Annotated in this window: 57 protein-coding genes, 1 tRNA gene and 1 riboswitch; of the genes, 10 read left to right on the forward strand and 48 right to left on the reverse strand. The window is 49.5% G+C overall.

The window, feature by feature from the left end; translation table 11 throughout:
• Positions 1 to 316, forward strand: a 316-nt coding sequence (locus TW89_RS12070) for a type ISP restriction/modification enzyme (RefSeq protein WP_349251555.1), incomplete at its 5' end; no start/stop codon positions are given.
• Positions 313 to 1,044, forward strand: a complete 732-nt coding sequence (locus TW89_RS07575; protein WP_128581048.1) for a type ISP restriction/modification enzyme — start codon at positions 313 to 315, stop codon at positions 1,042 to 1,044. The genes TW89_RS12070 and TW89_RS07575, both read left to right, overlap by 4 nt.
• Before the next feature lie 253 nt (positions 1,045 to 1,297).
• On the opposite strand, the gene TW89_RS07580 is transcribed toward TW89_RS07575, so the two are convergent.
• The 8 genes from TW89_RS07580 to TW89_RS07615 form a co-directional block, all read right to left on the reverse strand.
• The gene (locus TW89_RS07580; protein WP_128581049.1) at positions 1,298 to 1,570 is read right to left on the reverse strand and encodes a YkgJ family cysteine cluster protein; all 273 of its coding nucleotides are present in this window, start codon (positions 1,568 to 1,570) and stop codon (positions 1,298 to 1,300) included.
• A 58-nt stretch (positions 1,571 to 1,628) separates the two neighbouring features.
• A complete protein-coding gene (locus TW89_RS07585) occupies positions 1,629 to 2,642 on the reverse strand; it encodes a hypothetical protein (RefSeq protein WP_128581050.1) in 1,014 nt (337 codons plus the stop codon).
• Between the two features lie 11 nt (positions 2,643 to 2,653).
• Positions 2,654 to 3,610, reverse strand: coding sequence for a hypothetical protein (locus TW89_RS07590; protein ID WP_128581051.1), 957 nt, complete (start codon positions 3,608 to 3,610; stop codon positions 2,654 to 2,656).
• A 9-nt stretch (positions 3,611 to 3,619) separates the two neighbouring features.
• Entirely contained in the window at positions 3,620 to 5,140 is a 1,521-nt protein-coding gene (locus TW89_RS07595; protein WP_128581052.1) for a hypothetical protein, read from the reverse strand.
• Between the two features lie 351 nt (positions 5,141 to 5,491).
• A complete protein-coding gene (locus TW89_RS07600) occupies positions 5,492 to 5,821 on the reverse strand; it encodes a helix-turn-helix domain-containing protein (protein WP_070606384.1) in 330 nt (109 codons plus the stop codon).
• Positions 5,811 to 6,128 (reverse strand): type II toxin-antitoxin system RelE/ParE family toxin, encoded by a 318-nt coding sequence (locus TW89_RS07605; RefSeq protein ID WP_249967814.1) that lies wholly within the window; start codon positions 6,126 to 6,128, stop codon positions 5,811 to 5,813. The genes TW89_RS07600 and TW89_RS07605 overlap by 11 nt, the downstream gene beginning before the upstream one ends.
• Positions 6,129 to 6,245: 117 nt before the next feature.
• Entirely contained in the window at positions 6,246 to 7,421 is a 1,176-nt protein-coding gene (locus TW89_RS07610; RefSeq protein WP_128581053.1) for a tyrosine-type recombinase/integrase, read from the reverse strand.
• 225 nt (positions 7,422 to 7,646) lie between these two features.
• A tRNA-Met gene (locus tag TW89_RS07615) sits at positions 7,647 to 7,723 on the reverse strand.
• 111 nt (positions 7,724 to 7,834) lie between these two features.
• A riboswitch (TPP riboswitch) is annotated at positions 7,835 to 7,934 on the forward strand.
• Positions 7,935 to 8,028: 94 nt separating this feature from the next.
• On the opposite strand from TW89_RS07615, the gene thiC reads away from it, so the two are divergent.
• The 6 genes from thiC to TW89_RS07645 all read left to right on the forward strand — a co-directional run bounded on the left by thiC (position 8,029) and on the right by TW89_RS07645 (position 15,056).
• The gene (thiC, locus tag TW89_RS07620; protein WP_128581054.1) at positions 8,029 to 9,918 is read left to right on the forward strand and encodes a phosphomethylpyrimidine synthase ThiC; all 1,890 of its coding nucleotides are present in this window, start codon (positions 8,029 to 8,031) and stop codon (positions 9,916 to 9,918) included.
• A gap of 349 nt (positions 9,919 to 10,267) precedes the next feature.
• Entirely contained in the window at positions 10,268 to 11,272 is a 1,005-nt protein-coding gene (locus tag TW89_RS07625; protein WP_128581055.1) for a 3-oxoacyl-[acyl-carrier-protein] synthase III C-terminal domain-containing protein, read from the forward strand.
• Positions 11,269 to 12,249 carry an NAD-dependent epimerase/dehydratase family protein gene (locus TW89_RS07630; RefSeq protein ID WP_128581056.1) on the forward strand — a complete coding sequence of 327 codons (981 nt, stop codon included), beginning with the start codon at positions 11,269 to 11,271 and terminating at the stop codon, positions 12,247 to 12,249. Before TW89_RS07625 ends, TW89_RS07630 begins: the two co-directional genes overlap by 4 nt.
• 4 nt (positions 12,250 to 12,253) lie before the next feature.
• Entirely contained in the window at positions 12,254 to 13,078 is an 825-nt protein-coding gene (locus TW89_RS07635; protein ID WP_128581057.1) for an MBL fold metallo-hydrolase, read from the forward strand.
• A 59-nt stretch (positions 13,079 to 13,137) separates the two neighbouring features.
• Complete coding sequence (locus TW89_RS07640) at positions 13,138 to 14,424, forward strand: F390 synthetase-related protein (RefSeq protein ID WP_128581058.1); 1,287 nt, start codon at positions 13,138 to 13,140, stop codon at positions 14,422 to 14,424.
• A 176-nt stretch (positions 14,425 to 14,600) separates the two neighbouring features.
• Positions 14,601 to 15,056 (forward strand): hypothetical protein, encoded by a 456-nt coding sequence (locus TW89_RS07645; RefSeq protein WP_128581059.1) that lies wholly within the window; start codon positions 14,601 to 14,603, stop codon positions 15,054 to 15,056.
• A gap of 102 nt (positions 15,057 to 15,158) precedes the next feature.
• Here TW89_RS07645 and murJ read toward each other — a convergent pair whose 3' ends face one another.
• The 13 genes from murJ to frr all read right to left on the reverse strand — a co-directional run bounded on the left by murJ (position 15,159) and on the right by frr (position 29,302).
• Positions 15,159 to 16,697: a murein biosynthesis integral membrane protein MurJ gene (murJ, locus tag TW89_RS07650; protein WP_070765544.1), complete on the reverse strand. Its 1,539-nt coding sequence runs from the start codon at positions 16,695 to 16,697 to the stop codon at positions 15,159 to 15,161.
• A 9-nt stretch (positions 16,698 to 16,706) separates the two neighbouring features.
• A complete protein-coding gene (lpxB, locus tag TW89_RS07655) occupies positions 16,707 to 17,882 on the reverse strand; it encodes a lipid-A-disaccharide synthase (protein WP_128581060.1) in 1,176 nt (391 codons plus the stop codon).
• Positions 17,883 to 18,042: 160 nt separating this feature from the next.
• Entirely contained in the window at positions 18,043 to 18,819 is a 777-nt protein-coding gene (gene lpxA / locus TW89_RS07660) for an acyl-ACP--UDP-N-acetylglucosamine O-acyltransferase (RefSeq protein ID WP_128581061.1), read from the reverse strand.
• 75 nt (positions 18,820 to 18,894) lie between these two features.
• On the reverse strand, positions 18,895 to 19,344 hold the full coding sequence (gene fabZ / locus TW89_RS07665) for a 3-hydroxyacyl-ACP dehydratase FabZ (RefSeq protein WP_003681704.1): 450 nt from the start codon (positions 19,342 to 19,344) through the stop codon (positions 18,895 to 18,897).
• Positions 19,345 to 19,417: 73 nt separating this feature from the next.
• The gene (lpxD, locus tag TW89_RS07670; protein WP_128581062.1) at positions 19,418 to 20,458 is read right to left on the reverse strand and encodes a UDP-3-O-(3-hydroxymyristoyl)glucosamine N-acyltransferase; all 1,041 of its coding nucleotides are present in this window, start codon (positions 20,456 to 20,458) and stop codon (positions 19,418 to 19,420) included.
• Between the two features lie 101 nt (positions 20,459 to 20,559).
• Positions 20,560 to 21,069 carry an OmpH family outer membrane protein gene (locus tag TW89_RS07675; protein ID WP_128581063.1) on the reverse strand — a complete coding sequence of 170 codons (510 nt, stop codon included), beginning with the start codon at positions 21,067 to 21,069 and terminating at the stop codon, positions 20,560 to 20,562.
• 111 nt (positions 21,070 to 21,180) lie between these two features.
• Positions 21,181 to 23,583, reverse strand: coding sequence for an outer membrane protein assembly factor BamA (bamA, locus tag TW89_RS07680; RefSeq protein ID WP_128581064.1), 2,403 nt, complete (start codon positions 23,581 to 23,583; stop codon positions 21,181 to 21,183).
• Positions 23,584 to 23,586: 3 nt separating this feature from the next.
• Positions 23,587 to 24,927, reverse strand: coding sequence for an RIP metalloprotease RseP (gene rseP / locus TW89_RS07685; RefSeq protein WP_128581065.1), 1,341 nt, complete (start codon positions 24,925 to 24,927; stop codon positions 23,587 to 23,589).
• Between the two features lie 131 nt (positions 24,928 to 25,058).
• Positions 25,059 to 26,240 carry a 1-deoxy-D-xylulose-5-phosphate reductoisomerase gene (gene ispC, locus TW89_RS07690; protein ID WP_128581066.1) on the reverse strand — a complete coding sequence of 394 codons (1,182 nt, stop codon included), beginning with the start codon at positions 26,238 to 26,240 and terminating at the stop codon, positions 25,059 to 25,061.
• 117 nt (positions 26,241 to 26,357) lie between these two features.
• On the reverse strand, positions 26,358 to 27,107 hold the full coding sequence (locus TW89_RS07695; protein WP_003747899.1) for an SIMPL domain-containing protein: 750 nt from the start codon (positions 27,105 to 27,107) through the stop codon (positions 26,358 to 26,360).
• 33 nt (positions 27,108 to 27,140) lie between these two features.
• Entirely contained in the window at positions 27,141 to 27,935 is a 795-nt protein-coding gene (locus TW89_RS07700) for a phosphatidate cytidylyltransferase (RefSeq protein ID WP_128581067.1), read from the reverse strand.
• Between the two features lie 5 nt (positions 27,936 to 27,940).
• Positions 27,941 to 28,687, reverse strand: coding sequence for an isoprenyl transferase (locus tag TW89_RS07705; protein ID WP_128581068.1), 747 nt, complete (start codon positions 28,685 to 28,687; stop codon positions 27,941 to 27,943).
• Positions 28,688 to 28,744: 57 nt separating this feature from the next.
• On the reverse strand, positions 28,745 to 29,302 hold the full coding sequence (frr, locus tag TW89_RS07710; RefSeq protein ID WP_049332978.1) for a ribosome recycling factor: 558 nt from the start codon (positions 29,300 to 29,302) through the stop codon (positions 28,745 to 28,747).
• Between the two features lie 531 nt (positions 29,303 to 29,833).
• On the opposite strand from frr, the gene TW89_RS07715 reads away from it, so the two are divergent.
• On the forward strand, positions 29,834 to 30,439 hold the full coding sequence (locus tag TW89_RS07715; protein WP_224783379.1) for a hypothetical protein: 606 nt from the start codon (positions 29,834 to 29,836) through the stop codon (positions 30,437 to 30,439).
• Positions 30,440 to 30,589: 150 nt separating this feature from the next.
• On the opposite strand, the gene TW89_RS07720 is transcribed toward TW89_RS07715, so the two are convergent.
• The 25 genes from TW89_RS07720 to truC all read right to left on the reverse strand — a co-directional run bounded on the left by TW89_RS07720 (position 30,590) and on the right by truC (position 53,202).
• Positions 30,590 to 30,889 carry a DUF2818 family protein gene (locus TW89_RS07720; RefSeq protein WP_003686671.1) on the reverse strand — a complete coding sequence of 100 codons (300 nt, stop codon included), beginning with the start codon at positions 30,887 to 30,889 and terminating at the stop codon, positions 30,590 to 30,592.
• Between the two features lie 220 nt (positions 30,890 to 31,109).
• Entirely contained in the window at positions 31,110 to 32,552 is a 1,443-nt protein-coding gene (nuoN, locus tag TW89_RS07725) for an NADH-quinone oxidoreductase subunit NuoN (RefSeq protein WP_128581069.1), read from the reverse strand.
• A 9-nt stretch (positions 32,553 to 32,561) separates the two neighbouring features.
• On the reverse strand, positions 32,562 to 34,058 hold the full coding sequence (locus TW89_RS07730; protein WP_128581070.1) for an NADH-quinone oxidoreductase subunit M: 1,497 nt from the start codon (positions 34,056 to 34,058) through the stop codon (positions 32,562 to 32,564).
• A 178-nt stretch (positions 34,059 to 34,236) separates the two neighbouring features.
• A complete protein-coding gene (locus TW89_RS07735) occupies positions 34,237 to 34,557 on the reverse strand; it encodes a cupin (RefSeq protein ID WP_070624921.1) in 321 nt (106 codons plus the stop codon).
• Positions 34,558 to 34,633: 76 nt separating this feature from the next.
• Positions 34,634 to 34,939: a chorismate mutase gene (locus TW89_RS07740; RefSeq protein ID WP_070624919.1), complete on the reverse strand. Its 306-nt coding sequence runs from the start codon at positions 34,937 to 34,939 to the stop codon at positions 34,634 to 34,636.
• Between the two features lie 70 nt (positions 34,940 to 35,009).
• The gene (nuoL, locus tag TW89_RS07745) at positions 35,010 to 37,034 is read right to left on the reverse strand and encodes an NADH-quinone oxidoreductase subunit L (RefSeq protein WP_070624917.1); all 2,025 of its coding nucleotides are present in this window, start codon (positions 37,032 to 37,034) and stop codon (positions 35,010 to 35,012) included.
• A 2-nt stretch (positions 37,035 to 37,036) separates the two neighbouring features.
• Complete coding sequence (gene nuoK / locus TW89_RS07750) at positions 37,037 to 37,342, reverse strand: NADH-quinone oxidoreductase subunit NuoK (RefSeq protein ID WP_003747881.1); 306 nt, start codon at positions 37,340 to 37,342, stop codon at positions 37,037 to 37,039.
• Positions 37,339 to 38,010: an NADH-quinone oxidoreductase subunit J gene (locus tag TW89_RS07755; protein ID WP_128581071.1), complete on the reverse strand. Its 672-nt coding sequence runs from the start codon at positions 38,008 to 38,010 to the stop codon at positions 37,339 to 37,341. The genes nuoK and TW89_RS07755 overlap by 4 nt, the downstream gene beginning before the upstream one ends.
• A 35-nt stretch (positions 38,011 to 38,045) precedes the next feature.
• Positions 38,046 to 38,753: a hypothetical protein gene (locus tag TW89_RS07760; RefSeq protein WP_128581072.1), complete on the reverse strand. Its 708-nt coding sequence runs from the start codon at positions 38,751 to 38,753 to the stop codon at positions 38,046 to 38,048.
• Between the two features lie 30 nt (positions 38,754 to 38,783).
• On the reverse strand, positions 38,784 to 39,263 hold the full coding sequence (nuoI, locus tag TW89_RS07765; RefSeq protein WP_002216341.1) for an NADH-quinone oxidoreductase subunit NuoI: 480 nt from the start codon (positions 39,261 to 39,263) through the stop codon (positions 38,784 to 38,786).
• A gap of 55 nt (positions 39,264 to 39,318) precedes the next feature.
• Positions 39,319 to 39,714: a GFA family protein gene (locus tag TW89_RS07770; RefSeq protein WP_003676990.1), complete on the reverse strand. Its 396-nt coding sequence runs from the start codon at positions 39,712 to 39,714 to the stop codon at positions 39,319 to 39,321.
• A 75-nt stretch (positions 39,715 to 39,789) separates the two neighbouring features.
• Positions 39,790 to 40,866: an NADH-quinone oxidoreductase subunit NuoH gene (gene nuoH / locus TW89_RS07775; RefSeq protein WP_002228932.1), complete on the reverse strand. Its 1,077-nt coding sequence runs from the start codon at positions 40,864 to 40,866 to the stop codon at positions 39,790 to 39,792.
• 2 nt (positions 40,867 to 40,868) lie between these two features.
• Positions 40,869 to 43,130 (reverse strand): NADH-quinone oxidoreductase subunit NuoG, encoded by a 2,262-nt coding sequence (nuoG, locus tag TW89_RS07780; RefSeq protein WP_128581073.1) that lies wholly within the window; start codon positions 43,128 to 43,130, stop codon positions 40,869 to 40,871.
• A gap of 69 nt (positions 43,131 to 43,199) precedes the next feature.
• The gene (locus TW89_RS07785) at positions 43,200 to 43,544 is read right to left on the reverse strand and encodes a complement resistance protein TraT (RefSeq protein ID WP_225522193.1); all 345 of its coding nucleotides are present in this window, start codon (positions 43,542 to 43,544) and stop codon (positions 43,200 to 43,202) included.
• Between the two features lie 50 nt (positions 43,545 to 43,594).
• Positions 43,595 to 44,890 (reverse strand): NADH-quinone oxidoreductase subunit NuoF, encoded by a 1,296-nt coding sequence (gene nuoF, locus TW89_RS07790; protein ID WP_128581075.1) that lies wholly within the window; start codon positions 44,888 to 44,890, stop codon positions 43,595 to 43,597.
• 57 nt (positions 44,891 to 44,947) lie between these two features.
• Complete coding sequence (gene nuoE, locus TW89_RS07795; protein WP_128581076.1) at positions 44,948 to 45,421, reverse strand: NADH-quinone oxidoreductase subunit NuoE; 474 nt, start codon at positions 45,419 to 45,421, stop codon at positions 44,948 to 44,950.
• A 53-nt stretch (positions 45,422 to 45,474) separates the two neighbouring features.
• Complete coding sequence (locus TW89_RS07800) at positions 45,475 to 45,852, reverse strand: pyruvate kinase (protein WP_283114691.1); 378 nt, start codon at positions 45,850 to 45,852, stop codon at positions 45,475 to 45,477.
• Between the two features lie 132 nt (positions 45,853 to 45,984).
• Positions 45,985 to 47,241 (reverse strand): NADH dehydrogenase (quinone) subunit D, encoded by a 1,257-nt coding sequence (gene nuoD / locus TW89_RS07805; protein ID WP_128581077.1) that lies wholly within the window; start codon positions 47,239 to 47,241, stop codon positions 45,985 to 45,987.
• Positions 47,231 to 47,824, reverse strand: coding sequence for an NADH-quinone oxidoreductase subunit C (locus TW89_RS07810; RefSeq protein WP_002216335.1), 594 nt, complete (start codon positions 47,822 to 47,824; stop codon positions 47,231 to 47,233). Before TW89_RS07810 ends, nuoD begins: the two co-directional genes overlap by 11 nt.
• Positions 47,825 to 47,836: 12 nt before the next feature.
• A complete protein-coding gene (locus TW89_RS07815) occupies positions 47,837 to 48,319 on the reverse strand; it encodes a NuoB/complex I 20 kDa subunit family protein (protein WP_002215610.1) in 483 nt (160 codons plus the stop codon).
• Entirely contained in the window at positions 48,310 to 48,666 is a 357-nt protein-coding gene (locus tag TW89_RS07820) for an NADH-quinone oxidoreductase subunit A (RefSeq protein ID WP_070606431.1), read from the reverse strand. Before TW89_RS07820 ends, TW89_RS07815 begins: the two co-directional genes overlap by 10 nt.
• Positions 48,667 to 49,025: 359 nt before the next feature.
• Positions 49,026 to 49,490 (reverse strand): hypothetical protein, encoded by a 465-nt coding sequence (locus TW89_RS07825; protein WP_128581078.1) that lies wholly within the window; start codon positions 49,488 to 49,490, stop codon positions 49,026 to 49,028.
• Between the two features lie 137 nt (positions 49,491 to 49,627).
• On the reverse strand, positions 49,628 to 51,085 hold the full coding sequence (locus TW89_RS07830) for an oligopeptide:H+ symporter (protein ID WP_128581079.1): 1,458 nt from the start codon (positions 51,083 to 51,085) through the stop codon (positions 49,628 to 49,630).
• Positions 51,086 to 51,284: 199 nt separating this feature from the next.
• A complete protein-coding gene (gene prfB / locus TW89_RS07835; RefSeq protein WP_003681666.1) occupies positions 51,285 to 52,388 on the reverse strand; it encodes a peptide chain release factor 2 in 1,104 nt (367 codons plus the stop codon).
• A gap of 97 nt (positions 52,389 to 52,485) precedes the next feature.
• On the reverse strand, positions 52,486 to 53,202 hold the full coding sequence (gene truC / locus TW89_RS07840) for a tRNA pseudouridine(65) synthase TruC (protein WP_049328752.1): 717 nt from the start codon (positions 53,200 to 53,202) through the stop codon (positions 52,486 to 52,488).
• A 140-nt stretch (positions 53,203 to 53,342) separates the two neighbouring features.
• Here truC and TW89_RS07845 point away from each other — a divergent pair, with 140 nt between their 5' ends.
• Positions 53,343 to 54,071, forward strand: coding sequence for a TIGR00730 family Rossman fold protein (locus TW89_RS07845; RefSeq protein WP_128581080.1), 729 nt, complete (start codon positions 53,343 to 53,345; stop codon positions 54,069 to 54,071).
• A 109-nt stretch (positions 54,072 to 54,180) separates the two neighbouring features.
• Here TW89_RS07845 and TW89_RS07850 read toward each other — a convergent pair whose 3' ends face one another.
• Both TW89_RS07850 and sstT read right to left on the reverse strand, forming a co-directional pair.
• Positions 54,181 to 56,037 carry an ABC transporter ATP-binding protein gene (locus tag TW89_RS07850; protein WP_128581081.1) on the reverse strand — a complete coding sequence of 619 codons (1,857 nt, stop codon included), beginning with the start codon at positions 56,035 to 56,037 and terminating at the stop codon, positions 54,181 to 54,183.
• Between the two features lie 227 nt (positions 56,038 to 56,264).
• On the reverse strand, positions 56,265 to 57,488 hold the full coding sequence (gene sstT, locus TW89_RS07855) for a serine/threonine transporter SstT (RefSeq protein WP_128581082.1): 1,224 nt from the start codon (positions 57,486 to 57,488) through the stop codon (positions 56,265 to 56,267).
• Positions 57,489 to 57,671 lie beyond the last annotated feature (183 nt).

Here is a 57,671-nt window from a genome sequence, read left to right on the forward strand (position 1 = left end):
GAACGAACGAACGAACGAACGAACGAACGAACGAACGAACGAACGAACGAACGAACGAACGAACGAACGAACGAACGAACGAACGAACGAACGAACGAACGAACGAACGAACGAACGAACGAACGAAATTATACTGCATCAACAATCCGATATACCGAGCCGCAGCATAGAGAATTTAGTCATTTGTATATCAGGAACAGGATCAAACAAAGGATTTTCTGTGTTGATGACCGACCAAGTACCCGATTTGCAGTTACAGATGAACGGACAATGCTTCCCGATGTTCCTCTACGAAACCGAGGAGGCAGCGAAATGAGCCAGCAAGATATGTTTGCCGCGCAAGCGCAAATGCCGTCTGAAACAACCCAAACGAAAAAACTTGTCCGCCGCGATGCGATTACCAACGGTGCGCTTGCCCATTTTCAAGAGCCGTATGCCGAAAAAATAAGCAAAGAAGATATCTTCTATTACATCTACGGGCTGCTGCACAGCGAAGAATACCGAGAACGTTACGCCGACAATTTAAGCAAACAGCTACCACGCATCCCGCGCATGAAAACCTATGCCGATTTTGCCGCATTCAGCAAGGCGGGGCGTGATTTAGCGGATTTACACTTGAACTACGAAACCGTACCGATGTATCAGGGCGTGAAATTTTCAGGCAGCCTGAAAGGTTTGAAACTTGCCCCGCAGCAAATCATCGGTGGCGCAGACGAAGACTTCCGTGTGGTCAAAATGAAATTTGCCAAAAAAGACGATAAAACCAAAATTGTCTACAACGGCAAAATTACCGTGGAAAACATCCCCGAAGCCGCCTACGACTACATCGTAAACGGCAAATCCGCCATTGAATGGGTGATGGAACGCCAGGCCGTGACCACCGACAAAAAATCCGGCATCACCAATGACGCCAACGACTGGGCAGCCGACACCATGCACAACCCGCGCTACCCGCTGGAACTGCTCCTGCGTGTAATAACCGTCAGCTTGGAGACACAAAAAATCGTTAACAACCTACCAGCTCTAGATATTGTTGGTACTTGATTGCTGATACAGGCATAACAAACCCTGCCATCCCATTGTGGGTGGCAGGGTTTTATGTTGTCCATACAGTCATTTGATTGGGCAAAAATACGCCATCATACGTGAGAATTGTTTCAACTTTAAAGGATATGGTTGTTTTTTAGGGGAGAAATTCATGGGGTAAATTTTGTATTTTTCTCAAGAATTGAAATTTTTGAATAGCCCATGAGTTAGTTATTAATGGATTTTTTATAAATAACCTTATGTTTTGATCTTATTTTTCTTTCTGCCATTTTTCACAAAATTCGAGATTCATTTGAACAAATTTTTCCCAAGAAATATCATGAATTAGATATTTTTTATAATAGTCTTCTACACGACATACTTCAGGTCGATTTTCGTATATCGTACACAAGTTGGTTTCTTCATCTAAATATTGGCAAATGCCATCACCTCGATCAAGGAATATGGTTTGTTCACTTAGATTTACGCGACGACAACATTGACCACAAGCTGAACAGGGAAAAGGTGGAAGTTGATGCGGCATAGTTAAAAACTCATACAAACTAGGCTGCCTCAATTGAAAGCAGCCTAGTTTTTACTATTTATGCTTCTACTTGTTTTGGGAAAGCACTTTGAATCTGATTATGCAGCTCCAGTAAGTTGCTATCTGCATCACCTAACAAATTACCTTGCTCATCTAAGATCGGAGTATCCAAAACTACTTTTATTAACTGAATCAATTTTACATTCTTCATTACAATTAGTTTTGCATTATCTGAATACTTAGAGTAATCAACACCTTGCTCATCAATGATACTTTGCAAACGTTTTAAGTTACGACGAGAATGAGTACGTAATGTGGATAAGATAGAAATAGCGCGTTTTGCTACTTCGTTAATACCATCAGTCAAGGCGATTGCCACATCTGTATCCGCACGGAATTTTCTTGCCTCTTCAAGGTTGCTATAAGCATCATTTAATTTACTTTCTGCTTTTGAACCCATGTACCATCCTGCAATGAGTAGTGCTGGTCCGGTTGTTAATGCCCCCAATGCCATCATACCTCCAGCAACGCCCATACCACCTGAAGCAAGTGTTCCTCCGCCTAACCACGCCAAAGTTGCATTAGTGGCAGCAGCTCCACTCAGGCTACCAATCGCCGTTCCTGTACCTGCCGTAGCCAATGCCATCGTACCACTGTACGCGCCAAATGCGGTTAATGCTCCGCCAGCTAAGCCTGTACCAGCTCCCATTCCAGCACTTGCAACGAAAGAGACCTGTTTTTCCATGTTTTTCAATACAACAGTACTGAAGTCGTTTAAATTTAAATTTCCTAAATTACCATCATGTTGAAAATCGACATTTTTGATTTGGCTAAATATAGAAAGAAAATTTTGAACACTTGTAGTCAGGGTATCAATTTTTTTCTGGCCCAATTCTTGTAAGGATTTTTCACAATTAATGCGTGAATTTTCCAAGGCTTTTTGTGCTTTATTAACAATCTCATTAGCATTGTCATTTACACTATTAGCTTCATTGTTATCTACAATAGCTTTACCACCTTTATATAAACCTGTAGCAGCCAGACCGACACCAATAATTAAAGGAATTGCCATTATTTTTCTCCTTATTCATTAATTAATTCAGCTAATTCTTTATTAACTTTGAAAAGAGTTGACATTACCGTGTCAAATTCTTCTATATATTCACTATCAAAAGAACAAACCTGGCAAATCGTATTAATCAGTTGTTTCTCTTCTGTCTCAAATGCACCGCTGCTATATGCCGCTCCAATTAATTCACATAGGATAATTTTCTTTTCTCGTTCGGATAAGGTCAATCCAATTGCTACTTTAAGCGCAAACACTGTTTGAACTGCTTTTTGTAGGATTTCCTGTTTAATTTGCGGCAATGATGCCATGCTTGCTCTAATCTTTGTCGGTGTTAGAGTCAGAATATCTTCTCCTTTTGAAATAAGATATTGCATGACTTCTTGTTTAATATCAGCATCATCGGCATATTTACCTAAAATATCATCAATTGCATTATCTAGAACCCACCAAAATGTGGGAAACTTTTTTTCAGAATCACGGGATATATTTAAATGATCCAACAATTGGCTAACGCTAGCATCTTTTCTCTCAGAATCATCACCAAATAAGGAAAAAACGGATGCGCGGGAGAAGGAAAAAGTGGGTTTGACTTTGACGGTCATTAAGCCAATAGCTTCATTTCTCTCAGAATCATCACCTGCATACGATTCATCAGGTTCCGGATTATAGAAAGATGATGTATTTAAACTGGAATCAAAAGCTCTATATTGCTGATTTAAAGAAAGTTCTATAAAGTCACTATTAAAATCGATATCATTCTTATCTGATTTAAAGAGCTCATTTTGATACTCTTGCAACATTTCTGCTTCTTTTGAACTGATACTAGCTAGAAATTTTTTTAAAACTTCATCTGATGTAAATTCAGATATTTGTTCTGAGGCATCATTATCGTGTGAAGCCATCATCACAAGCATTGCTAATTCTAAAAACAATGCTTTATGTAACCGGGTCGGAAGTTGATTTAAAAACATATCTATCTCCTAAATGACTAAGACGTTTTGAGAAAGCATGACAGAATCCAGTTCTGCCATCGAGTTGATGCTAATTTTTTTCCCAAGTAAATCAGCAAATTTATTCATACCTTTACATAATTCATCGGCTGAAACATCATCTTTTTCTAATAGTTGAAATAGGTCATTACTCTCTTGATCTAATTGTGCAACCTTTGATGCAAATAATTCTTTTAAACCGATTTCATACTGTCGTGCTATTGCAGAAGCGGCAGCGCATTGAATTTCGATTAACCTTCGTCGTTCTGCTGATTCTTCTGCCTCTTTTAAGGCATTAAAAAATCCATAATACAAGGAATTAGTAATTGCATAACCTACCATGCTACCAATCAAGCCACCTAATACAGGAATAGGAATTGCTATTTGTCCAAGCATAGTGCATGCGCTCGTCGAGAGCATACCTGCGGCAGTTGCCCCCATTTCCTTTGCTAGATCAGTACCAGTTATTTCATTTTTTGCAAAACGAGTCGCGGATTTACCGACTGCTAAACAGACGGAGACAATAGTTCCAGGTAATCCAGTTGCAGAAAGTTGGCGCAATACAGTACGTTCTGATTGCTGCATATAGCTTTTAATCGCAGATCCTGCAAATGCTGAACCATAACCAACTCCTGCTGCAATTAAAGTACTCTTTGCCGTATCAACTACTGCAGCACCTAATTTTTTATCTCCGGACCATACAGCAATTACGTTACTTACAGCTGAAATAGAGCCTCCAATCGCAGCACCCAATTTTGCCCCTTCTAGACCTGCTTGATGGCTTACCTTAGCTATGTCTTTTATTGTCTCAAAGTTTGGATTAAGACGATATCTTACAGCTTCTTCGGTTGTTAGACCTGAGTCTGCAATTTTATGTTCTAACTGTCTGTAATTTTCAGCCTGTTTTTCAAATTTATCTGCTAATGGTAAATTACCTTTCTCCCGTAATGCTTGAGCTTGCTCTTTTAGATTATTCGCTTGTTCGCGGCAGGTGGCTTTCATTATTTCTACTTGCTCAGTAGGAACTTCTAACCAGTCTACAGCCAAATATCGTGAATAATCGTTTTTCCCTCCACCTTCTCCTCGAGCAATTTTTTTCAATAATTCATCAGGATGACTAACAAACTTCATTTGAGCAGTTGATAGTTCTTTGCCATCAAGTAGCTCTACAATATCCACAGTTATATTATTTTTTCCGTATTTTGCTAAATCTTCGCTACGTACGAATCGGTTTGCTTTGCCATCAATGATGGCTTGGGCATTTCTTTTTGAGACACTACTAATTTCTGCTGAAAAACCAGCTTGTTGTTTAATATTCCTTTCAACATCATTTGGATTTATTTTGTAATTGTTAATATCCAATAAACTTCGGTCAAATTTTTGACCAGTTTGCGCATCAATACCGCGTAAACCTTTTAGGAATTCTGCTCCTGCATCTCCATAACGACTTACAGTTTCAAATATGCCACCAGAAATGGCTGTATTGGTAATATCTAACGTACTTTTGGTCATTAATTTTCCCTCGACCATGAATTGAATCAGCCTAAAAAAGCTGGGAATATTTTAAATTTTTCATTCTTTGTTTTTAAATTTGAGAAGCATGTTCTCTACATGACTAGTAAATATAACATACAATTACATGGATTGGGGATAGCTTCTTGTTTATTCTGAAAGGAATAATTAGGCAGGGCTAACTCTTTGTAAAATAAAGACAGAGCATCTCTATTTTATCGTTAGTATAATTTCTGCATTAAGTCATTAATTGCTTTACCGCTTTAGATATGTACTGACGCAAACATAAAAAAACCTGCTACCCATATGAGTAGCAGGGCCTTATATATCATTATTCAAAAAGAATAAAAACTAACCGAGCTCACTAATCAAATTAGGATGCTTATCTAAAAGTTTCAGTAAAGCTCCTGCTGCCCCACTTGGTTTACGCGTACCTTGTTCCCAAGATTTAAGGGTACTAGAAGAAATGCCCAACGCTGCAGCAAATTTTTCTTGAGATAAACCAGTTTTTTGACGTGTCTGCACTGTAGAAAGAGCTTCTACTGATGTACACCGGGCAAACTTACCTTGCCTTAATTCATTTAAAGATTGTTTCAAGCTATCTTGAATTTGAACTGCATCTGGGTCATCATCAATAACAGCCTGTACAATTTCAGGAATATTCCAATTTTCAGGAGTCATGTCTCTGTCCTTTTAAACTTTTCAATTCAGACGGCTTTAAATTCTCTTTGTCATTCTTTGCATAAATATCCAAACAGACAATCAAACCATCTACCAAGATGTTGAAGTAAATGACCCGATAGCCACCACTTTTCCCACCACCTTGTCGAGCTACACGAATTTTCCGTAAACCACCGCCATTAGGAATAACATCTCCTGCATACGGATTTTGAGAAAGCTGGGCAAAGAAAAATAGACGTTCGTCTTCTTTTAAAAGTTTAGCAGCTTTGTTTTTAAATGTTTCAGTTTCAGCGATGGTATACATCATTTTTCTCTATACTAGAAATGTAACACATAGTATTACCTTAAAACAACTGATTAGCTAGTTATTAAATATAAAAATACTTAATCCAACAATAGTTTATCGTATTTCCTGCACTAATCACTAACCCTTTCTATCAAATTGTCTTATCCAGTTACTGTACCATTCCATCATTTCATGGCGTTGATCCAAGTATTCTGTACGATGATATGCCCGACGTATCTTATTGGCTTCAACGTGAGCCAATTGTCGTTCAACTATATCAGCATCAAATCCATTTTCATTTAATACATCTGTTGCAAGAGATCGAAATCCATGGGGAACTGCTTTTCCCTTATAGCCCATCCGAGCCATAATATAGCTGATAGTATTTTCGCTAATTGGCTTCATACTGTCCCATGCTCCGAAAAATAAATAAGGACTTCTTCCGGTAATCTCCTTCAATTCTAAAAGTAATTCGATTGCCCAATTAGACAGAGGCACAATATGAGGTCTACGCATTTTCATCTTTTCGGCAGGAATGTGCCATTCTCGCCTATCAAAATTGATTTCTTCCCATTTGGCAAAACGTAATTCATTAGGGCGCACAAACCAGATAATCTGTAATTTCATTGCAATACGTAGATATGCAGCCATTTGCATTTCTCCTAGCTTCTGAAAGAATCCAGGTAACTCACTTTGAGGTAACGCCAACCTGTGAACTTCTTTTTTTCTACGAATTACGCCTGTAAGAGGTAGAGCAGGATTAATCTTGATCAAACCTGTTTGTATAGCATAGTTGAAAACACATTTAATTCTCTGTAATACACGAATGGCCGTATCATTGACATCTCGTGCTTCAACGGCTTTAATAACTGACAACAATCTAGGCGTTTCAATCAAAGTAATGTCTTCATTGCCAATTTCAGGCAGTACATCAACCTCTAAAGAGTGCCAAACTGTTCTAGCATGTTTAGGTGTCCATCTCGTTGCTTCAGCTTCCCACCACTCCTTCGCCACTTGGAAAAAGGTGGTGCGTTTTTCCATATCCTCCTCAGCTTGATTTTTAAGAGCAGGGTCTTGTCCCTCTCTCAAACTCTTGCGCAGTAATTCACGTTCTGCACGAGCTTCTTTCAGAGAAATATCAGGATATTTCCCAATAGCCAAAGTTTTCTGCTTTTTATTGAAGCGATAGTTAAATCGCCAGTATTTGCTGCCGTTTGGATGCAGCAAAAGTACTAGGCCTTGACCATCTGATAGTTTTTTAATGGTGGTTGGAGTTTCAGCGTGTCGAATTCTTGCTTCTGAAAGTGCGTTCATTTCTATACCTTTCTGATTTCGTGTTGGTACAAAAATGATAGCAAAGGAAATGTACCAACAAATGTACCAACAACAGTTTTGGACTCTAGCAGACACTGCTAGACTAAATTGAATGGTGGAAATAATCGCAAAAATACAACAGATTGAAATTAATGAGATTTTTGAACTTTATTGGACGATATAGACATGAAAAAAGACCGCTATACAAGCGGTCTTTTTAGTATGTGGTTGCGGGAGCAGGATTCGAACCTACGACCTTCGGGTTATGAGCCCGACGAGCTACCATGCTGCTCCATCCCGCGTCAGAAGTTGTAACTATACGGAAAGACGGAATCGCTGTCAAGCGTTTTTGACAGAAAATGCGAAAAACGCCGCTTTACAAAAAACCGTCCGCATGGTTTAATTTTTCGTTAATAAAGAAACAGGGGTGCTGCTTTCAAACCGAGCGGCTGAGAAATACCCTTTACACCCGAACAGGATAATACCTGCGTGGGGAGTTTCGGCAAATGTGTTTTTAGACGGTTGATTGAAGATATCCACAAGGCCGTCTGAAAAAAAGCAATGCTCCTGTTTCCATTTCATAACCGAAAAACAGGAGCAATTTTTTATGACTACTGCTAAAAAAACCGGCGATGAGGCGCGCCGTCTTTCCGACTTGAGTGAAGACATCGGCATCCGCTTCCAATATCCCAATTCCAACCGCGTCTATATTCCAGGCAGCCGCGCCGACATCCGCGTGCCTTTGCGCGAAATCCGTCAGGACGACACCTACTCGGCGCAAGGTACGGAAGCCAATCCGCCGATTCCAGTGTACGACACCAGCGGCGCATACGGCGATCCGGCGGCACACATCGATCTAAAACAGGGTCTGCCGCACGTCCGCACCGCATGGCTGGATGAACGGAACGATACCGAAATCCTGCCTACCCTGTCGAGCGAATACGGCACCGAACGCGCGCACGATCCGAAAACCGCCCATCTGCGTTTCAACCAAATCACCCGCCCGCGCCGCGCCAAAGCCGGCCGCAACGTAACCCAGCTCCACTACGCCCGCCAAGGCATCATCACGCCGGAAATGGAGTTTGTCGCCATACGCGAACGCATGAAGCTGGACGAGCTTTTCAGACGGCCTGAATACGCCAAGCTCTTGAAACAACACGCAGGGCAAAGTTTCGGCGCGAATATCCCAACCCATCCCGACCAAATCACACCCGAATTCGTGCGCCAAGAAATCGCCGCCGGACGCGCAATTATCCCTGCCAACATCAACCACCCCGAACTCGAACCGATGATTATCGGCCGCAACTTCCGCGTCAAAATCAACGGCAACTTGGGCAACTCCGCCGTCACTTCCAGCCTGACCGAAGAAGTCGAAAAAATGGTGTGGTCGCTGCGTTGGGGCGCGGACACGATTATGGATTTGTCTACCGGCGCACATATCCACGAAACACGCGAATGGATTATCCGCAACGCGCCCGTCCCCATCGGTACTGTGCCTATTTACCAAGCTTTGGAAAAAACCGGCGGCATCGCCGAAGACCTGACTTGGGATTTGGTGCGCGACACCTTAATCGAGCAGGCAGAACAAGGCGTGGACTATTTCACCCTGCACGCAGGCGTATTGCTGCGCTATGTGCCGATGACGGCCGACCGCCTCACCGGCATCGTATCGCGCGGCGGCTCCATTATGGCGAAATGGTGCCTCGCCCATCATCAGGAAAACTTCCTCTACACGCATTTCGACGAAATCTGCGAAATCATGAAGGCGTATGATGTGTCGTTCAGCCTCGGCGACGGCCTGCGCCCCGGCTGCATTGCCGATGCCAACGACGAATCCCAATTCGCCGAGCTGCACACCTTGGGTGAATTGACCGCCAAAGCGTGGGAACACGACGTACAAGTCATGATCGAAGGCCCGGGCCATGTACCGTTGCAACGCGTCAAAGAAAATATGACCGAAGAGCTGCAACACTGCTTTGAAGCGCCTTTCTACACCCTCGGCCCGCTCGTTACCGACATCGCCCCCGGCTACGACCACATCACCTCGGGCATAGGCGCGACCAATATCGGCTGGTACGGCACAGCCATGCTCTGCTACGTTACCCCGAAAGAGCATTTGGGCCTGCCCGACAAAGAAGACGTGCGCACCGGCATCATTACCTACAAACTCGCCGCCCACGCCGCCGACCTCGCCAAAGGCTGGCCGGGCGCACAGTTGCGCGACAACGCCCTGAGCAAGGCGCGTTTCGAGTTCCGCTGGCGCGACCAATTCCGCTTAAGCCTCGACCCCGAACGCGCCGAGAGCTTCCACGACGAAACCCTGCCAGCCGAAGGCGCAAAAATCGCCCATTTCTGCTCGATGTGCGGCCCTAAATTCTGCTCGATGAAAATCACGCAGGAAGTGCGCGACTACGCCGACAAGCAAAAAGCCCAACAGCAGGGCATGGAAGAAAAAGCGATTGAGTTCGTCAAAAAAGGGGCTAAGCTTTACAGTTAAAACGTAAAACGAAAAAGGCCGTCTGAAAATGTTTCAGACGGCCTTGACTATTCCTTATTGCTTCTTCAATAAATTTTATACACAACCTTGATTCATCTTGTTTTCAAACAGCGAAAATCAAGCAATTGCCGGCTTCTTTCGAAATTTAAAGGCGTTTTAGAGCAAATCCGATAGTGCATTCATAAAAAAGGTCGTCTGAAAATCTGCTTAGGCTTTTCAGACGACCTTTTGTTAGGTTTGATTTATCTCTCTTACCTGAGACGTTTTTTAGAATTCGGTCAGCATAGAAACATTGACAATGACAAAATATTAATACTATGCTGAAGTATTACTCACTAGCGGATATATTATGCAAACGACTCATCCGAACCCATCCCCCCGTCTCAACATCATCGGTACAGGCAAAGGTCTGCCTTCTCGGTTGGTCCCTTCCTCCGAAATCGACGCCCTGCTCGGCATCAAAGAAGGCCGCACCGAAAAACTCAGCGGCTTGGCGCAACGCTACTTTCTGGCGGACGACGAATCTGCCGATGCGATGCAGCTTCAAGCCGCAAAAAGTGCGCTGGCGGCGGCAGGCATCACGATTGACGATGTGGACTGCATCATCAACGCTTCGGGTATCGATCGTCAATGCATTCCCTTCAACGCCGCGCATACCTTGCGCCTGCTGAATCCCACCCGCCCGATTGCCGCATTCGACATCAACATGACCTGTCTGTCGTTCTTACGCAGCTTGGATTTGGCGGATTCGCTGTTATACAAATATCCCACCATTTTATTGATCAGCTGCGATGTCGCTTCTGTCGGCTTGGACTGGAACGATTTTCACAGTTCGACCATTTTCGGCGACGGTGCGGCGGCGGCAGTCATCAGGTCGTCTGAACACGGCGGCGTACTGACAAGCAAATTCGAGGTACATCCCGAAGGCTACGAATTTTGCACCATTCCTGCAGGCGGCTATGAAAACCACCCATCCAAACATCCCGAAAGCTATGTCTCCCAAGCCTATTTCCACATGAACGGCAAAAAACTCTACAAACTCGCCGCCGAAGCCATACCTGGTTTCTTGGACGAGGTTTTGGCGCAGGCAGATTTGACGTTGGCAGACATAGATTGGTTCGTTCCGCATCAAGCAAGCCGTGGCGCTTTGCAACACATTACCAGTCGTCTGAAACTCGACCCTGCCAAAATAGTCGATATTTTCAACACCCACGGCAACCAAATCTCCGCATCCATTCCTTCCGCATTGCACCACCTGCTGACCGACTTTCCCATTCGCTCAGGTGATAAAGTTTTGCTGTTCGGCACATCCGCAGGCATCGGCTTGGGCGCACTGGTTTGGGAAAAACCATGAAAAAAGCCATCGTTACCGGCGCTACCGGCGGACTGGGGTGCAACCTCGTGCAGACGCTGCTTGCCCAAGGCTGGCAAGTAGCCGCCTGTGGGCGCAATGCCGAAATCGGCAAAATGCTGGGGACGGAATTTCATGCCTTCGATTTGTCCGACCGCAATCAGACTCTGAAAGCGTTTTCTGAAGCCGATATCGTGTTCCATTGCGCTGCACTGTCTTCGCCGTGGGGGCGATACGAAGATTTCTACCGCTCCAACGTGACCGCCACACAAAACGTCTTGGCCGCAGTACGGCACCACCGCATCGGCAAGCTGATACATGTTTCCACGCCCAGCATCTATTTCGATTACCTCGACCAGCATAAAGTCCCCGAAACCTTCGTTAGCCGCTACTTCGTCAACGACTACGCCTACACCAAATTCCTTGCCGAACAAGAAGTCGCCGCCGCTACCGACATCTCTAGTGTCATCATCCGTCCGCGTGGCATTTTCGGTGAATACGACACAGCCGTCCTGCCGCGCCTGCTCAAAATTTCCGAAAAAGGCTTTCTGCCGCTGATTCGACGCAGCGACCGCGAAGCAGGCGACGCATTAGTGGACGTTACCTACGTTGGAAACGTCGTCCATGCCCTTATGTTGGCGGCCGAAGCCGATGCACCCCGCGCCATGCCGTTCAACATCACCAACGGTGAGCCGCAGACCATTGCCGCACTCTACCGGCAAATTATCGATACCCTGCATCTCGGATGTCGTCTGAAACCCGTCTCCTACCGCCTGATTGACAGCGTTGCCCGCATACTGGAAACGCAGGCGAGGCTGACCCGTTCCTTTCGTGAGCCCCTCGTTACCCGTTACAGCATAGGCACGATTTCCTTCGACCAAACCCTAGACATCAGCCGCGCCCGTTCGCTGCTCGGCTACGAACCCCAAATCAGCGTTGCCGACGGGCTGCGGCAATACGCCCGTTCCTTGAAAGGCTGAAGCTATGGACATCCGTTTCTACCACACCGGCTACTGCACCCATCCCGAATGTATGGTCGAACGGGGCGGCGGCCTGCGTAAAGCCGCCTTTCCCGCCATGACCGCCCACATCACCCACCAAGGCGGCAACCTGCTTTTCGACACCGGCTACGCACCCCGCTTTTTCCAAGCCTGCCGCCGATTTCCCGAAAAATTTTACGCACTGACCACGCCCGTCACCCTCAGCCAACCGACCATACGCGAGCGTTTGGGCAATGCCGCTCACGACATCAACCAAATCTTCCTGTCCCACCTTCACGCCGACCATATTGCCGGACTCAAAGACTTCCCCGATGCAGAAATCATCCTTTCCCGCGCCGCCTATGACTTTGTTTACCGCACTGACAAGCCCGAAAGCCTGACCAACCGCATCATCGAAGTCAAACAAGGCTTCCTGCGCGAGCTGTTGCCCCAAGACCTGCCGCAGCGTGTCCGCTTTATCGAAGATCTGCCCGAAGTCCGCCTTGACGAAGCGTTTTACCCGTTTGAACAAGGCTACCGCATCAGTGCCGATTTGATTGCCGTCGCCCTGCCCGGCCATGCCGCCGGGCAATACGGACTGATAGCCGGAGAATTTTTCCTGATTGCCGACGCCGTTTGGCGGTTTGCGACCATCAGCCACAACCGCCGACCTAATCCGCTGACCGGTCTGATCGCGCAAAACCACTCCGCCGTCCAAGTCACCATAGACCGCCTGCAACACCTCCACCGCCGCAACCGCGAAATCATCCTCGTTCCCAGCCATTGCGAACCTACCCTGCGGCGTTTGGGCATGGAAGGCTTGGATTAAAACAGGCCGTCTGAAAACCCAACAAGCCAAAGCCTCTCAACCGCCCCAAAGAACACACCATGAAACCTTCAAAATGGCAAATCCTCAAATCCTTCTTCAACACCCGAGACTACACGGAACGCGCCGTCCTTGAAGTACACCAGCAAAAACAGCTCGACCGCCTTTTAACAAACCACGACAGCCGCTTCTACCCCCACAGCGCCAAGCTGCAAGACTACCCCGTTATCAACAAACGCATCTTCATGCAGTATTTCGCCGACATCAACGCCTACGGCATCAGCGAAAAAGACGCCCTCTCCGTCGCCCTCAAAGCCGAAGAAAGCCGCGACTTCAGCCCCGTTTTTCAGACGACCTCGGGCAAAGAAATCACCGTCGGACTTTCCTCCGGTACCAGCGGCAACAGGGGCATTTTCCTCGTTTCCCCCGAAGAATCCGCCCTGTGGGCAGGCTATATGCTCAAACGCATGCTGCCCCGCCCCTACCTCGCCCGCCACAGCATCGCCTTCTTCCTGCGCGCCAACAGCAATCTCTACACCGCCGTCAAAAGCCCGCTGATACGCTTCGAGTTTTACGACCTGCTCGAAGCCTTGGACGCACACATCACAAGGCTCAACGCGCAAAACCCCACCATCCTCATTGCCCCCGCCCAAGTGTTGCAGCAGCTTGCCCAGCATCCCGACCTCGCCATATGCCCAAAAAAAATCATCTCCGTTGCCGAAGTTTTAGAACCGCAAGTCAAAACCCGCATCGAACAACGCTTCGGCACGCCAGTTCACCAAATCTACCAATGCACCGAAGGCTTCCTCGCCCACACCTGCGCCCACGGCAACCTGCATCTGAACGAAGACATGGTTTATATCGAAAAAGACTGGATAGACCGCGAAAGCGGCCGCTTCGCCCCCATCATTACCGACTTCAACCGCAAAAGCCAACCCGTCATCCGCTACCGCCTCGACGACGTTTTGATTGCCAACAACGCGCCCTGCCCCTGCGGCAGCGCATTCGCCCGCATCAGCGCCATCGAAGGACGCTGCGACGATATCCTCGATGCACGCACGACAGGTGGCGAACCTTACGCCCTCTACGCCGACTTCATCCGCCGCGCCATGATTTCAGACGACCTCATCCAAGAATACCGCGTCGAGCAACACGGCAAAGCCCTACACATTTTCCTCACGCCCGACACAGAGCAAACCCGCGCCGCCGCCACACGCAACCTAGACCGCCTGTGGCAGACGCTGCAACTTCGCCCCTTTGATTACGTTTTCCAGCCGGAACAAACCCGCCCCCTGCACCAAAAACGCCGGCGCGTGACGAAAATTTTCCCGTATAGCGAAAATACATAATTGTTTTAGAGCCTTGCCTTTCAAAGCAAAGACAAAAAGGGTCGTCTGAAAAATTTCAGACGACCCTTCCAGTAAAAAGAAAACGCCATACCCGACCTTACCTTCCTACTTTCCGTAAAACCTGCCATGTTAAGCTTGCAGTAACACCCAACACTCTTTCAGACGACCTAAACCTTATGCGCCACCTTATCCCCCTCTTCTTCCTATCATTTCCGTTAGCAGCCTATGCAGGCGGTAATTTTTCAAAAGCACAAGTCCTCAGTATTGTAGGCAGCCACGGTTACTATCGAATTTCCGTCCGCCAAATAGAACGCCCAATTTATAACGATGGATGTACGACATACAATATCCGTATTACCCCTCCTAGAAAAACCTTTTGGGATCTGTTTGGTCTGGGACGAGCCGACGACCATCCCACCGCCGAAAAAACACAAGCCACTGCCGCAGTATTGAAACAGCACGCCGCCAATCAGCAACCGCTAAAAATCGGCTATTTGGGTGGCGGACTGTATCCCGATCCTCAGCAAAAATGCCTTTATCACGGCACTGGGATGAGGTTTGATGCACCGGACTTTTTAGCCGTACATCAAGACGAACGCATGGATCTATATCCTTATCTGACCAAACCATAAGTCCATCCCCGCCACAAAGTAAAAAGCCCTTGAAATCAAAATCCAAGGGCCTTTTTATTAGTGGATTATCTTCAAAACAGGCAATGACTTAAATTGGTTTCCTTATTTTTCTACCCTGCGGAAATGGTGCGGACGGAAGCCGAGCGCGGCGAGGGAAACGAAGTAGAGACCGCCACCCAAGGCAATCAGGACGCAAAGTTGTCCTGCCCTTTTAAAACCACCGACGTGTACCCATTCAAACGGCAGATAATATTGCGCCGCCCACAAACCGCCGCCCATGACGGCCAAAGAGATGGTTATTTTAACCAAGAACACCGGCCAACCTTTGCGGGGCTGATAGATACCATGTTTGCGCAAGAGGTAAAACAGCAAACCTGCGTTCAAACACGAACCCAAACCGATGGAGAGAGACAGGCCGACGTGTTTGAGCGGCGAAATGAAGGCAAGGTTCATCAACTGCGTACAAATCAGTGTGAAAATGGCGATCTTAACGGGAGTTTTGATGTTTTGGCGCGCGTAAAAACCGGGTGCCAACACTTTAATCATAATCATCCCGATCAAGCCGAGGGAGTAGGCAACGAGCGCCTGTTCAGTCATTTGTGCGGAGTACAGCGTAAACTCACGATACATGAACAAAGTTGCAACCAGAGGGAAAGCCAGCACGGCAAGACCGACTGCGGCAGGCAGCGCCAGCAACATACACAGGCGCAAACCCCAGTCGAGCAGGTCAGAAAACTGTTCGGTATCCTGACTGGTAGCGTGTTTGGACAAGGTAGGCAGCAAGATCGTGCCGAGTGCCACACCCAAAACGCCGGTCGGCAATTCCATCAGTCGGTCGGCAAAATATATCCACGACACACTGCCGGACTGCAAAAACGAGGCGAAGATGGTATTGATGAATAAGGAAATCTGCGCCACGCTCACGCTCAAAATTGCCGGTGCCATCTGTTTCAGCACGCGGTTGACCGCCGCATCTTTAAAGCTGAGTTTGGGCATTTTCAAGAAGCCCAGTTTCGCCAACCAAGGCAGTTGGAACACCAGCTGCAACACACCGCCGACAAATACCGCCCATGCCAAAGCCATTATGGGCGGATTGAAATACGGCACGAAAAACAGGGAAAAAACGATAAAGGAAATATTCAAAAATGTCGGCGTAAAAGCGGGGATACCGAATTTATGATAGGAATTAAGGATCGAGCCGACAAAAGAGGATAGTGAAATCAAAAAAATATAAGGAAATACAACCCGTAGCAGATCAATGGAAAGCTGAACCTTATCAGGTTCATTGATAAAACCAGGGGCGTTAGCAACAATCACCCACGGCGCGGCTAGTATGCCCAGCGCGGTAACGATGACCAACACAAACGACAACATACCGGCCACATGACGCACAAACGCCTGCGTGGCTTCGGGCGAGCGGGTTTCTTTGTATTCCGCCAAAATCGGTACGAAGGCTTGGGCAAATGCGCCTTCTGCAAAAATACGCCGCAAAAGATTGGGCAGTTTAAACGCAACAAAAAACGCATCCGTCGCCGTACCTGCTCCAAACGTACGGGCAATAATCGTATCGCGTACAAAACCCAAAATGCGCGACACCATCGTTAGGCTGCCAACCTTGGCCAATGCTCCCAATAAATTCATGTATTTTCCTTACTTGTCTTTCAGGCCGTCTGAAAATCCGGCTTCTTCCAATACTGCCGCCGCCGCCAATGCCGCCGTATCTTTTTTCAACAGCAGATGCAAGGCGTGGAAATCCTGTTCCAACGCGGCTACGGCTTCAGGGCAGTCATACCAGTCTGCCACGGCCTGCGCCAGTTTTTCAGGGACGGCATCATGTTGCAGCAACTCGGGAACGGCGGCTTTACCCAACAAAATATTGGGCAAACCGACATGCGGCACTTTGATTTTGTTTTTCACATATACATAAGTCAGCGGCGAAATTTTGTAGCTGATGACCATAGGCCGTTTGCACAAAGCCACTTCCAAAGTCGCCGTACCGCTGGTAACCAATACCACGTCGGCAGCGGTGCAAACCGTATCCGACTGCTTGTCGGTCAACGTGATGGGAAGGGCGGCGAACTCAGGTTTCGCCAAAATTTCGCTAATGCGTTTGCGCGTTGCGGCCGTTGCCACAGGCAGCAAAAACTGTGCCTGCGGATAACGTTTCAGCAGCAATAAGGCCGTCTGAAAAAACACCGCCGCCATGTAATCAATTTCGCTCACGCGGCTGCCTGGCAAGATGGCAAACACGGGCACGTCCTCAGGCACGCCCAGCTTCTGACGCGCAGCCGCCCTATCCGCTTCCACCGGCATGGTTTGCGCCATCGGATGACCGACAAACTCAGCCTTGCCGCCGGCGTCAATATAAAGCTGAGGTTCCATCGGAAACAGGCACAACACGCGGTTGACCTGATGTACGATTTTATTGACCCGTTCGCGTCGCCACGCCCAAACCGACGGGCTGACGTAATGAATGGTATGAATGCCTGCCTGCTTGAGTTTTTCTGCCACGCCGAGATTAAAATCCGGCGCATCGATGCCGATAAACACATCCGGCTTGAGGCGGATTAAATCATTCACCAGCCCTTTGCGGATTTTCAAAATCTGCGGCAGGCGTTTGATGACTTCAACAAAACCGCGCACCGCCAGCTTTTCCTGATCGTACAAACTCTCAAAGCCCTCCGCCTTCATGCGCTCGCCGCCGATACCGGTAAACCGCGCGTTCGGACAGCGCGCCTTAATGGCACGGATTAAGTGTGCGCCGAGCAAGTCGCCGGAAGCCTCGCCGACGCTGATGGCGATAAGGGGGGAAGAATTGGGGTTCATGTTGTTGAGGTTCGGAAGCTAAAAGATTTTGTGGCGGACATTTGCCCGCCCGTTTTCAGACGGCATCTGCGGCAAACGGACAGGAAACCTGCCCTACTGCACGGATTTTTGCAATCCAAAGGCCGTCTGAAAAAGTTTCAGACGGCCTTCAATCCATCAATCAACGGATAATACCGCGTGTGGATTGTGCAAAAAAGTCTTTAAATACCGCCAATTCGCTTTGGGTTTCGGCGCGTTTCAGAATCTCTGCCTTGGCTTCTTCAAACGGAATGCCGCGATGGTAAATGGTTTTATACACATCTTTGACAGAGGCAATCTGTTCGGCCGTGAAACCGTTGCGGCGCATACCTTCGCTGTTGAGGCCGGCCGGTTCGGCGCGGTAGCCTGCAGCCATAAAGTATGGCGGTACGTCTTTGTGTACGCCGGCGGCAAACGCGGTCATGGCGTAGTCACCGATTTGGCAGAATTGGAACACCAGCGTGTAGCCGCCCAAGACGACGTAGTCGCCGATGGTAACGTGGCCTGCGAGTGAGGCGTTGTTAGCGAAGATAGTATGGTTGCCGACCACGCAGTCATGGGCAAGGTGGCAGTAGGCCATAATCCAGTTGTCGTCGCCGATACGGGTTTCGCCGATGCCGGTAACCGTACCAAGGTTGAACGTCGTAAATTCGCGGATGGTGTTGCCGTTGCCGATAATCAGCTTGGTCGGCTCGTCGCGGTATTTTTTGTCCTGCGGAATTTCGCCGAGGCTGGCAAATTGGAAAATGCGGTTGTTTTCACCGATGGTCGTATGGCCGTTGATGACGGCGTGCGGACCGATTTCGGTATTTGCACCGATTTGCACATTAGGGCCGATGATGCTGTACGGGCCGACTTTGACGCTGGAGTCGAGTTCGGCTTTAGGGTCGATGACGGCGGTCGGATGGATAAGGGTCATGCTGTCTCCTTGCTGTCTGATACAGGTATTGCCTGCAAGATGCCGTCTGAAGCTTTCAGACGGCCTGTCCCATTCTTACACCACGCGTTTGGCGCACATAATCACGGCTTCAACGGCAACTTGGCCGTCGACTTTGGCAACGGCGTTGAATTTGCCGATACCGCGTTTGTTGGTCAACAGCTCGACTTCAAAAACCAGTTGGTCGCCGGGGATGACTTGGCGTTTGAAACGGGCGTCGTCGATACCGGCGAAGAAGAAGAATTCGTTTTCTTTGCGGCCGCCTTCGCTGAGGATGGCGAGTGTGCCGCACGCTTGTGCCATGGCTTCGATAATCAGCACGCCGGGCATCACGGGCAGGTCGGGAAAGTGGCCTTGGAACTGCGGCTCGTTCATGGTCACGTTTTTAATCGCAGTCAGGGTTTTCATCGGTTCGAACGCAGTAATGCGGTCGAGTTGCAAAAACGGATAACGGTGTGGGATAAGTTTTTGAATGTCTTTGGCTTCGATCGGGAGTTGTACGTCCATGATGTTCGTCTTTCCTTGTTTGTATTGGGTTTAAACGTATTCGGATGCGGGGCGCGGACTGTTTGCGCCGCCTTTAGGCTTCATCGCTGTCGGCAAGCTGTTTTTCCAGCGTTTTGAGGCGTTTGTTCATTTCGCTCAAACGATGGATATAAACGGCATTGCGCGCCCAGTCTTTGTAGCCCGACATCGGGAAAATACCGGCCAAATGCTGGCCGCTTTCGGTAATGCTGTGGGTAACGGATGTGCCGCCGCCGATGGTAGTTTTATCGGCGATTTCGATGTGTCCGACCGTGCCGACGCCGCCGCCGATAATGCAATAATTGCCGATGGTGACGCTGCCGGAAATGCCGGTTTTGGCGGCAATCACGGTGTGCGAACCGATTTTGCAGTTGTGGCCGATTTGGACTTGATTGTCGATTTTGGTGCCGTTGCCGACGGTCGTGTCGCTCATTGCGCCGCGGTCGACATTGGTATTTGAACCGATTTCCACATCATCGCCCAGCGTGACTGCGCCGGTTTGCGGGATTTTAAACCACGAATCGCCGGCGAAGGCCAAGCCGAAACCGTCCGCGCCGATGACTGCGCCGCTGTGGATTTCGACACGGTTGCCCAAAGTGCAGCCGTAATAGATAACGGCGTTGGGATGCAACACGACTTCATCGCCCAACGTGCAATCGTGTTGGACAACGGCATTGGCCAAAATACGGCAGCCTTCGCCCAATACGGCATTCGCGCCGATATAGGCATTCGCGCCGATTTCGCAGCTTGCCGGCACTTTGGCGCTTACCTCGACAACGGCGGTCGGATGTACGCCGCCCTGTGCTTTGACAATCGGCGAGAACAATCGTGCCACTTTGGCAAAATAAAGATAAGGGTCGGCAGCCACAATCAGGTTGCGGCCCGCAAATTCATCTGCGGCTTTCGGCGACACAATCACTGCGCCTGCTTGGCTGTCGTGTACTTCGGCTTTGTATTTCGGATTGGCCAAAAAGCTGATGTGTTCCGCCTGCGCCTGATCCAACGGACGGACAGCGGTAATGGCGATGTCTTCGCCTTTCCATTCGCCGCCGAGCTGGGAAACGATTTGGGACAGGGTGTATGCTTGTGAAGTCATGATAATCTGCCGTCAAGATGTCAGGCCGTCTGAAAGATGCCGGTTTGGGTTTCAGACGGCCTTAGGTTTGTCTGTATGGTTACATTCGCTGCCGAGCAGGGTCAGTGAGCATTTAGGGCTTTAATAACGCTGTCGGTAATGTCGTAGCGGCCGTTGACGTAAATCACGTCCTGCAAGATGAAGTCATAACCTTCGCGTTTGGCTAAATCAACGATGACGCGGTTGGCATTTTGCTGGAGCGCGGCGAATTCTTCATTGCGGCGCAGGTTGTAGTCTTCAGCCAACTCGGCCTGCTCCTTGCGGAATTTTTGTACCAGATTGCGCCACTTTTGGGTTTCCGCTTCCCTTTGGCTGTCGCTGAGCTTGTCGCCGCTCAGTTTTCGCTCCAAAGCCTCGCCTTCCTGTTGCAACTTTTGCAAGGCGGTTTGACGGCTTTTGAACTCTTTTTCCAAAGTCATCTGAATGTTTTGCGCCTGCTTGGATTCCTGATAAACGCGCTCGGTATTGATAAAACCGATTTTCTGCACGCCATCCGCCGCCGCTTGCGGCAAAAGCACGAAACCCGGCAGGGCTACGGCGAGGACACGGAGGGTGTCGGCTATTTTACTCATGATAAAAATCCTTGCTTAAAAACAAACGGGCGGTTTGCAATAAGCTTGCCGCCAATCTGCCATGAGGCCGTCTGAAACGGACAAACCCGGTTTCAGACGGCCTAAACATCATCAGAATGTCGTACCGAGTTGGAATTGGAAGCGTTGGATTTCGTCGCCTTCTTTTTTCTTAATCGGATAAGCATAACTGAACTTCATCGGACCCAACGGAGAGAGCCAAGTCACGGCAGCACCAGCAGAGTAACGCAATTCGTTTTTGAATGTCGATTTGTGCGTTGTGCCTACGCCATACACGTTTTGGAGCGCGCCATTGGTGTAATAAGAATTGCTGCTGCTGTCGTTGTAGGTTTTGTCATCCCACACACTGCCCGCATCGGCAAACAGGCTCAGACGGACGGTACGCGAGTCTTTAATGCCCGGCATCGGGAAGAGCAACTCTGCGGAAACGTTGGCTTTTTTGTTACCGCCGTAGCTGATTTTCTCGCCGTATTCGTCATAAACTTTCGGGCCCAGCGTACCGCTTTCAAAGCCGCGAACAGAACCTAAGCCGCCGCCGTAGAAGTTTTCAAAGAACGGCATGGTTTTGGTTTTGCCGTAGCCGTTGCCATAACCGACTTCGCCACCCAGCATCAGCGTGAAATCTTTGCTCAATGGGAAGAACCAAGTTTGGTTGTGGGTCAGGGTGTAGTATTGCAGGTCGCTGCCCGGCAAGGCGATTTCGCCGTTTACGCCGGTCAGGTAACCACGGGTCGGCCACAAGGCATTGTCGGTTTTGTTGCGGCCCCAGCCGATGGTACCTTTGTACAACCAGCCTTTGAAGTTACCCACGCCGTTGCCGTCGCCCTTACCGTATTGATTGATAAAGTCGGCATAGCGTTTAGGCGCGCCTTTGTAGGTATTAACGGTCAGACGCTCTGCGGCCAAACCGAAGTTCACACGGTCATATTCGGTAACTGGAATACCGATACGCAAACCGCCGCCGAAAGTTGTGGTTTTATATTGTTTCGCGCTGGAAGAAGCTTTACGCGGGTCGTAAGTCTTACCATAAAGGTCGTAGCCCAAGCTTACGCCGTCAGGTGTGAAGTATGGGTCGGTAAACGACAATGAGCCGTTTACTGTGGTTTTACTGCGGGAAGCGCGCAGGGCAACGGATTTACCCGTACCGAACAGGTTGTCTTGAGCCACACCGGCAGACATCACTAAACCGGTATCCTGAACCCAACCTGCGCTCAAGTCGAGCGAGCCGGTAGAACGTTCGGTCAGGCTCATGTTCAGGTCGACTTGGTCAGGCGTATTGGCCACAGGAACCGCATCAAATTGAACGTTGTCGAAATAGCCCAACAACTCAACGCGCTCTTTAGAACGTTGCAGTTTGGCAGAATCGTAAGGCGCCGATTCCATTTGGCGCAACTCGCGGCGGATGACTTCGTCACGAGTTTTGTTGTTGCCGGTAATGTTGATTTCGTTCACATAGATTTTGCGGCCCGGTTGAACGGTCAACACAAAATCAACGGTATGCGTTTCGGCATTGGGAATCGGTTGGACATTGATTTCGCTGAATGCGTAACCTGCCTGACCCATGCGGTTTTGGATGGCTTCGAGCGAATTGGACATTTGCGCGCGCTCGTACCATTTGCCTGGCTTCATGGTCAGCAGTTTTTCCAAATCTTCTTTCGGTACTTCCAGCGTATCGCCTTCGATGCGTACATTGCCCCAGCGGAAGCGGTCGCCTTCGCTGACAGTTACTTTAATGGTTTGCTTGGTTTTGTCTTCGTTGGTTTGGATATCGGTATCCAAAATACGGAAGTTGAAGTAGCCGTTGTTTTGGTAATAATTGGTGATTTTTTCCATGTCCTGAGCAAATTTTTGCTCATTGAACTGGTTGCTCTTGGTGATCCAAGTCCACATGCCGCCTTCGCTCAGGGACATTTGTTTCAGCAGGCGGCGGTCGGAATAAACTTCGTTGCCTTCAAATGAAATATCAGTAATCTTGGTAGATTTGCCCTCTTCGATGGCAATATCGATAGATACGCGGTTACGGGCGAGTTTGGTAACGGTCGGCGTGATTTGGACAGACTGTTTGCCACGGCTCAAATACTCTTCTTTCAAACCGGCAACGGCTTGGTTCAGCGTTGCTTGGTTGAAGTATTGGGATTGCGCCAAACCGAAGGCTTCAAGGTTTTTCTTGATGGCATCGTTTTGCAGCATTTTTGCGCCGGTAATATTGAGCGAGCTAATGGTCGGACGTTCAATCACAGTCAACAGGACTTGATTGTCCATGGTTTCGACACGTACGTCGTCAAAGAAACCGGTTGCGTAGAGTTTTTTGATGATTTCTTCACTGCGCGCATCATTGAAATTATCACCGACTTTAATGGGCAGGTAATTGAAGACGGTACTCGGCTCGGTGCGCTGCAGGCCTTCGACGCGGATGTCCTGAATGGTAAAGTCAGCCAATGCCAGTGGAGACAGGCTCAATACCATTAAAGCGGAAGCAATCTGGTTCAGTTTCATAAATTATCCAAACAAACGGTTGATGTCATTAAAGAAAGCCACAGCCATCATCAAAAGCATGGCTGCCAGTCCGAAGCGCAGGCCAACTGCCTGTATGCGCTCGCTCAAAGGCTTTCCGCGTATCCATTCGGCGGTATAGAAAACCAAATGTCCGCCGTCTAAAACGGGTATGGGCAAAAGGTTCAACACGCCTAAGCTGATGCTGACCAAGGCCAGAAATTCAAGATAGCTCTGCAATCCATGTTTTGCGGATTGTCCGGCGACATCGGCAATGGTCAGGGGGCCGGAAATATGGTTCAAAGAGGCATTGCCCGTAACCAGTTTTCCGAAAAATTTGAGTGTCGTCCACGAATAGTTGACGGTTTTGTTCCAACCCAATTCAAAGGCTTGGGCAACGGAAGGCGTATAACGGTAGCGGATGGTCTTATCCCACTCTTTATCCGCCTGAGCAGCAAGCCCTGCTCTACCCACCAGCACGCCTGCCGACTGCTCGACGCTGTCCGGCCGGATAGCGGTCGCCAGTATTTTACCGTCGCGATCGTAAGTCAGCTCGATTCGTTTGCCGGGGCTGGCGCGGAAGAGTTCCGTCCATGCTTGCCAGCTTTCGATGGGCTTCCCATCGGCGGTCAGCAGTTTGTCGTTTTCCTTCAAACCTGCTTTTTCGGCGGGACTATTGGCCAAGACTTTGCCGATGCGGTTAGTAATTCTAAAAGGCAAAAGGCCGATGTTGCCTTGGTTTTTCGCAACTTTACCTGCTTCAGGCGTGCCGGCGGCATCAATTATGCGGATGGCTTGGGTATTTGAGGCCGTCTGAACAGCGACTTTTACAGGACCGGCTTCAAGGTTCAACACCATCTCGGTTTGCGCATCGCTCCAGTCTTTAACGGCGATTCCGTTGACCGATACAATCTTATCGCCCGCCTGAAAACCTGCTTTGGCGGCAATACTGGTAGGCTCGACCATTCCGACATAAGGGCGCAACTCGGTTACGCCGAAGGAAAAGCTCAAACCATAAAGCAAAACGGCCAAAATCAAATTGGTCAAAGGACCGGCGGCGACAATGGCGATGCGCTTGGCCGGATGCTGCTTGTCAAAAGCGTAGGGCAAATCTGCTTCCGCCACCTCTCCTTCGCGCGTATCGACCATTTTAACGTAACCACCCAGCGGAATCGGGGCAAGACACCACTCGGTATCGCCGCGTTTTCGGGTAAAAAAGGGCTTACCGAAGCCAACGGAAAAGCGCACGACTTTAACGCCGCACCAGCGGGCAACAATATAGTGTCCGAACTCATGCAGGCTGACCAAAATCAGAATGGCGACGATAAAGGCTAAAAAGGTTTGCAAAAAAATCCCCTGTATGAAATGTGATAATCAACGGATAAGACCGTCTGAAAACCGATTATAAAGGCAGTTGTTCCATTTTGTCTGCCTAAATGCCAAGCGGTTGACGTTTCAGACGGCCTGTCATTGAAGCCTTATTGTTTGCCGATAAAGGCTTCTGCCTGCCTGCGTGTTTGCGCGTCTTGCGCCAGCAGGCCTTCGATATCGTGACGGCCGTCTGAAAAATCTTGGGCAAGGCAGTGGGCAACGACTTTGGCAATATCGGTAAACTTGATGCGTTTATCTAAAAAAGCGGCCACGGCAACTTCGTTGGCGGCGTTCAATACGCAAGGTGCGGCGCCGCCTGCATTCATGGCCTGATAGGCAAGTTTCAAACATGGGAAACGGTCAAAGTCAGGCTTTTGGAAGGTCAATGCGGACAATGCGCCGAAATCCAGCTCGCCCACGCCGGAATCGATACGTTCGGGCAGGCCCAAACAATAAGCAATCGGCGTACGCATATCGGGATTACCCAACTGCGCCAATACCGAACCATCGCGATAACGCACCATGCTGTGTATCACAGATTGCGGATGGATGACGACTTCCAGTTTTTCCGGCGGACAGTTAAACAGCCAATGCGCCTCAATCAATTCCAAGCCCTTATTCATCATTGACGCGGAATCGACGGAAATTTTGCGCCCCATGCTCCAATTCGGATGCTTGACCGCCTGCTCGGGCGTAATGTTGTCAAATGTGCTTAAATCTGTATTAAGGAAGGGTCCGCCCGATGCGGTCAGGATAATCGAATTGATACCGTGCTCATTCAGACGGCCTGTGTAATCCCTTGGCAATACTTGGAAAATGGCGTTGTGTTCGCTGTCAATCGGCAAGACGGTGGCGCCGTTTTGACGGGCGGTTTCCATAAACAATGCGCCGGAAACCACCAGTGTTTCTTTGTTTGCCAGATAAATGGTTTTGCCTTTTTGAGCGGCGGCCAAAGCCGAGGGCAAACCGGCCGCGCCGACAATGGCACACATCACGCCGCTGACTTCATCGGCAGAAGCGACATCAATCAGGGCTTGAGAACCATATAAAACCTGCGTATCGATGCCTTCTTGTTTGAGTTTCTTTTCCAGCTCGGCCGCATGGCCGGCATCGCCGACAACGGCATATTCCGGACGAAACTGTTTGCATTGTGCCGCCAGCTTGTCCACCTGCCTATGCCCTGCCAGTGCGAACACGCGGAATTTTTCGGGATGGCGGGAAACAACGTCTAAAGTGCTTTCGCCTATGCTGCCGGTACTGCCTAATATGGTCAGAACTTGTTGTGTCATGGTGTGTTCTTTGTGTGCTGTGCAAACGGTATTCATTGTGTTTGAAATAAATTTCTTTGCCGTTTCCAATTTTCAGACGGCCTTTTGCCTCCCAGCTGAAAAGGCCGTCTGAAAGAATTACTCAATGCCGTATTCGATGGTAACAACCAGTCGGACTTGTTTGCCGACGGTGCTTTTATCGTAAGAACCGCCGTACTCGTCGTCCTCGCTACTGCCGGTGTCGGCATAGATGTTGAACGAGCCTTGCGAAGCAGAACGCATGGCACCCACTTTGCCGCCGCCGGTTTTGGCAAATTCGGCCGCGCGTTTCTGCGCATCCTCAGTCGCCTGCGTAATCAAATCGCGTTTGATGGTTTCCAAATTGCCCAACAAATATTGCGGATTGTCGAAGCGGATAAATTCGTTTTGCGCACGGAAATTCAAAATGGCACGCTGGGCGGCTTGGATTTTGTCCAATTTTTTGGTGTTGACCACAATATTGAGGTCGCCATCGTAGCCGTTGGGCGTACGGGTTACGTTGCCCAGTTCGTCTCGGGTTTCATTGAAAACGCGCGACACTTCAGGCAGGCCCACTTTCATTTCAGCCGCCGTAAAGCCTTGCTCGCCCAAAAATTTAGACAGCTTCTTGCGTCTTGCCGTCAGCAAATCCAAAACTTCCTGATAGCTCTCGCCGTGCGCGTTCACGCCCGTATTCCACGTCGCGCTGTCGGATTGGAAGTTTTTCTCTGCCAAACCTTTTACAGTAATCGTCCCCGGCTGGCGCAGATTCTTAAACTGCACGCCCAAAATAAACGCCGCAGCCATCAATCCCAGTGCCAACAATACGCCCAAGATCGATAAAGATGAAATCTGTTTTTGTTCGGACACAATCAGCTCCCCTAACCATGTGAGACAGGCGGTTTAAAACAAATATACAAAGGCGGCATAAATGCTGATAACGGCAATCAGGCTGTCCACACGGTCGAACACACCGCCGTGTCCCGGCAACAAATTGCTGCTGTCTTTGATACCGGCCGCACGTTTGAGCCAGCTTTCCAGTAAATCGCCGCACACGCTGACAACGGTCAGAATCAAGCCGATCAAAATAGTTTTTAACCAACCGGCTTCAAAAGCCAGCCAACCGGCTTTCCATACGATGGTCATGTACACAGCAACGCACAATGCGCCGCCAATCGCACCTTCCCAGCTTTTACCCGGGCTGATGGTCGGCGCAATTTTGCGCTTGCCAAACGATTTGCCGCAGAAATATGCACCAATATCGGCCACCCACACCAAACCCATAATCGCCAATAAAGACAGCGCGTCTTCCGGCTGAGGGCGCAGGTAAACCAGTGCAAACCAAAACGGCATCACCAACAACCAACCGACCGTGTAAGCCTGCCAGCCGCCGTTTAACTTCCATTTCGCTTTCAGCCACCAAGGCATGACAATCAGCCAAAACCCCAATACGACATACCAAACCAAATCAGGCAACTGCCAACCACCGGCATAGGCAATCACGCCAAACACCAGCGTTGAAGACAAATAATGATTGATTTTCAACTTATCCAAGCCGCTCATGCGGGCATATTCCCACAAAGTCAGCATGGCAATCAGGCCGCAAAACGCCGCCCACAGCCACATAGGTGCATAAAACAGCATACCCAGCATCAGTGGCAAAAGCCACAGCGCCGTTAAAATCCGTTGTTTCAACATAATTCTCAACCCCGTTGCTGCTCAACCGGCAGCTGTTCGGAAGTCCGCCCGAAGCGGCGTTCCCGTTTTTGGAACGAAACAATCGCTTCATTCAGCGATTTCTCATTAAAATCAGGCCACAGCGTATCCGTAAAATACAATTCCGCATACGCCATCTGCCACAGAAGGAAATTACTGATGCGCGTCTCGCCACCGGTTCGGATAAACAAATCCGGCTCGGGTGCATCGCCCAACATCAAATAGCGCGACAACGCCTCTTCCGTAATCTCAGTGACTCCCTCGGCAATCAACTGATTTGCCGCCTGCAAAATATCCCAGCGGCCGCCATAATCGGCGGCAATGCTCAAAGTTAAGCCGGTATTGTTTGCCGTTAACGCCTCTGCCGCCTCAATCCCCTTCAGGATTTCAGCATTAAACCGCTCGCGGCTGCCGATAACTTTCAAGCGCATATTGTTATCGTGCAAACGGCGCACCTGCTTTTGCAAAGCCTGCAAAAACAGCCCCATCAGAAAAGAAACCTCTTCCTCGGGGCGTCGCCAGTTTTCAGTCGAAAAAGCAAACACGGTCAAATACCGCACACCCAGCTCAGCACAATGCTTCACCATGTTCTCCAGCGCATCCAAGCCGCGCTTATGCCCCATCACACGGGGAAGAAAACGCTTCTTTGCCCAACGTCCGTTGCCGTCCATAATCACGGCAATATGTCGGGGGATGGCAGAGTGTTCCAAAATCGTCTGCGTACTGCTTTTCATGTCTGCCTTTCAGGGAGCAAACCGTCCAAAGGCCGTCTGAACGGTTTGCACACAGGATTAAATCGCCATCAAATCTTCTTCTTTGGCCGCCAAGAGCTTGTCTGCCTCAGCAATGTATTTGTCGGTCAACTTCTGAACCGCTTCCTCACCACGGCGGGCTTCATCTTCAGAAATTTCTTTGTCTTTCAACAATTTTTTGATGTGGTCGTTTGCATCACGGCGCACATTGCGGATAGACACACGGCCCTCTTCCGCCTCACCGCGCACTACTTTGATCAAATCTTTACGACGTTCCTCAGTCAGCATAGGCATAGGGACACGGATCAAATCGCCGACAGAAGCAGGGTTCAGACCCAAGTTGGAATCACGGATTGCTTTCTCGACTTTTGAAGCCATATTGCTTTCAAAAGGTTTCACACCAATCGTACGCGCATCCAAAAGCGTCACGTTCGCCACTTGGCTCACAGGCACCATGCTGCCCCAGTATTCCACTTCCACTTGGTCAAGCAGGCCGGTATGCGCACGGCCGGTACGCACTTTAGCCAAATTGTCTTTCAATACTTCCAGAGAACGCTGCATTTTGCCTTCAGCTGTCTTTTGAATATCATTAATCATCTTATACTTTCAATTTCATAGGAATAAAACAGGATTAACCGAGAATAGTACCGTTAAACCGCCCCCACGACAAGGCTTTACGCCCCAACAGCCTTGTTTTCTAAACGATATTTAACATCGAACAAAATAAAGGCCGTCTGAAAATCTTTCAGACGGCCTTTATTGTTTCAAGCAACTACATCAACTCGGCCTTTTGGCTTAATTTATTTACCAACTGACCCAAACTGAAATCTCCCTATCATTTTCAATCGAAATCTAATCTTAATAACTCAAAAGCTCACAGTTGTACTCTTGGTAATTAAAGTTAACTTGCCCTCGACATCTACCATCACTATCGGAAACCTTCTCTCTAAAGTAATGAAGTTCGCAAGGTAGATCCAATATAACAACCTGCCTTCCCATGCAAATTTTCACATTTAGTTTGCAAAATTTGTATAAAAACTGTATTACGTTATAATTGGTTTTATTCGAATACGTTATTTAATTCACCTGAAAACAAACAGATAAATGCAAATTAACTGGAGAATATCTATGAACAAATTACTCATCCTATGCTCAGCATTAGCGCTTTCTGCCTGTGTTGTACCACATCCCTATACTTCAACCGAATATCAAAAATATAAACAAAGTGATTTGAAAGTACCAAATCAACCTTATCCTATACGTTTAGAGGGAGAGTTCGAGCGTAATGGTAAGTCTTTCCCTAAAGTAAATCCGGCTCTAACAAAAGCTGCCAAAATTGCACTAAATGGAACAAAGATTGTAACAGTAGACCCGCAAGCCCAAAACAGCCTGAAAATCCATGCCAACAATATCGCCAATATTGGTGGTGCAGTAGGTAACGGTATAAAAACAGGTCTGACTTTCGGATTAGCAGGCAGTACAGTTCAGGATTACTATCAATTCTACTGTAGCTACTCAGATGGCAAAAAAGAATTAAACCGTTCCGAATTTAATCACGCTATTGTGACTACTATTGGTTTAACCTCCACACCAAAAGAGCTGACTCCCCATAGTAATCTGGATCAGGCATTTATCTCTGTAACTAAAGATATTGTTGTTAATTGCTTAGGTGACTTGCAAAACAAAGGTTTCTTGTTACCAGAAACAGCCAATACCCATACCGGCAGTAACTGAAATTTCTGAAGATGTTGCCAAAGCTGTCATTATGAAACTGAATATGGCAACTCCAGGTCAATGTTCCAAAGCTCATCCCTAAAACAATCCTTACTTGATATAAAAAGGCCGTCTGAAAATCTTTCAGACGGCCTTTTCCTTATTCAAATCCTACTCTCTATTCCGCTCATTCCAAAAGTAACGCCATACGAAGCATGGGAAGGCAAAAATCAGGTAGAGGCAGACAACTGTCGCGTAAAACTCCCAATCTTGGGCATGTACGGCTCCTGCGCGTGATTCGAGAATATAGGCGAGGATCGCAGTAAGCAGGAAACCTGCCAGCAATTCGATCAAGTGATGGCCGATGTGTTTGCGTTTCAGGGCGATGATGCCGAAGAATTTGGTGGTAATAAATGGTGCGTTGGCAAAGATAAGTGCCAACAGCAAAAGAATGTACATGGATGCGGTCATGGTGGTCTTTCTGTTTTCAGACGGCCTGTGTGTGATTTTAACATATTAAATGGGCATTCTTGCCCATCATTATCCGTGGAATATTCAATCTCTTGATGATACCCGCTTCATGATTATTCAAAGGCTTGAGGCCGTCTGAACTTTGGGTATATTTCATCCGAATGAGAATCCTAACAAAAACGGCGACTTTGGAACAGCCGCCGTTGGTTTTGTTTGAAGCTTACAGGGTATTTATCAATGCTTTGGCACACCAGTCGATAACGGTTTGCGGCATGATACCCCACAGGAGCAACAGGAAGGCATTGACCGTCAGGACAAATTTGGCGGCATAGTTGCTGCCGACCGGCTGGTCATGGTCAGGAGCATCGAAGTAGATAACTTTGACCACGCGCAGGTAGTAGAACGCACCAATCAGCGACATGATGACGGCAAACACTGACAACCAAACATAGCCTTGTTTCAAGAGCGCCATAATCACGCCGAACTTGGCGTAAAAGCCCATCAGCGGCGGAATACCTGCCATGGAGAACATAGACAGCAACATCAGGAAGGCAAACCATGCATGGCGTTGGTTAAGGCCTGCGAGGTCTTTGATGTTTTCACATTCAATGTCTTTGGTGGACAATACCATCAAAACGCCGAAGCTGACTGCCGCCATCAAAGCATAGGTAATGGCGTAATACAAACCTGCAGTAAAGCCGACTGCGCCTGCCATAAACGCCAACAGGATAAAACCCATGTGCGATACGGTAGAATAGGCAAGCATACGTTTGATATTGGTTTGCATGATGGCAGCAAGGTTACCGACCACCAAAGAAGCAACAGCAAGAATGGCCAACATCGGCGCCCAGTCTGAATGTATGGTACCCATACCGGTAACAAGGATACGGAACGCAAAGACAACAGCGGCAATTTTCGGAGCTGTACCCACAAAGGCGGTAACAGAGGTCGGCGCGCCATCGTACACATCGGGTACCCACATATGGAATGGAACCGCACCCAATTTAAATGCAATGGCGACCACAATAAACACCATACCCAATTTCAACAACCATTCATTAGCCTGCTCATTGAAAGCAGAAGCCAAGACGGAAGCAAAATCAAGGGAGCCAGTGGCACCGTAAACCATGGAAATACCATAGAGCAGCAAGCCGGAGGCCAACGCGCCCAATACGAAGTATTTCAGCGCGGCCTCGGCAGAGCGGCCGGAATCGCGGCGCAGGGCAATCATGGCGTACAGCGACAAAGACAATAATTCCAAACCGATATACGCAGTCAAGAAATGTGCCGAACTGACCATGACGCTCATACCCAACAGGGCAAACAGCGACAGGGTGTAAAACTCGCCTTTAAAGATTTGGCGGTCTTGGTTGTACGGTTTACTGTAAATAAACAGACCAAACGTCAGCGCATACAGCACCAGTTTTGCCAAACGGGACATGCCGTCTGCAATATACATACCGTGAAAGGCATCGACACTGCCCTGCTCCCATACTGCCAATTGGGTGACGGCCACGATAATGACCGTTCCCAAACTCATCAGATGGGTCAAATAGCGGTTTTTATCGCAAATCCACAAGTCTGCCAGCAATACGACACCCAATAGCGCAAGCAGCACGATTTCGGGCATGGCGGGCATTAAATTCAAATCAGACCAGTTCATTTACACACCTCAAATCTTGCTTTGTGCCACATGGGCAATCAAATCGTTTGCCGCTTGATGCACCACTTCGATAAACGCTTGCGGATACAGACCCATACCCAAAACAGCAACCGCCAAAATCGCCAAAATCGCAAATTCGCGGCAATTGATGTCTTTCATTTCGGCAACGTGCGGATTGTGGATCGCACCAAAAATAACGCGTTTGTACATCCACAGGGTATAAGACGCACCGTAAATCAAGGTCATGGCAGCCAACGCGCCCACCCAGAAATTCACTTTAACCGCGCCCATAATCACCATAAACTCGCCCACGAAGCCGGAAGTCGCAGGCAAACCGGCATTAGCCATACCGAACAACATCATAAACGCCGCAAACTTAGGCATCACATTGACCACGCCGCCATAATCGGCAATATTGCGGGTATGCAGACGGTCGTACATCACACCGATACACATAAACATCGCGGCAGACACAAAACCGTGGGAAATCATTTGAATGATTGCGCCTTTCAATGCCCAGTCATTCAATTGGCCGTTCACGAACAGGAACATACCCAAAGTGACAAAACCCATGTGGCTGATGGAAGAGTATGCCACCAGTTTTTTCATATCGGTTTGCACCAAAGCCACCATACCGATATAAATCACGGCAATCAGGCTCAATACGATGATTACAGGGGCAAAATAGCGAGCCGCGTCCGGCATAATCGGCAGGATAAAGCGCAAGAAACCATACGCACCCAGTTTCAGCGTAATGGCCGCCAACACCATCGAACCGCCGTTCGGCGCTTCAACGTGGGCATCCGGCAACCAAGTGTGCACGGGGAACATCGGCACTTTTACGGCAAATGACAGGAAGAATGCCACAAACAAAAGCTGTTGTACGCCCAGCGGAATCTGTTTAATGTTTTGGAAATCGACAATAGAGAAGCTGCCTGTTTGATAGTACAGGTAAACCATAGCAACCAGCATCAAGAGCGAACCCATCAGCGTATAGAGGAACAGCTTGACCGACGCATAGACGCGGCGCGGACCGCCCCATACACCGATAATCAGGTACAGCGGAATCAGCATACCCTCGAAGAACACATAAAACAGAATCGCATCCTGCGCGGCAAACGCGCCGTTAATCAAACCCGACATAATCAGGAAAGCGGCCATATACTGCGCCGGACGTTTCTGAATGACTTCCCAACCGGCCAATACCACCAACAGCGTAATAAACGCATTCAAGATGATAAAGAGCACTGAAATACCGTCTACACCCAACTGATAGTTGATTTTCAGAAGCGGAATCCACTCGTGGAACTCGGTAAATTGATAGCCGCTGCTCAAACGGTCGAAACCGGTAAACAGGGGCAGCGTTACCAAGAAACCGGCAAGCGCACCCATGAAAGCAAGCACACGCGCCAGAGGCGCACGGCTGTCTTTACCGGTCGCCAAAACCAGCACACCTGCGGCGATGGGTATCCATATTGCCAAGCTGAGTAGGTAGTTGGAAAACATAGTGGTTAACCTGTGGTTAAAATAAAAAATATAGTTGTATGGGTTGGTTTCCAGACGACATTTCAGGAGGCCGTCTGAAAAAGATTGTGTATTTTGTGTACGGCAAAATCAAGAAAAATGTATATCTGCCGTCATTCTCTTATTCTGTTGCTGTCTCAAACCTTCTTTTCAGACGGCCTCAAACACTGTCCTCTTTCTCAATCACCAAAATCCGCGCTTCGCCGCACGGATGGGCGACGTGTTCCGTGCCGATTCCTGCATAGAAGATATCTCCGCTTTTCAAACGAACGATGTGTTCTTCGCCGTTTTCTCGGTAGTGCATATCAACTTCGCCATCCATCACGGCAAACACTTCCTCGCCGTCGTTGATGTGCCATGTGTAGGGCTGGTTCGTCCAGTGCAGGCGCACGGTGATGCCGTTCATATTGGCGATGTCGAGTGCGCCCCATGCGCGAGAAGCGGTAAATTCGGCGGAACAGATGGTTCGTGTGTCCGACATAGTTTTTTCTCGCCTCTATATTTCAGACGGCCTCTTCCCTATTTTTCTTGTCAAAACCGTTATCCGAAGATTTTGACTACGCTCCGTCGGTACGGTTGGTGTCCATCTCAAGTTTAATGAACGCATCAATCATGCTGCGCCAAACTGCTTCTGCTACTTCGGGCGACAAACCGGCCTTTTCGGCATAAACGCGGCGAGAGGCAATCACTTGAGCCACCCGTTCGGGCGCGGAAACCGCCTGGACATCATTTTTAGGTTTCAGACGACCAGCCTGCCGTACCAATTTCTGCCGGCGGGCGAGTAATTCGATTAATCCCTTATCCAAACCATCGATGGCTTCGCGGACTTCGTCCAGGGTTTGCGGTAATTTGTCTTCAATCATTGTTGCTCAAATTTTCTTTTTCAGACGGCCCTATACACAAACTATAGACAGGCCGTCTGAAATCCCGCTTTTATCGGAACAATCCCCAGAATGTCATGCCGAGCAGTACCAATACGCCGAATACCATAGCGGCGGCATAGGTATAGATGAAGCCGGTTTGGACTTTGCGTACCTGCGCGGCAATCGCGCCGACCAGTTTGGCAGAGCCGTTGACGATGCCGTTGTCGATAATGGCGGTATCGCCGACTTTCCAGAAGAAAGTACCCAATGCACGCGTGCCTTTGGCAAAGACGTTGAAATACAGGGCGTCGAGGTAGTATTTGTTTTCAAACAAAACGTAAACCGGACGGAACGCCTGTGCAATTTTCGCAGGCAGGTGCGGCAGTTTGACGTACAAGAGCCATGCGCTCAATACGCCTGCGATAGCGAGGTAAAGTACGGGCGAATGCAGGCTGTGCGACACCATTGCCAATGCGCCGTGGAACTCTTCCTTCATGATGTGCATGGTCGGATGCGCATCGATATTGACGAAAATCACGTCTTTGAAGAAATCGCCGTAAAGCATAGGCTCGATGGCAACATAGCCGATGATGACGGACGGAATGGCAAGCAAAATCAAAGGCAGGGTAACGACCAGCGGGCTTTCGTGCGGATTGTCGTTTTTGCCCAAGCCGTGATGCTCTTCACCATGATGATCGTCATGATGTTCAGGCAGACTGCGCCATTTTTCTTCGCCGTGGAACACCATAAAGTATTGGCGGAACGCGTAAAATGCGGTAACGAACACGCTGGCGAGGACGGCAAAATAGGCAAAGCCGCTGCCCGGCAGGGTGCTGTATTTCGCTGCTTCGATAATCGAATCTTTGGAATAGAAGCCGGAGAAGAACGGCGTACCGATCAGCGACAAGTTACCGATCAGCATGGTCAGCCAAGTAATCGGCATGTATTTTTTCAGGTTGCCCATATGGCGCATGTCTTGGTCATGGTGCATACCGATAATCGCGCTACCTGCGGCCAAGAACAACAAGGCTTTAAAGAAAGCGTGGGTCATCACATGGAACATTGCTACGGAATAGGCAGACGCACCCAAAGCCACAGTCATATAGCCCAGTTGCGACAGGGTGGAATACGCAACCACACGTTTGATGTCGTTTTGAATCACGCCCAAGAAACCCATAAACAGAGCAGTAATCGCACCGATTACCATGATGACAGATAGCGCAGTGCTGCTCATCTCATAAATCGGCGACATACGCGATACCATGAACAGACCGGCGGTAACCATGGTTGCGGCGTGAATCAATGCAGAAATCGGTGTCGGGCCTTCCATCGAATCAGGCAGCCAAACGTGCAACGGGAACTGCGCCGATTTACCCATCGCACCGACAAACAGGAGCAAACAGGTTACGGTAATCAAAGACCATTCGACACCAGGGAACAGTTGGATAGTGGCCGTCTGAACATTAGGCAGATAAGCGAATACATCTTGATAGCGCAGGCTGCCGCCGAAATAGGCAAGCACCAAGCCGATACCGAGCAAAAAGCCGAAGTCGCCGACACGGTTGATCAAAAAGGCTTTCAGGTTGGCAAATGTTGCGCTTGGACGTTTGAAATAGAAACCGATCAAGAGATACGACACCAAACCCACCGCTTCCCAGCCGAAGAAGAGCTGGATGAAGTTGTTGCTCATAATCAGCATCAACATGCTGAAAGTAAACAAAGAAATATAGCTGAAGAAGCGTTGGTAGCCGACTTTTTCATCGTGCATATAACCGATGGTGTAGATATGCACCATCAACGATACGCCGGTGACCACAACCATCATCATCGCCGTCATTGTATCGACCAAGAAGCCGACGGAAAAATCCAAGCCGCCCATTGTCAGCCAAGTATAGACGTTCTCGTCAAACTTGGCGCGGCTTCCGTCGATAAAGCCCCACAACACATAAGCCGACAGCACGGCAGACACCGCCACGCCGAGTATCGTAACCGTATGCGCGCCGGCACGTCCAATTTTGTTGCCGAACAAACCCGCAATCAGCGAACCTGCCAAAGGTACAAGGGCAATTACCAAATATAAAGTCATATCGTTCATGATTACCCTTTCAACTCATCCAAATCGGCAACGTTGATTGTTTTTCTGTTACGGTACACCAGCACCATAATTGCCAAACCGATGGCGGATTCGGCAGCAGCAACGGTCAGTACGAAAAATACGAAAATCTGTCCGGCAGTATCGCCCAAATATTGGGAGAAAGCGATAAAGTTGAAGTTCACCGCCAAGAGCATCAGCTCGATGGACATCAGCAATACCAGCACGTTTTTGCGGTTCATAAAGATACCCATCGCGCTGATACCGAACAGGAGCGCGCCCAATACCAAATAATGCGTCAAGGTAATCATGCTTTGCCCTCCTCTTTCGGCTTGAGGTCGTCTGAAACTTCGTTTTCTTCGAAAGATTCGACTTGCGGTTTGACCGCTTCCATTTTCACCAGACGCATACGGCCTTGATCGGCGCTTACTTTAACTTGGTCGGCAGGATCCATACGTTTCGGATTAACCGTTTTACGGTGAACCAGCGCAATCGCGGCCACCATACCCAACAGCAGCAATACCGCCGCCAACTCAAACGGCAACAGGTAGTCGGTATAAATACGGCTGCCCAAATCGCGGATATTGTTGTAATCGGCCGGAATGTCTTTCATCAGACCAAATGCGGCCAGGTCGGTTTTCGGGTTGACCAGAATCAGGATCAGGGCAACCGCCAACAATGTGCCGACCACACCGGCAACCGGCGCATGACGCCAGAAACCGGCGCGCATTTCTTCAATGTCGATATTCAACATCATCACGACGAACAGGAACAACACCATCACGGCGCCGACGTAAACCACCACCAGCGTAACGCCCAAAAACTCAGCCTGCATCAGCATCCAAAGCATCGCGCTCACGCAGAAGGTCAGCACCAGATGCAAAGCGGCGTGAACAGGGTTTTTAGCGGTGACGGTTTTGAGCGCGCCATAAAGAATTATCACTGCAAAAATATAAAATAAAATCAGTTGGAAAGTCATAGTCTATGCTTTCTTTATTAATCAAAAATATGGTTTCAAGCAGTCTGAAAATCCTGGTTACGCAAACAATCAAACTTAATCAGTTGATCCATATCCGCACAAATCCACGTTGTCGCAATTTTGAATAACAACATTTCTATGTGATACGGTTTTGCTTGTTTACCATAAACTTGTTTCGCCAAATCTTGTAACAATCCACAATATTGATGAAACGAAACGTCTGGTTTCCGATAATTCGGTTTGATATCAGAAAAATGAAACAATACGTTCATATTTCGGATTTCTAGTTCCCTATTTCTACCTTGTGGCTGAAAAAACAAATCTGCATTTGTAAATTTAAACAACAACCAATTCAACGAAAAAATAGCGCGTGAATCATAAATGGCGAATCGCTCACAATCTATAAAAGAAGCCAATTTAGATAATGATGAAATTTTCAACAAACCACTACTCAATTTTCCCGAATTAAGTTCCGATAAAAATTGACGAATAAGCTGGCTATTTTCAGCAGATTGTTTAAAACTTTTAATCCCACCCCATTCACGAATAATCCAATAATGCGTCTTCAAGCTATCATCATTTTGTAATTTTGGGGATAAATTTTCTTTTAAAAAAATATTTTGTTCAAAATTACTTAATCCACTTGGCAACTCAATCGGACTATTTCTAATTCTAATTTCTTCAAAATTATCTATTGGCTTATGTTCGGCTAAATATTTCAATGCATTAATCAGTCCTTCCATATTTAAAACCTTCCAAGAAGCCCAAAAGCATTAACGATACGGCGCGTCAGCGGCTTTGCGTTTGGCGATTTCAGCTTCGTATTTGTCGCCAATGGCCAAAAGAATTGGCTTGGTCATGTGCAAGTCGCCTTTTTTCTCGCCGTGGTATTCAAAAATATGGGTTTCTACAATCGCATCGGTCGGGCAGGCCTCTTCGCAGAAACCGCAGAAGATGCACTTGGTCAGGTCGATGTCGTAACGCTTGGTGCGGCGGGTGCCGTCTTCGCGTTCTTCCGATTCGATGTTAATCGCCATTGCCGGACAAACTGCCTCGCACAATTTACACGCAATACAGCGCTCTTCGCCGTTCGGATAACGGCGTTGCGCGTGCAGGCCACGGAAACGCACGGATTGCGGCGTTTTTTCTTCGGGGAAGTAAATCGTGTCTTTGCGGGCGAAGAAGTTTTTGAGCGTTACGCCCATGCCTTTCACCAATTCGCCCAGCAGGAAGGTTTTTACTAAATTAGCCATTTTCGGATGCTCTTTTCGGATTGTTCTGTTTACAGGCCGTCTGAAAGCGGTTTTTTTAACCTGCCGCGCCCACCATTTCTAAAAACTCGGCTTCGGTCAGCTTCGGGGTATCGTTGGCCAAGTCATAATACGGAGCTTTGCAATCAATAAAGATTTGTGAGGTAGTTTCAAAGCCCGCGTTGTCGGCAAACAGCCCGGCGTTGATGTAATAATCGTTGCCAACCTGCACAAACAGGTGTGTGCCGCAGTGTTTGCAAAAACAGCGTTGCGCCCATTCGGACGACTGATAATGCGCGATGTGCTCGCTGCCTGTGATTTCGGGCGACCGGGCGGCCAAAGTAAAAGACGCGCCGCTGCCCCATGTGCGGCATTTCCCGCAATGGCAGGCGTGGAGTTCGCGGTTTTCGGCGGTTTCCAGTGATACTGCGCCGCACAGGCATTGAGCTTTCATCAGTTTCTCTCGGTTTGAAACGGTTAAAAATTTGGGGTTCAGGCTACCTGAAAACTTTCAGACGGCCTCCCTGCCCTATTTCCACAAATTCAGCGGTGAAATCATCCACACGCCCAAAACCACGATGTAGGCGAAGCCGATGGGAATCAGCACTTTCCAGCCCAAACGCATGATTTGGTCGTAACGGTAGCGTGGGAAGGTTGCACGGATCCACAGATACCAGTACAGCACCGCCGCCATTTTCACGAACATCCAGAATGCGGAAGGCGTACCGATAAAGCCCCAGCTTTGTGGGAACGGAGACAACCAGCCGCCGAGGAACATCAGCGATGTCAACGCGGCAATCAGAATCATGAAAATGTATTCGGCGAGGAAGAACAGTGCGAATGCGAAGCCGGAGTATTCGACGTGGTGACCGGCAACGATTTCAGATTCACCCTCTGCCACGTCAAACGGCGCGCGGTTGGTTTCGGCAACGGCGGAAATCAGATAAACGATGAAGATGGGGAAGAGCGGCAGCCAGTTCCAAGAGAATACTGAACCGCCGGCAATACCTTTGGCTTGCGCGGCAACGATGTCGGAGAAGTTCATGCTGCCCGATACCATCACGACGCACACCAGCGCGGCACTCATGGCAATCTCGTAGGAAATGCTTTGCGCGGAAGCACGCATTGCGCCCAAGAACGAATATTTGGAGTTAGAAGCCCAGCCCGCGATGATCACGCCGTAAACCGACAGCGAGGTAATCATCAGGATGTACAAAAGACCGATATTGATATTGGTCAGCACCCATTCTTCGTTGAACGGAATCACCGCCCACGCCGCAAAAGACGGTGCAAGCGACATGATCGGGCCGATATAGAATAGGGCTTTGTTTGACAGCTTCGGACGGGTTACCTCTTTAAACAAGAGCTTGAACACGTCGGCAAACGGCTGAATCAGACCCCACGGGCCGGTTACGTTCGGGCCGACACGAAGCTGCATAAAGCCGATGACTTTACGTTCGAAATATGTCAGATAGGCAACGGTCAGAATCAGCGGAATCAGGATAATCACAATTTTGACGATGACGGATACCACCAAACCTACGGTGATACCCAAATCGCCCAGACCGAGCGTTGCGGCAAAGAGGTTTTGGAACCATTCTTGCATGATCAAGCTCCCGCCAGTTCAATAGTGTCCATCAACGCACCCAGCGCGGCATTTTCGGTATGCAGCGGCAGATGCACCACGTTTTCAGGCAAACCGGTATCGGCTTTGACTGCAACCGATACGCTTGCGCCGTTTTGTTTGGCGACAGCGGTTTGTCCGTCTTGCAGGCCCAAGCGTGCCAATGTGTTCGGATTTACACGCGCGGCAGGCACGGCGGCATGGCTGGTTTCTTGCAACGGTGCGGAACGGCGCACGATAGAATCAGTATGATAAATACCGACGCCGCCGACACGGACGAGGCGGTCTGAGGCCGTCTGAACGCCCTCCCCTGTCCATGTGCTGCGGTTGTCCAGTTTGGACGGCAGACTTTCTGCATCCAGCGCATCTTTCAGAATCGCAGCGGTATCATGGTATTCAAAACCTTTCAGGTCAAACAGGTTGCCCAATACGCGCAATACTTTCCACATCGGACGCGAATCGCCGAAGCCTTGTACCACGCCATGGAAGGATTGCAGACGGCCTTCCATATTGATGAAGCTGCCTGAGGTTTCGGTAAACGGCGCAATTGGCAACAATACGTCGCACACATCCAGCAGCGTTTCGCTGACAAACGGTGTAAACGCCATCACGCTTTTCGCCTGTTTCAACGCGGCTACGGCTTTTGCACCGTCAACCGTATCGATTTCAGGCTCGATGTTGAGTAGCAAGACTGCCTGTTTCGGCGCATTTGCCATTTCGGCAACGCTCTCGCCGGAGTTCACGCCCAAGACATCCGCACCAACGCTGTTGGCGGCTTGCGGCAAAATACCCAGCACCGCGCCGGTTGCGTCTGCCAGCTCTTGCGCGGCGGCATAAATGGCGGCGTAATCAGAATGGTTTTGCACTTCCGCACCCAAAATCACCGCTGCTTTTTCAGCGTTTTTCAGGCTGGCGGTAACGGCGTGTTCCGCATTGGCAGACAGGTTTTTCAGACGGCCTGCCCACTCGTCGGGATGTACGGCTTCTTGAGACAGAAGCGGCATAAACAATTCTTCTTTACTGCTGGCCAATACGCTCAAGGCCATACGGTCTTTGGCGGCGCGGCGCAGGCGGGCGGTCAGGAGCGGCTGTTCTTTGCGCAAGTTCGCACCGACTACCAATACGGCATCGTTGTCAGCCAAAGATTCGATGCTTTGCCCCAACCATTGCGCACCTTTAAAGCCGTCTGAAAGACGTTTGTCTTGTTGGCGCAAACGGGTAGCAAAGTTTTTAACACCCAAGCCGTCGGCGAGTTTTTTGGCCAGATACAGCTCTTCAACCGTATTCATCGGATTGGCCCAAATGCCGACTTGGTTTTGGTTGTCGTCTTTGGCGATACATTCAATCGCGCTGCGGACATATTCCAACGCGGTTTTCCAATCCACGTCCATCCACTCACCGCCCTGTTTGATTTTCGGGTTTTTCAGACGGCTTTCGTGATACAGGCCTTCGTAGGCGAAACGGTCGCGGTCGGACAGCCAGCATTCGTTGATGGCTTCGTTTTCCAGCGGCAACACGCGGCGGACGGTATGGTCTTTGGTTTGTACAATCAGATTGCTGCCCAAAGCGTCATGGGCGGAAACGGATTTGCGGCGGTTCAATTCCCAAGTACGCGCGTTGAAGCGGAACGGTTTGCTGGTCAATGCGCCGACAGGACACAAATCGATGACGTTGCCTGACAATTCGGTTTCCACTGCTTTGCCGATAAAAGGCATGATTTCGGAATGTTCGCCGCGGTTGGCCATGGCGATTTCTTGCACGCCGGCGATTTCTTCAGTGAAACGAACGCAACGGGTACAGTGGATACAACGGCTCATTTCCTCGGCGGAAACCAAAGGACCCATGTCCTTGCCGACGACAGAACGTTTTTCTTCGGTATAGCGGCTGGTGGTTTTGCCGTAGCCCATCGCCAAATCCTGCAACTGGCATTCGCCGCCTTGGTCGCAGGTCGGACAATCAAGCGGATGGTTGATGAGCAGGAACTCCATCACGCCTTCTTGCGCCTCTCGGGCTTTTGCCGAATGCGTACGCACAATCATGCCGTCTGTAACCGGCGTGGCACAGGCGGGCAGAGGTTTGGGGGCTTTTTCCACGTCCACCAAACACATACGGCAGTTGGCGGCGATGGAAAGTTTTTTGTGGTAACAGAAATGCGGGATATAAGTACCGAGCTTGTGCGCGGCTTCAATCACCGTCGCGCCCTGCTCCACAGATACCTGTTTGCCGTCGATTTCGATTTGTAACATGGTTCGTTCCTAGTTACGGATATTTAGAGGTTTGCAAATAAACTCTACTCTTTATTAGCAATTACTTACTCATTGCTCACTAAAAGTATGTTCGCACGAATGACATTTGAAATTAGATAGAACATTAGAATCAACAACTTCCCCCAGCATAGCACCAGAACCTGCTCCCGTAGTTGCACCAGCTATTGCTCCTAAAACACCCCCTGCAACAGCACCAACAGTAGCTCCAGTAGCTGCACCTACAGGTCCCGCAAATAATCCTATTACAGCTCCGGCTTTGGCACCTGCAGCTGCCCCAGCACTACCTGCTATGTATCCTCCGACCCCACCTGCTACACCGCCTATACCAGCACCAGCTCGTTTACCATAATTTAATTTTTCAATGTTTTCAGAACCACATTTTGGGCACTGCATAACTATCCTTCCATCAAATAATTTCTAATTCTTCTTTAAATAGACAGATCTTAATACCACTTATGCCCTTTCATCGGTCCGCCGTGTTCGATGTAATGCACAAACTCATCACGGAAATGCTTGGTAAAGCTGCGGACGGGGAAGACGGCGGCATCGGCGAGGGCGCAGATGGTGCGGCCTGCCATTTGATTACCGATGGAATCCAGCAAATCCAAGTCTTCCATGCGGCCTTTGCCTTCTACGATGCGGTGGACGATGCGGTAGAGCCAGCCCGTACCTTCTCGGCAAGGCGTACATTGGCCGCAAGACTCGTCGTAGTAGAAGTAGCTCAGGCGCTCAAGGGCTTTCACCATGCACACGTCTTCGTCCATGACGATAATCGCGCCGGAACCCAGCATGGAGCCGGCTTTAGAAATCGAGTCATAGTCCATATTGGTCTGCATCATGATATCGGCAGGCAAAACCGGTGCGGACGAACCGCCGGGAATAACGGCTTTGAGTTTTTTACCGCCTCGCATACCTCCCGCCATTTTCAGGACTTCGGCAAACGGCGTACCCAATGGCACTTCATAGTTGCCCGGACGCTCGACATGGCCGGAAATACAGAACAATTTGGTACCGCCTGCATTCGGAATACCTTTATCGGCAAATGCCTGTCCGCCGTCACGGATAATGAAGGGGACGGAGGAGAATGTTTCGGTATTGTTGATGGTGGTCGGTTTGCCGTACAGGCCGAACGAAGCAGGGAATGGCGGCTTAAAGCGCGGCTGGCCTTTTTTGCCTTCCAACGATTCAAGCAATGCGGTTTCTTCGCCGCAAATATATGCGCCGTAGCCGTGGTGGGCGAAAAGTTCGAATTCAAAATCCGAACCCAAAATATTTTTACCCAAAAAGCCTACGGCACGCGCCTGCTCCAAAGCGGCTTCAAAGCGTTGATAGCCTTCAAAAATTTCGCCGTGGATATAGTTGTAGCCGGCTTTCGCACCCATCGCGTAACCGGCAATAATCATGCCTTCAATCAGGGCATGAGGATTGAACATGATGATGTCGCGGTCTTTAAATGTGCCCGGCTCGCCTTCGTCGGTGTTGCAAACCACATATTTTTCGCCCGGGAAGGAACGGGGCATAAAGCTCCATTTCAAACCGGTCGGAAAGCCCGCACCACCACGACCGCGCAAACCGGAGGTTTTGACTTCGTCAATCACATCGGTTTGCGAGATGTTTTCGGACAGGATTTTACGCAGGGCGGTATAGCCGCCACGTTTGACGTATTCGTCCAATGTCCAGCAGTCGGGATTGGCGGTATCCACTTGGTCAAAAATCACGCCTGATTGGTAAATAGCCATTTTTGGTGTGCCTGTTTGTTTTCGTATCGGTTGCAGCCGTTGTTTTCAGACGGCCTTTTATTTCAGTTCGGCAAGTTTCTTGTCAATTGCTTCTTCGGTCATAAAGCTGCACATACTGTGGTTGTTGACCAGCATAACCGGAGCGTCACCACATGCGCCCATGCATTCGCCTTCGACAAGGGTAAATTTGCCGTCAGGGGTGGTTTCGCCGTAGCCGATACCGAGTTTTTGTTTGAGGTATTCGCCGGTAGCCATACCGCCGCGCAGGGCGCAGGGCAGGTTGGTACAAACGGTCAGTTTGTATTTGCCGACGGGCTCAAGGTCGTACATATTGTAGAAAGTAGCGACTTCGTAGGCTTGTGCAGGCGAGATGCCGATATAGTCTGCGACAAAGGCGATGGTCTCGGGAGCAAGCCAGCCTTTTTCGGTCTGGGCAATACGCAATGCGCCCATAATGGCGGAGCGGCGTTGGTCGACAGGATATTTTGCCAACTCGATGTCGATTTGTTGCAACGATTGTGCGGATAACATGGTTTTATTCTCGATAAAATGATGGGCGGGTTCCAGACAGCCTGAAGACTAATTTAAACGGTTAAATCCACTCTTCGTTTTGCAAATGATTTCACTACGGCTTCATACCATTGTTTAATGGTTTGAGTAGTTTCCACATCATCGTTCTTACAACGTTTTAATGTGCCGCGCACATCTTTCAATGTTTTCGGTTCAATCGCCCAATCTAAAACACGAATAGGACGGCGATTCACAATCCAACCCGTACTGGAATTAGTATCGTTAGTAACTTTATATGCCCCACCCGTAACTTGGACAAGCGCAATCAGCTCTCCCCCGCGTTTTATTGCAACAATGTCATTGACCTGAATTTCATTGATAAAACGGTTAATTTGTTTTTCTCCGCCTTCCCATTGCCCTAGCCCAATAATTTTTTTTGCTCTAAAATCCAATCAATGTTCTCAGAGAACTCAATTTCATCAGTTGGGTGCATCTGCATATGCCAAAAATTCATTTCTAATATTCCTCGTATTTATTTGCCCAGCTTTCAGGCAGCCTAAACAGTGCAGGCTGTTTTTTGCAGCTTATCTATCTACTTCCCCGAATACGATGTCCTGCGTACCAATGATGGCAACGACGTCGGCCAGCATGTGGCCTTTTGCCATTTCGTCCATGCCTTGCAGGTGGGCAAAGCCGGGTGCGCGGATTTTCAGGCGGTAGGGTTTGTTCGCGCCGTCTGAAATGATGTAAACGCCGAACTCGCCTTTCGGATGTTCGACAGCGGTGTAGGTCTCACCCTCGGGAACGTGCATACCTTCGGTAAAAAGTTTGAAATGGTGAATCAGGTCTTCCATACCTGTTTTCATTTCGGTACGTTTGGGCGGAGCGAATTTGTGGTTTGCGGTGATGACCAGGCCGGGATTGACGCGCAACCAGTCGGCGCATTGTTTGATGATGCGTACAGATTGACGCATTTCTTCCATACGGCAGAGGTAACGGTCATAGCAGTCGCCGTTGACGCCGACGGGGATGTCGAAATCCATTTTGTCGTACACTTCGTAAGGCTGCGTCTTACGCACGTCCCATTCCACGCCGGAACCGCGCAACATCACACCGGTAAAGCCTTTTTGCATGGCGCGCTCAGGAGTGACAACGCCGATGCCGACGGTACGCTGTTTCCAAATACGGTTGTCGGTCAGGAGGGTTTCGAGTGTATCGATGTTTTTGGGGAAACGTTCACAGAAGGCGTCGATGAAGTCGAGCATGGTGCCTTCGCGGGATTCGTTGAGCTGCTTCAATACTTTGGCGTTGCGGAATTTGCTGCTCTCGTATTTAGGCATGAAGTCGGGCAGGTCGCGGTAAACGCCGCCGGGACGGAAGTAGGCTGCGTGCATACGCGCGCCGGAAACGGCTTCGTACAAGTCCATCAGCTCTTCGCGGTCGCGGAAGGCGTAAAGGATGGCGGTCATCGCGCCGATGTCGAAGGCGTGCGAACCGATGCCCATCAAGTGATTGAGGATGCGCGTTACTTCGGCAAACATCACGCGAATATACTGGGCGCGGATAGGCACATCGATACCGGCAAGTTTTTCTACTGCCAAACAATACGCCTGCTCATTGACCATCATGGAAACGTAGTCCAAGCGGTCCATATAGGGCAAGGCTTGCAGATAGGTTTTGGTTTCAGCCAGTTTTTCAGTACCGCGGTGCAGGAGGCCGATGTGCGGATCGGCACGGACGATGGTTTCGCCCTCCAACTCCAAAATCATACGCAATACGCCGTGCGCCGCAGGGTGTTGCGGGCCGAAGTTGATGGTGTAGTTTCTTAATTTATTGGCCACCGTAGTTCTCCTCACGGACGATACGCGGCGTGATCTCGCGCGGCTCAATGGTAACAGGTTGGTAAATCACGCGTTTTTGCTCTTCGTCGTAACGCATTTCCACATAGCCGGAAATCGGGAAGTCTTTGCGGAACGGATGTCCGACAAAGCCGTAATCGGTCAGAATGCGGCGCAAGTCCGGGTGGTTGTTGAACATGATGCCGTACATATCAAAGGCTTCGCGCTCGTACCAATCCGCGCTGTTGTAAATATCGACTACGGATTCGACCACGGGGAAGTCGTCGTCTGAAACCCAGACGCGTACGCGGATGCGTTGATTGTTTTTAACGGAAAGCAGCTGACTGACGACGGCAAAGCGTTTGCCCTGCCATACTTCGTTTTTGTAAGTGCTGTAATCGACACCGCACAAGTCAACCAGAAGCTCGAAATGCAACTCTTCATGGTCGCGCAATGCGGTCATGACTGAAATATAGTGTTCGGGCAGACACTCGACGGTAATCTCGCCCAAAGCTGAAATGACTTTGCTTGCCTGATCGCCAAGCACGCCGACGACGGTCTCGTATAAGTTTTGAATGCTTGCCATATCGTCCTCTCCTTACTCGTCACGCGCGATGGTGGAAGTGCGCTTGATTTTTTGTTGGAGCTGAATCAGGCCGTAAATCAGGGCTTCCGCAGTCGGCGGACAACCCGGTACATAAACGTCTACCGGCACGACGCGGTCGGCACCGCGCACAACGGAATAAGAGTAGTGATAATAGCCGCCGCCGTTGGCACACGAGCCCATAGACAATACCCAGCGCGGCTCGGCGAGCTGGTCGTATACGCGGCGCAGGGCGGGCGCCATTTTGTTGGTCAGCGTACCTGCCACAATCATCAGGTCGGCCTGACGGGGGGACGGACGGAAAATGATACCGAAACGGTCAAGGTCATAACGCGCCATACCCGCATGCATCATTTCCACGGCGCAGCAGGCCAAGCCGAAAGTAACCGGCCACAGCGAACCGGTACGCATATAGTTCAGCACCGTATCCGCGCTGGTGGTGATGAAACCTTTTTTCAAAACGCCTTCTATTCCCATTCCAGCGCACCTTTTTTCCATTCGTAAATAAAGCCTACCGTCAGAACGACGATAAACACCAGCATAGACCAGAAGCCGTACGCGCCCAAATCTTTGAACACGACTGCCCACGGCAACATGAACGCGACCTCCAAATCAAACAGGATAAAGAGGATGGCGACGAGGTAATAGCGCACGTCGAACTTCATCCTTGCGTTTTCAAAGGCTTCAAAACCGCATTCGTAAGCCGCGTCTTTTTCGGCATAGTGATGTTTCGGGCCTAAAATTGTGCCGAGCAGAATAAACAGCACGCCGGCCGCAAGGCCGACGAGGATGAATACGAGGACGGGAAAGTAACTGGCCAACATGGTCGTACCTAACTGGTTGACAGACAAATCTTAAAAATAGATTACCATTTTATCGAATTTCAAAAGCCATTTAAAGGTAAATATCAGCAAATCAGCAAAAAAACCTCAATAAATTCAATAAAGTTATGAGAACAATTCTTATTCTTATTTAATATTTCCAAATTTTAATTTCGTTTTAATCATGTATCATTTAATTCGAATTTTCCGCCTGTCCGATTTACTTCAAAAATTTGGAAAACCGCCCTTTTCCAAACCTCAATAAAAACATCAGGCCGTCTGAAAACATTCGGGCAGCCGCCGTCAGAATGAACGGCGGGCTGCCCGGATGTTTTCGCAATCTTTTCAGACGGCCTTTCGGTTTATTTTACCCGTTTGGCGCGGCGGAAAAATTCGTCGGGCGCGGTGGTGCTGCGCAGGGCGTTGTTTTTGTCGAGCTGGATGAAGGATTCCATGCCATCGCTGCAACTGAGTGCCACATCGATGCGCAGGTATTTTTTATTGGGACGGATGGTTTTCAGCACCGCGTTCATTTCACTGCCGTATGCTTTATTGTCCGAGTCTTCGATTTCGATGCTTTCGCGGATGCTTTTGGCCAGTTCTTTGCCGCTTATCCAAGAGCTTTCATGCACATAACCTTTGCTTTTTTGGCCGCACTCGACGGATACATGGGCAAATTCTTTAAAGCCGTTTTTGTTGATGACGAAGTTTCCACCGTCCGTATCGTGCCAGGTGCCGAAGCTTTGCGGATGCGGATTGACGTCGGCGGCTTGCGCGGTGGCAACGGCCAGACTTAGCAGCAGGGGGATGGTTTTCAAGAGTTTCATGGCGGCACTTTCTTTCAGTTGAGGTGGAGGAGTAAAACGGGCCGGGTTTCAGACGGCCTGTTTTACTGTCGGCGTGCAGGCGGTTACAGCAGCCAGCCGCCGTCGTAGTGGCTGAGGAATTCGGCAAAATAGAAAAATCAATCGACACCTTTGAGCATGCGGTTCAATACCGGGGTAAGTACCAGCAGGATACCGCAGGTTACTGCGCCGATGGTGGCCAGCATCCAGTAGAAATCCAATGGTGACTGAGCATTGTAGTAGTCTTTAAACAACACTCCGCCCAAGGTAAAGCCGATGGACAATGCCAAAAAATTCAAAGCAACCATTTGTGTTTTAAACATGCTCGGTGCGATTTTGGTGGAAAACGACAACGAAATCGGCGACAGCATCAACTCGCCTATCGTAATCGCCAGCAACACCAGCATAAACACGATAATCGGCATCGGGGTTCCGGATGAAATATACGGAATGAAACACAAATAAGAGACGCCGGTTACCAACATGGCCAGCGCAAACTTCAACGGCGTTTTAGGTTGGCGCTTGCCCATTTTCGTCCACACCGCGGCCATCACGCCGGAAAAGAGAACCACCCACATGGCCTGTATCGAATCTTTCCATGAAACAGGCACGGTAAAGCCGAAGAAAGTACGGTCAACCGTTTCGTCGAAATAAACCGTTGCAACGGTGTACACCTGAAACCAAACCGCCCAGAACATACAAATGGTCAAAAACAACGGAATATAGGCCATGATGTAACGTTTATTGGCTGCCTCAACCTGGCTGCTGCCCAGCAGACGTGCAAAATAAGCGATAACGGTGATAATGACCACGCCCAAAAGCCAGCGTGAAAAGTTCTCGAGATTGAGCGCGCCGGAAGCAATCACGCTGCCTAACACCAAAACCAGCAACACACCGACAGCTATTGCAGTCTGTACCTTTTCAGGGCGCAACGGATTGGGAGCCGGCGTATGCGGCAGGTTTTTACGGCCGCGCGAATACCACAGCAGGCCAAATGCCATACCGACGGCCGCCGCGGCGAAACCGTAATGGAATCCCATTCTGTCTTGCAAAATACCGGTCAACAAAGGGCCTAAGAAACCGCCGATATTGATGGAAATATAGAAAATGGAGAAACCGGCATCGCGCAATTCTCGCAGGTCGTCCCGTTCATACAAAGAACCGACCATCGAACCGGCAGACGATTTCACGCCGCCGCTGCCCAGCGCAATAAACACCAAGCCCAGCAGCAATCCCATCAAACCCGGCACGATCGCCAATAAAATATGGCCGGTCATCACGACGATGCCAGCGATAAACAGGGTACGTTCCGCACCCCAAATGCGGTCGGCCAACCATGCGCCGAGAATCGTGGACAGGTAAACGCTGCCGCCGTACGCGCCGACAATGCCGCCGGCCAAGGCTTTATCCATACCCAAACCGCCTTGACTCGCGGTGTAATACAGATAAATCAGCAGGATGCCCTGCATACCGTAGAAGGAAAAACGTTCCCACAGCTCAATATGGAATAGGGTGGATAATTGCAAAGGATGGCCGAAGAAAGTTTTCTCGGCAGAAGACAGCTTTTGACCGGACATTTAATAAGTTCTCCTAATATATCGGACAGGATCAGGCTTCAGACGGCCTATTGCACCTACCAATCATTTTTATAGAAACTATATATTACCGCCAATCTTTGCATTTGCAAAACATGTTTTAATATTTGCAAAATAATGTTTCTTTCAAACTGAAAAATGCCGTCTGAAATCTTTCAGACGGCATTTTATGTTTTACGGTTTACACGCCTTGTTTCAGGCTGGCTTCGATGAAGCCGTCCAAGTCGCCGTCCAATACGGCTTTGGTGTTGCCGACTTCGTAGCCTGTACGCAAGTCTTTGATGCGTGAGGAGTCCAAGACGTACGAACGGATTTGGCTGCCCCAACCCACATCGGACTTGCCTTCTTCCAACGCCTGTTTCTCTTCGTTGCGTTTGCGCATTTCCAATTCGTACAGTTTGGATTTCAACATTTCCATCGCGGCGGCTTTGTTGGCGTGTTGCGAACGGTCGTTTTGACATTGCACCACAATCCCTGTCGGCTCGTGGGTAATACGCACGGCGGAGTCGGTTTTGTTAATGTGCTGACCGCCGGCACCGGATGCGCGGTAAGTGTCGATACGCAAATCGGCGGGGTTGATTTCGATTTCGATGGAGTCGTCGATTTCGGGGTAAACAAACACGGACGAGAACGACGTGTGGCGTTTGTTATTGGAGTCAAACGGCGAGTAGCGCACCAGGCGGTGAACGCCGGTTTCGGTACGCAGCAGGCCGTAGGCGTATTCGCCTTCCACGCGGATGGTGGCGCGGTTGATACCGGCAATTTCGCCGTCGTCTTCTTCAAGGATTTCGATTTTGAAGCCTTTGCGCTCGGCGTAGCGGCTGTACATACGGAACAGCATACCCGCCCAGTCTTCCGCTTCGGTACCGCCCGCGCCTGCGGTGATGTCGATAAAGCAGTTGTTCGGGTCGGCAGGCTGGTTGAACATCCGTTTGAATTCGAGGTCGGCCATTTGTTTTTCCAAACCGGCCACGTCTTCCTGCACGGCGGCGAAACCTTCTTCGTCGTTTTCTTCAACAGCCATTTCGATCAACATACGGTTGTCTTCGATGCCTGTGGCGATGTTGTCGAGGGTTACCACGATGCCTTCGAGGATTTTGCGCTCTTTGCCGATTTCTTGGGCGCGTTTGGGGTCGTTCCACAGTTCCGGGTCTTCGGAGAGGCCGACGACTTCTTCAAGGCGGTCTTTTTTGCCTTGGTAGTCCATATAGACGCGGATGTCTTCGCTGCGCTTCTCCAGGTCGTTTAGGGTGTTGTTAAGCTGGTTGATTACTTCGGCTTCCATGATTCTTGTGTTCTTTCAAAATTTTAGGGGCGTATTGTAAGGGATTTGCCTGTTTTTTTCCATGACCGGGCCGTCTGAAAATGTGCGGTTCGGGTTTTCAGACGGCCTCGGTTTTGAATTTTTCCATCCAAAGCCGCCAGTCGTTGTCTATCGGCGCTTGCACGGTCATCCGGCTGCCGTCTTCTATGCTTTGAAAACTGAGGCTTCGCGCGTGCAACATTAAGCGTTGCGTGCCGATATGTTCGGCAACGGCATGGTTTTGGCGCAAATCGCCGTAGTTGGTGTCGCCGACGATGGGGTGGAAAATGTGTTTCATATGGCGGCGGAGTTGGTGTTTGCGGCCGGTGTGCGGCGTGAGTTCGGCCCACGAATAACGCGAGGTCGGATAACGCAGGGCGGATTGGAACGGCAACTCGGTTTGTGCCAGACAACGGTAGGCGGTTTGCGCTTCCTGCAATGTGGCTTCGGTCTGCGCTTCGGCGATTTTGTCGGGCATATATTTGAGGGCGTAATCAATCAGGCCGTCTGAAGGCAGATGACCGCGAACAATCGCCCAATAGGTTTTTTCGATGGTTTTGTTTTCAAACTGCTGCGTCAATAACCGTGCGGCTTCGGTATCGAGTGCAAACAGCAAGACGCCGGAAGTCGGGCGGTCGAGGCGGTGGACGGGATAGACGTGCTGCCCGATTTGGTCGCGCAGGGTCTGCACGGCAAAACGGGTTTCGTGTTTGTCTAACCAGCTACGGTGCACCAGCATTCCAGCAGGTTTGTTGACGGCAATGGTGCGGCTGTCACGGTGGATAATATCGAGCATGGCGGAGCAGTTGAATAAAAGCAGATATTGTAACGGGCTTTTGAAAATGTGGCAGGCACACTTGCCGCCGAAACCCAACTTTCAGACGGCCCGCCTCTTTCGGGTTACAATACTGCACATAAAAACACGAAGGAAAAGCCGTGAGCCTGCTCAAAAAACTGCCTAAACCCATGCTGCCCGACGAAACACGCCGCGATATTCAGGCGCGCGAGTCGTATCATGTATTGAAGATTATTTCCGAATTTGTCGAAGCCGGTGAAGAATTGCGCGCCATTCAGCCGGCCGTCAGCATTTACGGCAGCGCGCGCACGCCTGAAAACCATCCCGACTACGCGTTCACATTGCGCTTGGCGCGCAAACTGTCGGATGCCGGATTTTCGGTAATTTCCGGCGGCGGACCGGGCATTATGGAAGCGGCCAACAAAGGCGCGTTTGCAGGCGCAAGCCCGGCGGTGGGGCTGAATATCGTGTTGCCGCACGAGCAAAAAGCCAATCCGTATCAGGATTTGTCGATTAAATTCCAACACTTCTTCCCGCGCAAAGTCATGTTCGTCAAACACGCTGTGGCATATGTCGTCATGCCCGGCGGTTTCGGCACGTTGGACGAATTGTTTGAAAGCCTGACTTTGGTGCAAACCGGCAAAACGCCCGACCGCCCGATTATCTTAGTGGGAAAAGCATTTTGGGCGGGTCTGTTGGACTGGATACGCGAGCAGTTGCTGGGCAGAAACCTGATTTTGGAAGAGGATTTAAACCTGATCTGCGTCATCGACGACGAAAACGAAATCATCGAAGAAATCTTCGCCCATTACGAAAACCGCTTGGAAGACTTGTCCGAACACCAAAATGCTTGGTCGCTGGGGCTGTAAAAAACTAAGGTTTCAACTGAAAAAGCGGTTATCCCACCTGCCCTTTGCTTCATGAATAAAGGCCGTCTGAAAATGTTTTCAGACGGCCTCTTATCTTCTTTCAAAGCGCTTAATTGTTTTCCCACTCGACATGCTCACTCAAGAAGCCGCCGCTTTGGTGCGCCCAAAGTTTGGCGTACAGACCTTGTTTCGCGAGCAACTCGGTGTGGCTGCCTTCTTCGATGATGCGGCCTTTGTCCAAGACGATGAGGCGGTCCATCGCGGCAATGGTGGAGAGGCGGTGGGCGATGGCAATCACGGTTTTGCCTTCCATCATTTTGTCGAGGCTTTCTTGGATGGCAGCTTCGACTTCGGAGTCGAGCGCGCTGGTGGCTTCGTCAAGCAACAGAATCGGCGCGTCTTTGAGCATAACGCGGGCGATGGCGATACGTTGGCGTTGGCCGCCGGAAAGTTTCACGCCGCGTTCGCCAACGTGCGCATCATAGCCGCGTCGGCCTTTGGCATCGCTTAAGTTAGGAATAAAACCGATGGCCTCGGCGCGTTCGGCGGCGGAAATCATTTCGGCTTCGGTCGCATCGGGACGGCCGTAGATAATGTTGTCGCGGACGGAGCGGTGCAGCAGGGAGGTATCTTGCGTCACCAAACCGATTTGAGCGCGCAGGCTTTCTTGGGTAACGCTGTCCACGTTTTGGCCATCGATCGAAATCGTGCCGCTTTGCGGTTCGTAAAAGCGCAGGAGCAGGTTGACGATGGTGGATTTGCCCGCGCCGCTACGGCCGATCAAGCCGACTTTTTCGCCGGGTTTGATGTTCAGGTTAAAGCCGTTGAGGAGCGGTTTGCCTGCTTCGTAGGAGAAATCGACGTGATCAAACTTGATTTCGCCTCGGGTGACTTTCAGCGGTAGGGCTTGCGGTTTGTCGAGGATGGTGTGGGGTTTGGACAAGGTGGCCATGCCGTCGTTGACGGTACCGATATTTTCAAACAATCGGGCAGACTCCCACATGATGTATTGCGACAAACCGTTCACGCGCAATGCCATAGCCGTGGCAGTGGCTACCGCGCCTACGCCGACTTGGCCGTGATACCAAAGCCAAATGCCCAAGGCGGTCGTGCCTACGGTCAGCGAGCTGTTGACGATAAAGCTGCAGGTGTGCAGCAGCGTTGCCAAACGCATTTGGGCATGGACGGTTACCATAAACTCTTCCATCGACTGCTTGGCATAAGCGGCCTCGCGTGCGCCGTGGGAGAAGAGTTTGACAGTAGCGATATTGGAATAGGCGTCGGTAATGCGGCCGGTCATCAACGAGCGTGCATCAGCTTGGCGTGCAGCGGTTTTGCCGAGTTTGGGAATCAGGAAGCGCATAATCATCGCGAATCCAATCATCCAGCAGATAAACGGCACGATAAGCCAGGCATCGAATGAGGACAGAATCACGCCGGAAGTGATGAAGTACACCAGCACATACACAACCATATCGGCGACGGTCATCACGACATCGCGCAGCGCCAGCGCGGTTTGCATGACTTTGGCGGACACGCGTCCTGCAAATTCGTCCTGATAAAAGCCCAGGCTTTGACCCAGCATCAGGCGGTGGAAATTCCAGCGCAGGCGCATGGGGAACACGCCTTGCAGGGTTTGCAGGCGCACACTGGACGCGAAAAAGGTCCAAACGGCAAAAAATGCCACCATGGCCATCATGCCGATTAATGCATGGCCTTTTTCAACAAAAAGCGTTTGCGGTGTATACGCACCGAGCCAGTCGACCACCTTGCCCATAAATTGGAACATCAAGGCTTCCATGATGCCGACGCCGACCGTAAACACGGCCAACACGGCGATCCATTTGCGCACGCCTTCAATGTTGCTCCAAATAAACCGCCACAACCCTTTTTCTGGCGTTTTCGGAGCGGCTTCGGGATAAGGGTCGATGCGGGACTCGAACCATGAGAATATTTTTTTAATCATTGTTTTTGCAAATGTGATAAGACGGTCAGGCCGTCTGAAAAGAGGTGTTCAAATACATTCAAGACTGTATTTTACGGGAAAAATCCAACTGATGACAGCGGATACCGTCAGTCCGACCAAACCAATCTATCGGCTTGACCATCTAAAAATCCCTTTGCTTTGCATAAAACAAAGGCCGTCTGAAAGTTTTCAGACGGCCTTTGCTGGATTTAGGTTAACCCTAAAAATTACTCTTTACGTTGACGACCTAAATCGGCAGCGGCAGTAAACAAAACGTCGGTGGAAGAGTTCAACGCAGTTTCTGCAGAGTCTTGAATCACGCCGATGATGAAGCCGACAGCAACCACCTGCATGGCCACATCGTTATCGATACCGAACAGGCTGCACGCCAAAGGAATCAGCAGCAATGAGCCGCCGGCCACACCGGATGCACCGCACGCGCTGACGGTGGCCACCAGGCTCAGCAGCAGGGCAGTGGCGAAGTCAACTGTAATGCCTTGCGTGTGCGCCGCAGCCATCGCCAAAACGGTAATGGTGATTGCCGCACCGGCCATATTGATGGTTGCACCCAATGGAATGGAGATAGAGTAAGTGTCTTCGTGCAGACCCAGTTTTTTCGCCAATGCCATGTTCACAGGGATGTTGGCGGCGGAAGAACGGGTAAAGAAGGCATACACGCCGCTTTCGCGCAGGCAGGTAAACACCAGCGGGAAAGGATTGCTGCGGATTTGCGTCCACACAATAATCGGATTGACCATCAAAGCGATAAACAGCATACAGCCGAGCAATACGGCCAACAGCTGCATATAACCGGCAAGCGCTTCAAAACCGGTTTCCGCAATAGTAGAAGATACCAAGCCGAAAATACCCAGCGGCGCAAAACGGATAATCCATTTCACAACGGTCGAAACGGTATCGGCCAAGTCGGCCGCCACTTGGCGGGTCGTATCCGAACCGTGATGACGCAAAGCCGCGCCCAATACCAAAGCCCAAGCCAAAATGCCGATATAGTTGGCATTGGCCAGCGCGTTAATCGGGTTGGCCACCAAATTCATCAGCAGCGTTTTCAACACTTCGACAATGCCGGAAGGCGGCGCAACGGACACATCGCCTGCCGCACGCAGAATCAGCGTGGTCGGGAATGCCATACTGGCGACAACCGCCACCACAGCGGCTGCGAACGTACCAAAAATATACAAAATCAAAATCGGTTTGATGTGGGCCTGATTGCCTTTTTGGTGTTGCGCAATGGCGGCAGTCACCAAAACGAATACCAAAATCGGTGCGATAGCCTTAAGCGCACCGACAAACAGGCTGCCCAGCAGTCCTGCGCTGATACCGACTTGCGGCGCAACTGCGCCCACAAGAATACCTAAAACCAAGCCGATGGCGATTTGTACCACCAGGCTGACGCTGTTGATCGCGTTTAAAAGCGGATTGCCACTTGCCATATCCGTTCCTTCAATTTAAAGATATGTTAAAAAAGTCTTACATTCTAAAATAAAAAATCATTTGTCGGCGAGGTTTTCATGCACACCTCACAAAAACAGCATTAAAGTTTAGCATTTATGACACAGTTGGCACTTTATACCAAAAATACAGTCAAACCCGCTCAAACCCTACTTTAAAGTATG

The organism is Neisseria flavescens (assembly GCF_001618065.1).
Lineage (GTDB): Bacteria > Pseudomonadota > Gammaproteobacteria > Burkholderiales > Neisseriaceae > Neisseria > Neisseria flavescens_A.

Excerpts from the sequence above, each read along its gene's own strand:
- TW89_RS07575 (WP_128581048.1), top strand. The coding sequence starts at position 313 with ATGAGCCAGCAAGATATGTTTGCCGCGCAAGCGCAAATGCCGTCTGAA.
- TW89_RS07580 (WP_128581049.1), bottom strand. The coding sequence starts at position 1,570 with ATGCCGCATCAACTTCCACCTTTTCCCTGTTCAGCTTGTGGTCAATGT.
- TW89_RS07585 (WP_128581050.1), bottom strand. The coding sequence starts at position 2,642 with ATGGCAATTCCTTTAATTATTGGTGTCGGTCTGGCTGCTACAGGTTTA.
- TW89_RS07590 (WP_128581051.1), bottom strand. The coding sequence starts at position 3,610 with ATGTTTTTAAATCAACTTCCGACCCGGTTACATAAAGCATTGTTTTTA.
- TW89_RS07595 (WP_128581052.1), bottom strand. The coding sequence starts at position 5,140 with ATGACCAAAAGTACGTTAGATATTACCAATACAGCCATTTCTGGTGGC.
- TW89_RS07600 (WP_070606384.1), bottom strand. The coding sequence starts at position 5,821 with ATGACTCCTGAAAATTGGAATATTCCTGAAATTGTACAGGCTGTTATT.
- TW89_RS07605 (WP_249967814.1), bottom strand. The coding sequence starts at position 6,128 with ATGATGTATACCATCGCTGAAACTGAAACATTTAAAAACAAAGCTGCT.
- TW89_RS07610 (WP_128581053.1), bottom strand. The coding sequence starts at position 7,421 with ATGAACGCACTTTCAGAAGCAAGAATTCGACACGCTGAAACTCCAACC.
- thiC (WP_128581054.1), top strand. The coding sequence starts at position 8,029 with ATGACTACTGCTAAAAAAACCGGCGATGAGGCGCGCCGTCTTTCCGAC.
- TW89_RS07625 (WP_128581055.1), top strand. The coding sequence starts at position 10,268 with ATGCAAACGACTCATCCGAACCCATCCCCCCGTCTCAACATCATCGGT.
- TW89_RS07630 (WP_128581056.1), top strand. The coding sequence starts at position 11,269 with ATGAAAAAAGCCATCGTTACCGGCGCTACCGGCGGACTGGGGTGCAAC.
- TW89_RS07635 (WP_128581057.1), top strand. The coding sequence starts at position 12,254 with ATGGACATCCGTTTCTACCACACCGGCTACTGCACCCATCCCGAATGT.
- TW89_RS07640 (WP_128581058.1), top strand. The coding sequence starts at position 13,138 with ATGAAACCTTCAAAATGGCAAATCCTCAAATCCTTCTTCAACACCCGA.
- TW89_RS07645 (WP_128581059.1), top strand. The coding sequence starts at position 14,601 with ATGCGCCACCTTATCCCCCTCTTCTTCCTATCATTTCCGTTAGCAGCC.
- murJ (WP_070765544.1), bottom strand. The coding sequence starts at position 16,697 with ATGAATTTATTGGGAGCATTGGCCAAGGTTGGCAGCCTAACGATGGTG.
- lpxB (WP_128581060.1), bottom strand. The coding sequence starts at position 17,882 with ATGAACCCCAATTCTTCCCCCCTTATCGCCATCAGCGTCGGCGAGGCT.
- lpxA (WP_128581061.1), bottom strand. The coding sequence starts at position 18,819 with ATGACCCTTATCCATCCGACCGCCGTCATCGACCCTAAAGCCGAACTC.
- fabZ (WP_003681704.1), bottom strand. The coding sequence starts at position 19,344 with ATGGACGTACAACTCCCGATCGAAGCCAAAGACATTCAAAAACTTATC.
- lpxD (WP_128581062.1), bottom strand. The coding sequence starts at position 20,458 with ATGACTTCACAAGCATACACCCTGTCCCAAATCGTTTCCCAGCTCGGC.
- TW89_RS07675 (WP_128581063.1), bottom strand. The coding sequence starts at position 21,069 with ATGAGTAAAATAGCCGACACCCTCCGTGTCCTCGCCGTAGCCCTGCCG.
- bamA (WP_128581064.1), bottom strand. The coding sequence starts at position 23,583 with ATGAAACTGAACCAGATTGCTTCCGCTTTAATGGTATTGAGCCTGTCT.
- ispC (WP_128581066.1), bottom strand. The coding sequence starts at position 26,240 with ATGACACAACAAGTTCTGACCATATTAGGCAGTACCGGCAGCATAGGC.
- TW89_RS07700 (WP_128581067.1), bottom strand. The coding sequence starts at position 27,935 with ATGTTGAAACAACGGATTTTAACGGCGCTGTGGCTTTTGCCACTGATG.
- TW89_RS07705 (WP_128581068.1), bottom strand. The coding sequence starts at position 28,687 with ATGAAAAGCAGTACGCAGACGATTTTGGAACACTCTGCCATCCCCCGA.
- frr (WP_049332978.1), bottom strand. The coding sequence starts at position 29,302 with ATGATTAATGATATTCAAAAGACAGCTGAAGGCAAAATGCAGCGTTCT.
- TW89_RS07715 (WP_224783379.1), top strand. The coding sequence starts at position 29,834 with ATGAACAAATTACTCATCCTATGCTCAGCATTAGCGCTTTCTGCCTGT.
- TW89_RS07720 (WP_003686671.1), bottom strand. The coding sequence starts at position 30,889 with ATGACCGCATCCATGTACATTCTTTTGCTGTTGGCACTTATCTTTGCC.
- nuoN (WP_128581069.1), bottom strand. The coding sequence starts at position 32,552 with ATGAACTGGTCTGATTTGAATTTAATGCCCGCCATGCCCGAAATCGTG.
- TW89_RS07730 (WP_128581070.1), bottom strand. The coding sequence starts at position 34,058 with ATGTTTTCCAACTACCTACTCAGCTTGGCAATATGGATACCCATCGCC.
- TW89_RS07735 (WP_070624921.1), bottom strand. The coding sequence starts at position 34,557 with ATGTCGGACACACGAACCATCTGTTCCGCCGAATTTACCGCTTCTCGC.
- TW89_RS07740 (WP_070624919.1), bottom strand. The coding sequence starts at position 34,939 with ATGATTGAAGACAAATTACCGCAAACCCTGGACGAAGTCCGCGAAGCC.
- nuoL (WP_070624917.1), bottom strand. The coding sequence starts at position 37,034 with ATGAACGATATGACTTTATATTTGGTAATTGCCCTTGTACCTTTGGCA.
- nuoK (WP_003747881.1), bottom strand. The coding sequence starts at position 37,342 with ATGATTACCTTGACGCATTATTTGGTATTGGGCGCGCTCCTGTTCGGT.
- TW89_RS07755 (WP_128581071.1), bottom strand. The coding sequence starts at position 38,010 with ATGACTTTCCAACTGATTTTATTTTATATTTTTGCAGTGATAATTCTT.
- TW89_RS07760 (WP_128581072.1), bottom strand. The coding sequence starts at position 38,753 with ATGGAAGGACTGATTAATGCATTGAAATATTTAGCCGAACATAAGCCA.
- nuoI (WP_002216341.1), bottom strand. The coding sequence starts at position 39,263 with ATGGCTAATTTAGTAAAAACCTTCCTGCTGGGCGAATTGGTGAAAGGC.
- TW89_RS07770 (WP_003676990.1), bottom strand. The coding sequence starts at position 39,714 with ATGAAAGCTCAATGCCTGTGCGGCGCAGTATCACTGGAAACCGCCGAA.
- nuoH (WP_002228932.1), bottom strand. The coding sequence starts at position 40,866 with ATGCAAGAATGGTTCCAAAACCTCTTTGCCGCAACGCTCGGTCTGGGC.
- nuoG (WP_128581073.1), bottom strand. The coding sequence starts at position 43,130 with ATGTTACAAATCGAAATCGACGGCAAACAGGTATCTGTGGAGCAGGGC.
- TW89_RS07785 (WP_225522193.1), bottom strand. The coding sequence starts at position 43,544 with ATGCAGTGCCCAAAATGTGGTTCTGAAAACATTGAAAAATTAAATTAT.
- nuoF (WP_128581075.1), bottom strand. The coding sequence starts at position 44,890 with ATGGCTATTTACCAATCAGGCGTGATTTTTGACCAAGTGGATACCGCC.
- nuoE (WP_128581076.1), bottom strand. The coding sequence starts at position 45,421 with ATGTTATCCGCACAATCGTTGCAACAAATCGACATCGAGTTGGCAAAA.
- TW89_RS07810 (WP_002216335.1), bottom strand. The coding sequence starts at position 47,824 with ATGGCAAGCATTCAAAACTTATACGAGACCGTCGTCGGCGTGCTTGGC.
- TW89_RS07815 (WP_002215610.1), bottom strand. The coding sequence starts at position 48,319 with ATGGGAATAGAAGGCGTTTTGAAAAAAGGTTTCATCACCACCAGCGCG.
- TW89_RS07820 (WP_070606431.1), bottom strand. The coding sequence starts at position 48,666 with ATGTTGGCCAGTTACTTTCCCGTCCTCGTATTCATCCTCGTCGGCCTT.
- TW89_RS07825 (WP_128581078.1), bottom strand. The coding sequence starts at position 49,490 with ATGAAACTCTTGAAAACCATCCCCCTGCTGCTAAGTCTGGCCGTTGCC.
- TW89_RS07830 (WP_128581079.1), bottom strand. The coding sequence starts at position 51,085 with ATGTCCGGTCAAAAGCTGTCTTCTGCCGAGAAAACTTTCTTCGGCCAT.
- prfB (WP_003681666.1), bottom strand. The coding sequence starts at position 52,388 with ATGGAAGCCGAAGTAATCAACCAGCTTAACAACACCCTAAACGACCTG.
- truC (WP_049328752.1), bottom strand. The coding sequence starts at position 53,202 with ATGCTCGATATTATCCACCGTGACAGCCGCACCATTGCCGTCAACAAA.
- TW89_RS07850 (WP_128581081.1), bottom strand. The coding sequence starts at position 56,037 with ATGATTAAAAAAATATTCTCATGGTTCGAGTCCCGCATCGACCCTTAT.
- sstT (WP_128581082.1), bottom strand. The coding sequence starts at position 57,488 with ATGGCAAGTGGCAATCCGCTTTTAAACGCGATCAACAGCGTCAGCCTG.